Raw genomic sequence first — 55,419 nt, 5'->3', positions numbered from 1 at the left:
GTCCTCCACCGATGCGGGCGGCGCGGGGTTGGAGAGCGAGCATAGCTATACCCCCGGTGCCGATGCGCCATGGGGCGATGTCGACGGGACCCGCGTGGTCGCGCTGGTCCCTGCGGTTGGCGCGCCGGTGCGGATCGCGCCGTGCGGCGATATGCCCGCCGCGCAGGCGGTGGCGGCGGCGCGTCTTGCACCGGCGGGTCTGTCGGGCACAGGGCCGGCACATATGGCCGCCGCGGCAGAGGGCGATCATGTGCTGTCCTGCCGCGCGGCGCAGCACGACATGGATGTGTGGCTGGCCGAACTGGCGGCGGCGGGGCTGGATGCGGATGCGATGGTCCCTGCCGCTCTGGTCCTGCCCGCGGTGGACGAAGGGGTGGTGCAGGGCGAGATCGGCGGGCAAATGCTTGCGCGCAGCCGCGATGCCGCCTTTGCCGGAGAGCCCGAGCTGATCGATGCGCTGGCCGCCGGTGGCGTGCGCCGCGAACTGGCGCCCGATGCGCTGGCGGCGCGTCTGGCCGAAGTGTGGCGCGAACCGCCGCTGAATTTGCGGCAGGGTGCCTATGCCCGTCCTCGCGTCTCGTTTTTCCGCCTGCCCGACTGGGCGGGGCTGGCCCGCATGGCGGCGGTGCTGGCACTGCTCGGTTTCCTGATCCTTGCGGTCGAAATCGTCCGGCTGGAACTCGACAGCAAGGCGCTGGAGGATAAGGCGCTGGCCGCCGCGCAGCAGCGGTTCCCCGCAGTAACCGATCTGGCGAGCGCCGAGGCGCAGGTGAATGCCGAACTGTTGCGGCGCGGGGCAGGGGGAGCCAGTTTCGGCGCGGTTACGCCTGCCGTTTTCGCCGCGATGCAGCCGCTGCCCGATGTGCAGCTTCGCTCGCTCAGCTGGCAGGGCAATGGCACGCTGGCGATCCGCGCCGCTGCGCCGCGCGTAGAGGATATCAATACGATGCTGATCGCCCTGCAGGCCGATGGCTGGGAAGTGACCGTGCCGCCCGAGACCGCGCCCGACGCGACCGGCGCGACCGTGGTCGACATCACGGTCCGCAATCCATGAGCGGGCTGATGCAGGGATTGCGCGACTGGTTCGCCGCACTGTCGGGCCGCGAACGCTGGCTGGTCGGGATCGCGGGCGTGCTCGCGGTGCTGGTGATCGGTATTTACGGCGTGGTGCTGCCGCTGGGCGCGGCGCATGATGCCGCGCACGACCGCCACCGCGAGGCTGTGTTCGCCTCGTCCCGCGTGCTGGCGCGGCTGGAGGCGCTGGAACAGGCGCCCGATGCGGCGCAGGCGGGCAGCGGGCCGGTGGCGCAGGCCATTGCCGCCGCCGCCGACGCGCAGGGTCTGGTGCTGCAAGCCAATAGCGCACGCGGCAATGACGGCGCACAGATCAGCGTGGCGACCGCCGCACCGGGGGCGGCGCTGGCGCTGCTCGACACGCTGGCGGCAGAGGGGATCGCGGCCGAGCAGGTGACGATCACGCCCGCCGCCGACGGTTCGGTTTCGCTCAGCGCATCGCTGAAAAGGGTCGCGCCATGATGGGGCGCTGGATCTTCATCCGCGACAAAAGGCTGACGCGGACAGCGAAAATCGTGCTGGCAGTCATTGCCATTGCCGCCCTGCTGGCCATGCTGCCGCTGCGGCTGGTGCTGGGCTGGGCCGATCCGTCGGGCCGCACCCTGCGCGCGCAAGCGGTGGAAGGCGTGGCATGGGACGGTCTGGTCGGCGAATTGCAACTGGGGCCTTTGCCGCTGGGGCTGATGGAAGTCGATCTGATGCCGCTGCCCCTGTTGATCGGGCGCGCCCAGTTCGCGCTGGAGCGGCCCGATTATCCCGGCGCCCGCCCATTCAGCGCGCGCGTGCGCGGCAGTGGAGGCAATCTGGCGATCAGCCATGCGAGCGGAGAAGTGCCGCTGGGCGGCATGATGGCTCCGCTGCCGGTGCGTACTCTGACGATGAACGGATTTTCCGCGCAGATCGATGGCGGGGCTTGCGTGGCGGCATCGGGCACATTGGGGCTGGTGGTGCCCGCGATGGGGGCGATGGTCGATGCCGAAACCGTTCTGGCGGGAGAGGCGCGATGCGAGGACGGGTCGCTGGTGGTGCCGATGACTGGACCTTCGGGGGCGGAACGCGTCGATTTCCGCATCGCGCCCGATGGACGCTGGACGGCGACCATGTCGCTGATCGGGGTGCCGCCTGAAATGGCTACGCCGCTGATCGAAATGGGCTTCGAACAGCGGCGCAACGGCGTGGGGATGACGGCGAGCGGAACGCTCTGACGCCAGTCCGCTTATGTGTTTCAGCCAAGCGTGGCCGACAGGAACCAGGTGCGTTCCTCTGCCTGATCGGTCCAGTCGTCGATCAACCCGTCGGTCGCATTGTCGCCAGCCTCTTCGGCCAGTTCCTTCAGCTCTTTCAGCGTCTTGACCAGCTGGGCATTATCGTCGCGCAGCTGACCGACCATGTCCATCGCTTCCAGATCGGATGCGTGCTGATCCTCGACCTTGGTTTTTTCCATGATCGAACCGATCGACGTCAGCGTAGCGCCATCCAGCTTGCGGACACGTTCGGCAATGATGTCGACATTGCCAAAGATTTCGCCTGCCTGTTCGTCGAACATCAGGTGAAGCTCGCGGAATTGCGGACCTTTGACGTGCCAGTGGAAGTTCTTGGTCTTCATATAAAGCGCAAGATGATCGGCCAGCAGCCCGTTGAGCCCGTCGATCAGTGCTTTCTTGGCATTGTCACCCATAATTCTTTCCTCCTGGCGGTAATTCCAAAACTCGATATGGTGTCTTAACGCGAATGCACAAATCGGGTTTCCCGCTTTATGCCAGTTTCTGTGATCGAATTTATCGATACTTAGGTATGGCCCGCGCCGCTTGGCGATTGACCGCGCTTGCCATGTGCCGCTAACGGCGCTGTCAGATCCATGATTCAGCGCAAGTTTCCCCTATGAACGGCGTTTCTTCTGCCGAGGAACCGGCCCAGATCGTCGCCCTTGGCGATGCGATCGTCGACGTGCTGGCGCAGCGGGACGAGGATTTTCTGGTCGATTGCGGCGTGCTGAAAGGCACGATGCGCCTGCTGGCGGATGACGAGGCGGAGCATCTGGCCGCCGCCATGGCAGGCAGCGGTGTGGTAGAGGAAGTGCCCGGCGGATCGGCAGCGAACAGCCTTGCGGGCGCGGCGGCGCTGGGCGCGCGGTGCCGCTTTATCGGGCTGACGGGCGATGACCGGCTGGGTGCGCTGTTCAAACGGCATATGGCCGACCTCGACATCGCGTTCGATACGCCCCCGCATGCCAGCGCGCCGACGGGCCGGTGCTTTATCCTTGTCACCCCCGATGGCGAACGCACGATGCAGACATCGCCCGCGGCCAGCCATTGCCTGACGGCCGAAGCGCTGGACGAACAGGCGATCCGCGCCTGCGACACGCTGTTTCTGGAAGGCTATCTGTGGGGCCCCGATACGCCGCGCAGCGCCATGCGCCGCGCGATCGAGATTGCACGCAGGGAAACGCGGCGCATCGCCTTTACCCTGTCGGACAGCATTGCCCTGCCGGGTCGGCGCGATTCGATTATCGGCCTTGTCCGCGATGGCGGGGTCGATGTGCTGTTCGCCAACGAGTATGAGGCGAAGCTGATGGCGGGTGTCGACGATTTCGATGCCGCGATGCGCTTTCTGGCCGATATCTGCCCGCTGCCCGTCGTCACGCGCGGGGCCGCCGGCGCGGTGGCCATGTGGCAGGGCGACAGGATCGAACGCCCCGCGGCCAAGCCTGCCGCGATCGTCGATACCACCGGGGCGGGCGACCAGTTCGCCGCCGGTTTCCTTGCCGCGCTGATCGCGGGGCGCGACGTGGCGCAAAGCCTGGACACCGGTGCGCGCAATGCGGCCGAAGTGCTGGGCCATGTCGGCGCGCGCCCGCTGAAACGAATGGAGCTTTAAACGATGAGCCTCAACTCGCTGGCCGTCTATTGCGGCTCTGCCATGGGCAGGAACCCGATCCATGCCGATGCCACGCGCGAGCTGGGGCAGGCGATGGTCCGGCGCGGGATCGATCTGGTCTATGGCGGCGGAAAGCTGGGGTTGATGGGCCTGATCGCGGATACGGTGCTGGACGCGGGCGGCAAGGCCTATGGCGTCATCCCCGAGGCTTTGCGTAGCCATGAGGTCGCCCATATGGGGCTGACCGAATTGCATCACGTGGCCGACATGCACCAGCGCAAGGCTAAGATGACGCAGCTGGCCGACGCCTTCGTCTGCCTGCCGGGCGGGATCGGCACGCTGGACGAGCTGATGGAGGCGTGGACGTGGAACGCGCTGGGCTATCACGCAAAGCCGTTCTGCCTGTTGGATATCGGGGGGTACTGGCAGGGTTTCGCGCAATTCTGCGACACGGTGATGGCAGAAGGTTTCATGAGCGAGGGCCGCCGCGCCCAGTTGCTGGTCGCGCCCGATGTCGAGACTGCGCTAGACATGCTGGTCGAGGCGGCGGAAAAGGCCAGCGCCGGTCCAGTCTGGTAAAGGTCCGGTCCGGTAAGCCGCGCGCCCGATGAACGCGTCTAGGCGGCGGGCGGCTCCGACGTTTCCGCCAGCCGCCGGATGATCCAGCGCACGGCGGGGTCCTCTACATTCACCGAAATCCATGTGCCGTCGGGCGCGATGCTTTCCTCGTCGCAAGAAGTCTGGCCGTTGCTGCTGGTGCAGAACAGGCCGCGTTCGGGCGTTTCCCATGTGCCGGTCTCGACAATCTCGCCGTCCTGCATGTTGCGATAGGTGCCGTCCGCCAGCACCTCTTGCACGATTACCGCGCCGCTATCGGCAGAGCTGATTTCGAAGCGCCCCGTCGCGGTGCCGCCGTCGGCAGCGGGATAGACAGGCGCGGTTTCGACGGGGGCAGGGGCTTCCTCGCGCGGTTCGTCGGCACACGCGGTCAGGGTAAGCGGCGCCATCGCAAGGAGCAGCGCTAGGAAGCGGGTGCCCGGCATCGCGGCGACCGGATTATTCCGCCGCCTGCGTCGGCAAGGCTTCGCTGCCCATCACGCGTTCGATGGTCCAGACATCCTCCGGATCCTCGATATTGGTCGCGGTCCAGCTGCCGTCCACCATGCTTTCGGCATAGCAATCGGTGCCGTCTTCGCCTTCCATGGTGACACAGAAATTGCCGTCGGCGTCATATTCCCATGTGCCGGGCACATTGCCGACATCCTTGACGACATTGATCATGGTCCCGTCCTGTTTGACGTTTTCCATCATTGTTTCGCCGCTGGCAGAAGTCAGCTTGAACACGCCATAGGGCGGCAGGCCATCGGGCGCCATCGGCTCGGTAGTGGCGACCTCTGGCGCGGAGGTGTCGTCACTGGCGGGTGCGTCGCCTGCCTGACAGGCCGCGAGCACCAGTACGGCGGCGCTTGCGGCGATGATGCGGATCGTCTTCATGGCATTCTCCCCGTTTCGAACGGAGCGCAGCCTATAACGCGCACGGCAGGCAGCAAGCGAAAGCGGCTGCTTTCTGCCTAAACATCGGAAAGCAAAGCGAAAAAATGCGCCGGCGCGGTGTCCGCGGATCAGGCGACCGCCAGCGACTCGAAGATGGAGGCGAACAGGGCGCGACCGTCGGCGCCGCCCTGCTCGGGCTCTATCGCGCGTTCGGGGTGCGGCATCATGCCCAGCACATTGCCCTTTTCGTTCAAAACGCCCGCGATCTGGCAGGCCGAACCGTTCACCGCCTCGCCATAGCGGAACGCGATGCGGCCTTCACCGTCAAGGCGCCTCAGCACCTCTTCCTCGGCGAAATAATTGCCGTCGTGATGGGCGACGGGGATCTGGATCGTATCGCCCTTTTGATATCCGCGCGTGAACAGGCTGCTGTCGTTTTCGACCACCAGCGGCACGGTGCGGCAGACAAAGCGGATGCCAGCATTGCGCATCAGTGCGCCGGGCAGCAGCCGCGCCTCGGTCAGAACCTGAAAACCGTTGCACACGCCCAGCACGGGCACGCCGCGATCCGCCGCCGCAATGACAGAGCGCATGATCGGGCTGTTCGCCGCCATCGCGCCCGAGCGCAGATAATCGCCATAGGAAAACCCGCCCGGCACCGCGACGAAATCGATATTGTCGGGCAGATCGGCATCGCCGTGCCAGATGCGCAAGGGAGCCTTGCCCGAAACCTGCTCTATGGCCACGGCCATGTCGCGGTCGCAGTTCGAACCGGGAAAGGTGATGACGCCAGCGGTGAAAGCCATCTGTCGGGTTCCTTCAGATCAGCCTGGAATTCAGCCGAGTTTCTCGACGCGGTAATTCTCGATCACCGTGTTCGCCAGCAGCTTGCGGCACATTTCGTCCAAAGCCTCGTCGCTGGTGTCGTCGGCGACTTCCAGTGCGATTTCGCGGCCGACGCGCACATCGGCCACGCCGTCAAAGCCCAGCCCTTCGAGCGCGTGATGGATCGCACGCCCCTGCGGATCGAGCACGCCGGGTTTCAGCGAAACATGGACCTGCACCTTCATTATGACTGACCTTCTTGATCTGGTGGGTTCAACCTGTCGCTGCCCCTATGGCCAGATGCGCCGTGGTGCAAGCGTGCTGTGGCAAATCCGGTCAGGGAACGGGGGATGGCGCATCCTGCGGCACCACCAGAAACTCCAGCGCGCGCGCGGGATCGAGCCACTGGCGCGCCTCTTCCTGCAATTCGGCCGATGTCACTGCCTTTGCACGTTGCTGCGCATGGGCGATTCGCTCCAGCCGGTCGCCTTCGCTTTGCGCGCGGTCGGCAATGGCCAGCCAGCCCGAATTGGATTTGAGCAGATTGTCATAGGCCGACACCAGCGGCGCGCGGGCGCGTTCGACCAGATCGTCGGGGATCGGTTCGGACCGCAGCGCCTCGACCGTCGCGGCAAGCGCGGCGCGCGCGGCAGGCAGTTGCGCCAGCTCGACCTGCGCCCGGATCGAGAATGTGCCCCAGCCCGGCCAGACCTTGCTTTGCGAATTCGACACGGCGGGCGAATAGGCCTGTCCCAGACGCTCGCGCAATTCATCGGTGATGGCGATGCGGGCGACGCGTTCCAGCAGTTCCATACGGATTTCCTGCACCGCGTCGGCATCGTCGGTCGTGGGCCACACCATCTCGACCAGGGATTGCGTCGGTTCGCCCTCGTGCCGCAGCACCACCGCGCCGCGCCTGTCGGTAAAACGGCGGTCCAGCGCGGCGGGGTCGGGGGTAAAGCCGGTGTCGCGCGCGGGCAGGGCGCCCAGCGTCTTGCCGACCAGCTCGATGGCGGCACCCTCGTCCATATCGCCCACGATGGCAATTTCAATGGGCCCATGCGCAAGGCTGGGGCCGATCGCAGCGCGCAGCTGATCGAAGTCCAGCGCGCGATAGGCATCGATCTGCTGCTGGGTAAAGCGCGGATCATTGTCGCTGATTACCCCGCCGCGCCCGCTGTTCAATGCCGAGGCGGGTGTGGCGCGCAGCCGTGCGAAATAATCGGGCAGCGCATTGCGGAACCGGGTGACAGGCTCGGTCCGCCAGCCCGCATCGGTCAGCAGCGCGGCCATCAGCTGCAATTGCAGTTCCAGATCTTCTGCCCGCGTGCTGCCGGTGGAGATGAACGCATCGCTGCCCGCGCCAAAATCGAACCCCACGCGCTTGCCCGCAAGGATCGTTTCCAGCGTATCGGCATCGTGCTTGCCCAATCCGCTGGCGGGCAGGCGCGATGTCAGCTCGACCGCATTGGGCTGCTCGCGGCTTTCCAGCTGCTTGCCGCCCGGAATGGTCATGCGGACCAGCACCTGATTGCGCGCCAGATCGGTATGCTTGACGTTCAGCCGCACATTATTGGCAAAACGAACGGTGCGCACGTCGAACACCGGCTCGCGCGTGTCGGCCACGACCCTGCCTGCCGGACCGAATTCCGTATAGGCAAAGGGCACCGCCTCGATCGCGGCTTCCTGTGCCAGCGGTGCCTTCATCGCGGCGGTCCATGCGCGGCGCAGCGCGGCCTCGCCCCCTTCGGGCGCGGTGCGGCCGCGAAAGCGGATATGGGCGTTTTCGTCCAGCGGCACCGCCTCTTCGCGCAAGGCGGCGAGCACGGCATCGGGGGTGATTTCGGCGCGCATCGCCAGATATCGTTCGGTCGCCTCGGGCCCGGTCGTCGGAATGCGGCCTTCGCCGACCCAGCGCAGAACGCGGTCGACCATGAAATCATTGGTCCGCGTGGGTTCGGACACGGCCGCCGCCTCATACCGCTCGTCCAGATCGGCCAGCTGTTCGGCAATTTCGGCATCGGAAAAGCCGCGTTCCAGCGCATTGCGATATTCGGCGGCGGCTGCGTTCAGTCCCGCCTGCCAGTGGCCGTCCACGCTATCGACAATCAGCCGCGTGACACGCGCCTTGCGAAACACGTCGCCGGTGCCGAAACCCGCCGATTTGAACGGCGCATCGCTGCGCCGCGCCAGCCGCGTCAACCGCCGGTTCACCGCGTCATAACCAATCTGGCGCAGGACGGTGGCGCGGCGCTCCTCTGCCGTGTCGGGCGCGTTCAGCGCGGGGCCGACGGCGAAGGCGGTGAACCTTTGCGACAGGGCGGGGTGCAAGTGGATCTCGACGCTGGCAGGGCGGTCGAAATCGACCGTGCCATAATCGCGCGGGGCGGGGGCGGGGGCATCGGCCTGCCAGTCGGCGAAACGCGCCTTGATGGCGGCCTCCACTGCGTCGGGATCGACATCGCCCACCACGATCAGCGCCGCATTGTCGGGCCGGTAATGCGATGCCCAGAACGCGCGCAGCCCTGCCGCGTCGGCCTTGTTCAAAGTCTCGACCGTGCCGCCCGCCCAGCGGTCGACATAAAGCGCGTCGGGCGTTTCGAAACGATATCGCTCCAGCGCGTCTTCCAGCTGGTAATTGTCGCGGTCGCGCCTTTCCGCCAGCAGCACGCCGCGCTCGCGCTCGACTGCGTCGGGGTCGAAGTTCAGCTCGCCCGCAATCTCGCGCATCAGCATCAGCGATGTATCGATCAGCGCCGGATCGGTGCGCGGCAGTCCCAGCTTGTAGATGGTATGTTCGAACCCGGTCGAGGCATTGGTATCCGCACCGAACGCCAGCCCCTCGCGCTCCAGCAGGCGGATCATCTCTCCCTCGGCCACGTTGGTGGACCCGTTGAAGGCCATATGCTCGACATAATGGGCAAAGCCGCGCTCGCCGTCAGCCTCGTCCAGAGAGCCCGCATCGAAGGCGAGGCGGATTTCGGCGGTGCCTTGCGGGGTGCCATTGGGCCGGATCGCCCAGAACAACCCGTTGGGCAGGCGGCCCCAGCGGATCGCGGTATCGGGTTCCAGATCGCTGCCGGCCAGTGCCGCTTCGGGCTGGGCGTATCCGCTGCGATTGACGGCGGCAGCGGGTTCGGATGGCGCGGCAACCGGCGCGTCCGACACCAGCGGCGCGGCGCAGCCCGACAGCAGGGCAATGGCCAGCGTGCCTGCCAGTCCTTTGGCCAGCCCATTGGCCAGTCCCTTGGCCAATCCACTGGCCGGCCCATTGGCCAGCACGCGGTTCAGCCATGGCCGATAGCAGGCGCGATCAATCAAGCGCGCCCGCCCGGCACATCACCTGCTTACCGCCGGTTCCGGCGTTGTTTTGCTGTTGTCCTCTTCCCATTCAATTATCGCGGTGCGGCCCTTATTTCTTTCCCCGCAACTTGCGATGATGGTTGAGGTCGAAGACTTCGCTTGGCCCGTCATCCTGCAGCACGCCCAGCCTGCGGGCGACTTCCTGATAGGCGTCTTCCTCGCCGCCGAGGTCACGGCGGAAACGGTCCTTGTCCAGCTTTTCGCCGGTGGCCATGTCCCACAGGCGGCAGCCGTCGGGGCTGATTTCGTCGGCCAGGATCACGCGGCTGTAATCGCCGTCCCACAGGCGGCCGAATTCCAGCTTGAAATCGACCAGCCGGATGCCGACCGCGGCAAACATGCCGCACATGAAATCGTTGATGCGGATCGCCATGGCCGAGATGTCCTGCATCTCCTCGTTCGAGGCCCAGCCGAAACAGGCGATATGCTCTTCCGCGATCAGCGGATCGCCCAGCGCATCGTCCTTATAGTAATATTCGAGCAGCGTGTGGGGCAGGGGCTCGCCCTCTTCCAGTCCCAGACGCTTGGAAATCGAACCGGCCGCGACATTGCGCACCACCACTTCGATCGGGATGATGTCGACCTGCCGGACCAGCTGTTCGCGCATGTTCAGGCGGCGGATGAAATGGGTTGGAATGCCGATATGCGACAGGCGGGTGAACACGAACTCGCTGATGCGGTTGTTGATCACGCCCTTGCCGTTGATCGTGCCCTTTTTCTGGGCGTTGAACGCGGTGGCATCATCCTTGAAATATTGGATGAGCGTGCCCGGTTCGGGGCCTTCGTAAAGGATCTTGGCCTTGCCTTCGTAAATCTGGCGGCGACGCGACATCTTGCCTTCGCTTTCCAAGCTAATGCGCCCGAATTCCGCCGGTGCAGGGCGGGGGCGGAAAACACCAAGCCCCGGTCTGACCGGTCCCGTCAGGACGGGGCGCGGACACGGCCGGGGCGTTACAATGCGGCCTATAATGGAAGCCCGCCGTAAAAGCAAAGCGCGCGTTCGCGGCGGGCTGGCGGCGGGATCAGAACCGCTTGCGGAAATCGATTTCAAAGAAGCGGCCTGCCGGGTCTGTAAAGTCGGGCAGATAGCTTGTCGGTATGGTCCCGTCCTCGTCCGTCACGCGTTGCTGCGCATCGAAAATATTGTCGATAGAGAACGAGATACGGCTGCCCTTGAAGAAGGGCACTGCCTCGACCAGACCGGTCTGGCGTTCTAGATCGGCGAACAGGCGCAGGTCGAGTGTAGCGATCGGATCGAATGTCAGGCCCGAACCGGTGCCTGCCGTATCCTCGATGCTCGCACCGCCCAGGTAATTCCCCGACAGCCGCGCGCCGAACCCGTTATAGAAAATGCGCCCCGTCATCTCCACCTCGTGCCGCGCGACGGGGGTGGAGGTCAGCGACTCGCCGTCCAGCAGGTCGAGCACGGGGGTGCCCGATGCGATCTGGACCGATTCCTCGAACCGGATGGTGTGATAGAGCGCAAGGCCCCATTGCCCGCCGCTGCGGCCGCCCGGCGGTCCGAAGCCCGGCCCGCCACCGCCGCCGCGCCCGCTGCGTCCACCGCTTTGGCCGCCTTCGCTGTCCTCACTGCCCGAAATACGGTCCGAAATGTCGAACCCGTAACGCAGGCGCCGCCCGTCCTGATGCGCATAGGTTACGGGACGCTGGTCGATGCTGACCAGATTGCCGTCACTGTCGCGCACCACGCGGTCGGGGAATGCCGCCTCGATCGTCGGGGTCAGCGCGGGAAAGCTGCTCGACACATCGGTCGAGCTTTCGTCGTAATATTCGACGATCAGGTTCGACCGCTGAAAGAAAGGCAATTCGTAATTCGCCCCGATCTTCCAGTCGCGCTGCTTCTCGGCGACCAGATTCGGATTGCCGCCGGTGATCAGGTCGACCAGCACGGTCTGGCCCGTGGCGATATCGTAAATCGTCGCGCCGGTGGTGATCAGCTCGGGCGCACCCAGCTGGCTCAGGCTGGGCGCTTCCTCGGCATAGATATGGCTGACTTGCAGGTTCAGCCGCTCGAACGGGGACCAGTTCAGCCCCGCGCTCCAGTTATACAGCGTGCCGAAGTCCGACAGGTGGTTGACCCCGCCCGACAGGTCGAGCGTGATATCGCCGATTGCCCCCAGCACATTGTCCTTGCGGCTGGTCAGCGGAATGCCCAGCGTAAAGCCGCCATTGGCATCGCCGCGCGTCAGATCGGTGGCGATACCCGGATTGTCGGTGCTGCGGCTGTCGATATTCGACCAGTCGAACCCCGCCTGTACCGTCACCGCCAGCGGCCCTGCGGGCAGCCACAGCGGCTGGCCCGTCATGGTGGCAAGCGATGTCGCATCCTCGGTGTTCGAGAAGCTGGCGTTCGAACTTTGACCGGGCACATAGGCCAGCAGATCGTCGACCGGCGCATCGATGCCGATCTGTCCTGCCAGGACGGCGGCCTGCAAAGCCGACATGTCGGTGGTCGATGTGCTGCGCGATACCGTATCGTCATGCGTCCAGCGGCCCGTAACGGTCAGGTCCCAGTCGCCCACCGGCTTGTTCAGCGTCGTCCCCACCTCGAACCCGGCAGAACGGCTGTCGCGCACCCGCGCGCCGCGCCCCAAAGCTTCTGAGATCAGCGTGCGCTGTGCCATTGCGCCGCTGCCGTCGGTCAATGTCACCGTATCGGGGCCGGTCAGCGACAGCGAATCGCTGCGCGTGATCGTGCCGTTCAGCGTCAGCGATCCGTCGGCCCCGTTCTCGCCGAAACCGCGCGTCCATGCGGTATTCAGCGTCAGATCGCGGGTATCGGCGACCAGCGACTGGTAATCGGCAGGGTTGGCATCGCCATATTGCGGGGCGAAATCATAGGAGGATACGCCGCGTTCCCCCTCGGTCAGCATCGAGCTGTCCTCGGCCTCGACCGCGATATTCAGCCGGTTGGGGCCGTTGATCGACAGCATCGAAACCTCGACCTCGCTGGTGTGATATCCGCCGTCCTGCGGCAGGCCATATTCCAGCTCGATCCCCTTGGATGCGTAATGCTCCTTCAGGATGAAATTGATCACGCGCTGGTCGGGGCGGAAGCCAAAGCGGATCGCCGCTTCCTCGGGCAGGATCTCCACGCGGGCCAGCGCCTCGGGCGGATAGTTGCGCATTTCGCGGAAACCCGAAATGCGCTGCCCGTTCACCAGAATGGCGGGCGGGCCGTCCGATCCGCGCCCGCGTCCCGAACCGGTTTGCGGTGCCAGCTCCTCCAGCAATTCGACCAGAGAACTGGCCCCGATGCTCAGGATCTCTTCCTCGTCCAGAACGGCCACGGGCGTTTGCGGAATGTCCACGCTGCCGCGATTGACTTGCGGAGCGGTCACGATGATCTCGTCGCTGAGGTCGATATCGTCGTCGCCGCCGACCGGCTCGACGGTCTGTTGGCTGGCGGTCATGCCCGCTTCGTCGGTTTCGGCAGCAAGGGCGGGTGTGCCCAGCGAAAGGGCCAGCGCCAGCAGGCTGGTCGCGGTAAAGGCGGTTCGGGCGCGCAGACGGGGGCGCAGCATGGGGGAAGTCTCTCTCATAATCGGGGATGTCATGGATTTGCGGTCTCGGGCCAAGTCGCCCGATGTATCAAAATGTCGCAATGCAGCATGGCCCTTTTCGATCCCGCGCACGAACGGGAAAAAGCTTGGCGCAACATTTTATTTCCGGAAACGCGGCGGGGTTGCTGCGGGGGGCGCTGCGGGGGGGTGGGCAATTGAATTGCAACTGCGGGCTTTCCATATGCGCTTTGCGCCGCTATGGGGCCGCGCAGGATTTTTCTGACATTTTAGTGAAAGGATGGGCGCCTGGCGCCCGGGCATGGCGAAAGAAGAACTTCTCGAAATGCGTGGCACGGTTGTGGAACTGCTTCCCAACGCGATGTTCCGCGTGCGCCTGGAAAACGATCACGAGATCCTGGGCCATACCGCTGGCAAGATGCGCAAGAACCGTATTCGCGTGCTGGTGGGCGACGAAGTTCTGGTCGAGCTGACGCCCTATGATCTGACCAAGGGGCGGATCACCTATCGCTTTATGCCCGGCCGCGGCGGCCCCGGGCCCAGCTAGTTTCTGGTGCCGTGATGACGGCCCGAACGCTGATACTCGCATCGGCCAGCCCCCGCCGGCGCGAGCTTTTGGCGCGTCTGGGCGTCACCCCTGCGCGGATCGCGCCCGCCGATATCGACGAAACGCCGCACAAGGGGGAATTGCCGCGCCCCTATGTGCAGCGCATGGCGCGCGAAAAGGCGCTTGCCGTTGCCGCGGATGACGGTTTCGTGCTGGCGGGCGACACGGTGGTCGCTGCCGGACGGCGCATATTGCCCAAGGCCGAGGACGAGGCGACCGCGCGCAACTGCCTGACCCTGCTGTCGGGCCGTCGCCACCGCGTGTTTTCCGCCATCGCCATGGCCGCGCCCGACGGTTCGGTCCGTGAACGGATGAGCGAGACCATCGTGCGTTTCAAGGTGCTGAGTGCCGGGGAGATCGACGCCTATATCGCGGGCGGCGAATGGCACGGCAAGGCAGGCGGCTATGCCATCCAGGGCCATGCCGAGGCGCTGGTCGCGTGGATTCAGGGCAGCCATTCGGGCGTCGTCGGACTGCCGCTGTTCGAAACGCGCGCCCTGCTAAAGGCGGCGGGCTTCGCCATTGGCTGACTGGCTGATCGAGCAGGGCATCGGCGAAACCCGCGCCGTGCTGGTCGAGGATGGCGCCATCGTCGCTGCAAAAATCGAATGGGAAGGCGAACTCGCTGCGGGCGCCGTGGTCGAAGGCGTGCTGGCATCGCGGGCAAGCGGATCGGCGCGCGGAACAGTGCGGCTGGACAGCGGCGAGGACGTGCTGGTCGACCGCCTGCCCAAAAGCGCCAGCGAAGGCGCGCCGCTGCGCATCGAAATCCACCGCGCCCGTATCGAGGAAGGAACGCGCACCAAGCGCGCGCAGGGGCGGCCCACCGACCGCGCATTGCGCCCCGCGCCCGGTCTGGAACAGCGGCTGAAGGCGGAAGGGCACGATGTCCGCGTCGTGCGGCGTTTTCCCGTATCGGGCTGGAGCGAGCTGATCGGCGAGGCGTTCGAACGGCAAGTGTCTTTCCATGGCGGCGCGCTGCATATCTCGCCCACGCCTGCCATGGTGCTGATCGATATCGACGGTACGCTGCCGCCCCGCGCGCTGGCATTGTCGGCGGTGCCCGCGATTGCCGCCAGCCTGCGTCGGCTGGATATCGGCGGATCGATCGGCATCGATTTTCCCACCTTGCAGGACAAGGCCGACCGCCGCGCGGTGGACGAGGCCTTGTCGAAAGCGCTGGACGGTTTTGCGCATGAACGCACCGCGATGAACGGTTTCGGTTTCGTCCAGATCGTCGCGCGGCTGGAAGGGCCGTCGATCCTGCATCGCGTTGCCCGCCACCGTCTTGCGGCTGCCGCCCGCCTGTTGCTGCGCCGCGCGGAACATCTTGCCGATCCGGGAGCGATTCTTCTGACCATGCATCCCGCGCTCATGGCGAGGATATCGCCTGCATGGCGGGACGAGCTGGCCCGCCGCACGGGGCGCGAAATCCGCATCGAAACCGATCCCGCCCTTGCGCCAGAGGCGGGACTGGCCCAATCGGTGCCGCTATGACCCAGACACCGAAACGCGCCGTCAAAAGCTGTCCGATCTGCGGAAAGCCCCGCTCGGCCGATCATGCGCCGTTCTGTTCGGCGCGCTGCAAGGACCGCGATCTCGTTCAATGGCTGCAGGACGGCTATGCAATTCCCGGCGAGCCTGCGCAGATTTCGACCGACCCCGAGGACGGCGATTTCTGACCGCTTTGCAAAGCGATCGAAAAATCCCGCATTTTCCGGTTTGGCCCCCATTTTCCGGTTTGACACCACGCGCGGCTTTGGCCATAGGCGGCGCTCCCGACGCCAAGCGCGATTCAGATCGCAGGCGCCGGACCCGCCTTTCCGGCGATGCCTGGGTAGCTCAGTGGTAGAGCAGACGACTGAAAATCGTCGTGTCGGTGGTTCGACTCCGCCCCCGGGCACCATTTCCTGCTTTTGTGGAGATGGTGTGACACTTCCCACTCCGTTTCGTATCGCTGCGCTGGCCTTGGCGGCGTTTTTGTGCACGCCTGCCAGCGCGCAGAACGCGCAGGACGCGCCGGTGCAGCCTTCCTGCATGGAAGAGCTGTCGGGTCCCTATGCGGTGCGTCGCATGGAAATGGGCGGCGGTATCCTGCTGCGCCCCGACGGCAGTTTCGGGTACGAGCTGTCCTATGGCGCGCTTGATGAATTCGCGCAGGGGCAGTGGAGTTGCGAAGGCGATACGGTCACGCTGACGGGCGATCCGGTCAATCCGCCGCGCTTTGTGACGCTGTCCGACAAGCCCGTTACCGTCGACCGGCTGACCATCGAACTCGATCTGGGGGGAGGGTCGGGGCACCCATATTTCAGCGTGCTGGCGCACTATCCCGACGGATCGCGCGAATGGCTGGATTTTCAGGATCGGGTGCTGACCGTCGATCTTTCCGCATCGCCCCGGCCCGTAACGGTCCAGATGATGCTGGAACTCTATCAGATCGCCGGCGACGCGATCCCCGTTCCCGCGACGGGCGGGGCCGATGTGACCGTGCGGTTCGATCGCAACGATATGGGCAGGGTGGAATTCGCAGGCACCACCGCGCGGGTCGATAACAATGTGCTGATGCTGGACCGCTTTGGCGAAACCCTGCGGTTCGAGAGGGTGGGCGAGCGGCCATAAGCTGCGCCGGCACGCTTTTCATCCCGACTGCCAACCCCTATCTGAACCGCAATGAGCCGTACCCCCGCCGGAACCCCGCCCCATCCCAAGGGGGCCGACCGCTTTCACGAGGATAAGGCCGCCTATACGGTGCGCGGCAGCCAGCCGGATATAGAGGCGGGGCTGGCCGCCATCCGCGAGGTGCAGCGCACGCTGCCCCCGCGTCCCGGCGTCTATCGCATGGTCGATGCGCGCGGCGACGTGCTCTATGTGGGCAAGGCCCGCGCGCTGAAGAACCGCGTGGCCAATTATCTGCAAGTCGACCGCCTGCCGCTGAGGTTGAAGCGCATGGTCGCGCAAACGCGCGAAATGACCATTGTGACGACCAATAGCGAGGCCGAGGCCCTGCTGCTGGAAGCACAGCTGATCAAGCGCTTCCGCCCGCCATATAATGTGCTGCTGCGTGACGATAAAAGCTTTCCCTTTATCCTGCTGCGCGCCGACAATGATTTTCCGCGCATCATGAAACATCGCGGGGCGCGGCGGGCGAAGGGCAATTATTACGGCCCCTTCGCCAGCGCCGGTTCGGTCAACACCACGATCAATGCGCTGCAAAAACTGTTCCTGCTGCGCAGTTGCACCGACAGTTTCTTCAGCCGCCGCGACCGGCCCTGCCTGCTCTATCAGATCAAGCGATGCAGCGCGCCATGCGTCGGGCGGATCGACAAGGACGGCTATGGCGAGCTGGTGCGGCAGGCCAAGGACTTCCTTGCCGGCAAGTCGAGCGCGGTGCAGCAGGAAATCGAAAGCCAGATGGCCGATGCGGCCGAACGGCTCGATTTCGAAACCGCTGCCATGCTGCGTGACCGTTTGCGCGCCGCGACCTTTATTCAGGGGTCGCAGGCGATCAATGCGCAGGGCGTGGGCGATGCCGATGTGTTCGCCATGGCAGATAAGGGCGGGCAGATCGGCGTGCAGGCGTTCTTTATCCGCGGCGGCCAGAACTGGGGTCATCGCGCCTTTTTCCCGCGCCATACCGAGGGGTTGAGCCACGAGGAGGTGTTCAGTGCCTTCCTCGCCCAGTTTTACGAGGAAGTGCCGCCCGCGCGGACGATCCTGCTCGACCGCGCGCTGCCCGATTGCGCGCTGCTGGAAGAAGCGTTCGGCGCCATTGCAGAGCGCAAGGTAGAGATCAGCGTGCCGCAGCGCGGCGACCGCCGCCGCCTGATCGAACAGGCCAGCCGCAACGCGGCCGAAGCACTGGACCGCCGCCTTGCCGAGAGCGGGACGCAAGCGAAGATATGGCGCGAGATGGCCGAATTCCTCGAGCTGCCCGATATTCCGCAGCGCGTGGAGATATACGACAACTCGCATATTCAGGGCGCGAATGCGGTGGGTGCGATGGTCGTCGCGGGGCCGGAAGGGTTCCTGAAGAACCAGTATCGCAAGTTCAATATCAAGCAGGCGCAGACCAACGACGATTTCGCCATGATGCGCGAAGTGCTGAACCGCCGCTTCGCCCGCGCGCTGAAAGACGATCCCGACCGTGAAACCGCTGGAAAGGGCGATGCGGTATGGCCCGATCTGGTGCTGCTGGACGGCGGCAAGGGCCAGATGTCGAGCGTGATGGACACGCTGGAAGAGCTGGGGATCGAGGATGTGCCCGTCGTCGGTGTGGCCAAGGGCCCGCATCATGGACGCGAAGGGCGCGAGGTTTTCCATTTCCCCGACGGGCGCGAAAAGACCCTGCCGACCAATTCGCCCGTGCTGTTCCACCTGCAACGCCTGCGCGACGAGGTGCACCGCTTTGCCATCGGCGCGCATCGGGCCAAGCGCAGCCGTTCGATACAGGCCAGCCCGCTGGACGAAATTCCCGGCATCGGCCCCGCGCGCAAGCGGGCGCTGTTGCTGCATTTCGGCACTGCCGGAAAGGTGCGCGCTGCCGCGCTGGACGATTTGCGACGCGTTCCGGGCGTCTCGGAACATGTCGCGCGGCAGATCTATGATTTCTATCATCCTGGCGGTTAGTCGGCCGCAGGGGGTGACGGATTGCCGCGGCGAACCTATCTCAGCCCGGATAAAGCAGGAAAGTGACGAATATGAGCAGCCTTGTCGGCCCCGACGAAGACAACCCACTCGGTAAGCCGCCGGTGCCCGAGGACGTGCAGGAAGCGATCCGCACGCTGATCCGCTGGTCGGGCGACGATCCGACGCGCGAAGGCCTGCTCGACACGCCCAAGCGCGTGGCGCGTGCGTGGAAGGAATATTGCCAGGGCTATGGCGAGGACCCCGCCATCCATCTGTCGCGCATTTTCGAGGAAGTGGGCGGCTATGACGAGGTCGTGCTGCTGAAGGACATTCCGTTCCAGTCGCATTGCGAACATCACATGGCGCCGATCATCGGCAAGGCGGCCATCGCCTATCTGCCGCGCGATCACGTGGTCGGCATTTCCAAGCTGGCCCGCGTGCTGCACGGGTTTGCGCGGCGGCTGCAGATTCAGGAAAGGCTGACGGCAGAAGTCGCGCAATGCATCTGGGACCATCTGAAGCCGCATGGCGTGGCCGTGGTGATCGAGGCAAGCCATGCCTGCATGACCGCGCGCGGCGTGCGCACGCCCGGCGTCGGCATGGTCACCAGCCGCATGATGGGCACGTTCCGCGACGATGAAAGGTCGCGCAAGGAAGTGCTGTCGCTGATGGGTTATTGAGCCTGACGGGGTGTTGAAGGGGGGCGATATCCATGCGCCGCCAGCACCTCGCGCACGCGGGCGAGGGCGCAGCCCAGCGGGTCGTCGACCCCCATCAGCGCAAAGCTTCCGGTCACAGCAAAGCTGCAATGGCCGTGGACCACCGCCACCAGCGACCGTGACAGGCGGAAAATATCGGCATCGCTAGCGGGCGGCAGGGCAGCGCGGATTTCCTGTTCAACAATCGCGGTCAGCGTTTCGCGCTTGGAATGATCCGCGTCGGGCAGGGCGAAACCGTCGGGCAAATGATGCTCGTAAATCGCCGACCACAGATGCGGGTTTTCCTGCGCGAATGCGAAATAACCCGCGACCAGTGTGCCGATCCGGTCCGGCCCCCCTGCTGCCAGCCTTTCGCGCAGTTCCGCCGCCCAGATTTCGAAACTGCGCGAATTGATCGCGACGATCAGATGGTCGAGCGATCCGAATACGTGATAGATCGTGCCCACCGAATAGCCCGCCTGCTTCGCCACTTCCCGCCCGGAAAAGCGGGCAAGGCCCGTTTCGGCCAGCAGATCGTGACCCAGCGAGATCAGCAATTCGCGCAGCTCGGCGCGCGTATGATCGGATCGTCGTCCCATTCGGGCGGGATAGGCCTGTAATTGAACATTGTCCAATTTTTATATTGAACGCCGTTCAATTATCACCTATTGCGCTTCGCCAGACAGTCGCGCCATGTTCGCCTGTGAAGGATGGCACGGCGGGTTCAGGGGATTTACGGTCATGGAATTCTTCCTTCTCGTCGGTGCGGCGGTCGCGCTGGTCCTGTTGTGGAAGCGGGTCGACCGGCTGGAAGAAGACTTGCGCGAATTGCGCGGCTCTGTCGCGACAGGGCGGTACGAGGGGGGCGGGGCGCAGGCACCGTCAGTTGCTCCCGAACCGGCACCGGAACCCGTTATCGAACCGCGCCCTGCCGCGACGATCATGCCCAAGGTGGCCCGCATCGCGCCCGTGCTGGCGCCAAAACCTGCCGGACCGGACAGCGCACCCGCGCCGCATGTGGCACCCCGTCCGGAACGCAGGGGTTTCTCTTTCGATTTCGAGGAATTGTTCGGCCGCCAGCTGCCCATCTGGGCGGGCGGCATCACGCTGGCGGTCGCGGGGTTCTTCCTTGTCCGCTATGCCATCGATGTCGGCCTGCTCAGCCCCGCGGTGCGCGTTGCGATGGGGCTGGTCTTCGGCTTTGCGCTGATCGCGGGGGCAGAGGCAGCGCATCGTTTCAGGGACCGCGTTGCCGATGTGCGCGTGCCGCAGGCCCTTTCGGGCGCGGGGCTTGCCGTCCTCTATGCCAGCGTGTTCCTTGCGGGCACGTTCTATGGGCTGATCGGCACGGGCACCGCCTTTGTCGGGCTGGCGCTGGTGACGGCGGCGGCCATCGGCCTGTCTTTCCGCTTTGGCCTGCCCAGCGCGGTGCTGGGCCTTGTCGGCGGATTCGCAGCGCCCGCGCTGGTGGGGGCAGAGGAATCGAACCTGCCGCTGCTGGCGTTCTATCTGGCGCTGGTCGCGGGCGGGCTGGGCCATGCGGGCCGCAAACAAGGCGCTCTTGCCGAAGGTGGCGGCTGGGCCGGTGGCGGCTGGCTGGGGCTGGCCGGTATCGTCGGCGGTCTGGGCTGGGGCCTGATCATGCTGATCGCGCAGCCCAGCGGGCCCGGCGATGTCGTCGCAGTCGGCTTTTACCTGCTGGTGCTGGGCGCATTGCTGCCCGCGCTGGTCCTGCCCGATCTGCGCGAAAGCCGCTGGCTGCGGCTGGCGGCGGGGGGCTTTGCCTCGCTGCAAATGGCGGCTTTGCTGGAAAGCAGCGGTTATGAACCCTTGTCGTGGGGGCTTTACCTGCTGCTGGGCGCGGCCTTTGCGGGGCTGGGGTGGAAGACCGGCGCGCTGCGCGACGCGGCGGCGATTGCGGGCGGCGTGGGCGCGTGGATGCTGGGTTTTTGGTATCAACCCGATCCTGCCATGTTCGCACTGGTCGGCGCGGCCATGGCGGCGGTGTTCGCGGGCGTTCCGCTGGCGCATCTGTGGCGCGGCGACGCACGCGGAGCGGATGTGGCGGCACTGGCGGTGATGCCGCTGGCAATCGTTCTGGCGGGACAATGGCATTTCGGCGGTTTCGGCGCATCGCGCGAGATGCTGCTGGGCCTTGCCGCGCTGGCGCTGGCCGTGGTCCCTGCGGTGGGCGGGTGGAGAGCGGGCGCGCAAAACGGCTGGCGCACGGCCTTGCTGGAGGCGTCTGCCGTGCTGACCGCCTATGCGGGGCTGACGCAGATCGTGCCAGCGGATTATCTGCCCTGGATCGCGGCCGTGGCGGCGGCGGCCTTGGCTTTCGGGCTGGCCGGACGGCGCTGGGCCGCGCGCACCGCGTTGGGCGTGGCGCTGGTCTGGGCGCTGTGGCCGCTGGGCTGGTGGGCGGGCGCGTCGGTGGACTCGCTTGCCGGCTCGCCCCTGCTGGTCAGCGATCTGCCCGCGCCGCGCGATGTCCTTCTCTACCTCGTGCCGGCAGCGCTTGCGGCACTGGCGGTCGCTGCGAGCGAATCCGGCCGGCTGTCTTCCGCGGCGGCGGCACTCGCGGCGCTGCCCGCAGTGGCGGCGGCGCATATCGGGTTCAAGCAGCTCTTCGCGATCCGCGAATGGCACGACCGGTTCCCTGAATGGCGCGACTTCGTCACCTATGGGCTGGCCGAGCGAACCGCGTGGGAAGCGGCATTGCTGTTGGCCGCGCTGGGTGCGTGGCGGATGCGCCATCGCTGGACACAGGCACGACTTGCGGCGGTTGCCCTGGCGGGCGCGGCGCTGGCGCATTTCGCCTATTACACCGGCCTTGCGCATAATCCGCTGTGGAGCGAGCAGGCCGTCGGGCCGACGCCGGTCGCGAACCTGCTGATACCCGCCTATGCCATCGGCGCGGCGGCGCTGGTTTTGCTGGGCCGCAGCCTGACCGTGCCCGAAACGCTACAGCGCCCGCTGCGCGTGGGCGTGGATGCGGTGCTGATGCTGTTGATCGGCATGTTCGCCCTGTCCGAATTGCGACAGGGCTTTGCGGGCACGATCCTGACCGATCCGCCGGTGGGTCAGGCCGAGGATCTGCTGCGCTCTCTGCTGGGGATCGTGCTGGCGGGCGGCTTCCTGTTGTGGGGCGCGCGCAGCGGCACGCGCAGCTGGCGCATCGGTTCGCTGGTGCTGATGCTGGTCGCCGTGTGCAAGGTGTTCATCTATGACACGGCCGGGCTGGAAGGGCTGGTCCGTATCGCCAGCTTCCTTGCGCTGGGCTTCAGCCTGATCGGCATCGGCTGGTTCTATTCGCGGATCCTGCGGGTTCCGGCAGGGGATGCTATGCCTGCGTCCCCGCCCGATCCCGCCGCAGCCGCGTCCGGTTCCAGCGAAGCGAGCTGATAAAGGCCAGACCGATCAGCACCGCGCCGATCAGGCCGGTCACCACCTCGGGAATGTGATATTCGACGTTCAGGAACATGATCGTGGCCAGCGCAAGGATCGCATAGAACGCGCCATGTTCCAGAAAACGATATTCGCTCATCGTGCCCTGATGGACGAGGTAGATCGTCATCGACCGCACGAACATCGCGCCAATGCCAAGGCCGATGGCGATGACGAACAGGTTGGTCGACAGCGCAAAGGCCCCGATCACCCCGTCGAACGAGAAGCTGGCGTCGAGCACTTCGAGATAGAGGAACGATGCCAGCCCCGACCGCGCCGCCGCCCCGGTCGTGCCTTCAGGCGCGCCAAGGATGTCGCCGATCATTTCCACCCCGATAAAGGTGACCAGCCCGAACAGGCCCGCGGTGATGAATGTCAGCCGCTCGTCCCCCTCCAGCATGGTGGAGGTGCCCCAGATGGCGAGGATCATCACCCCGATCTCGAACGCCTGAAGCCGCCCGAATTTCGCCAGCGGCTCCTCGATCAAGCGGATCCAGTGGATTTCCTTATCCGCGTCGAAGAAATATTTGAGGCCGACCATGCCCAGAAACGCGCCGCCGAAACCCATCAGACCGGTATGCGCATCGCCCATGATCGCGGCGTATCGCGCCGGTTCGTTGATCGCCAGCATCAGCGCGCCCCACGGGCCGAGCGAGGCCGCAATGGCGACGATCACGATGGGGAACACGATGCGCATGCCGAACACGGCAATGGCGATGCCCCATGTCAGGAAACGGTGCTGCCATTTCGGGTCCATGTCTTTCAGCACGGTGGCGTTCACTGCCGCATTGTCGAACGAGAGCGAGGTTTCCAGAACCGCCAGTACGCAGCAGATCCACAGGATCGACAGCATCCCTTCGACCGTGCCGGTATATTCCCAGCCGACAAAGGCGCCCAGCGCCAGCGCCACGACAGTGAAGATGATCGATCCGGTGAAATGCTTGAGCAAGGGGAAGCGGCCTTATGGGGGGAAAGGATCAGCGCGGGCCATGACGCCCGCGCGCGGAACCGGCATTGGATAACGGCCGACTAGATATAGACGGCACGCGCCAGATCAAGCGCGCCGGAGGCTGCACGGTTCCCCATTCACCGACAAAGCAGGCGATCAGGGGGCGGGATCGTCGCCTTCGGCCATCCATGCGCCGCCCAGTGCCTTATAGACCGCGACGGCGGCATTGGCGGCCTCCAGCCGGGCCGAGGCATGGGCCTGTTGCCGCGCCAGATTGTCCAGCCGCGCCGCTTCCAGTGTCAGCCGGTCATCCTCTCCGCCCGCGAAGCGCTGCGCGGCGAGGTCGAACGCCTGTCGCTGCGCGGCGGCGGCACGGGCGGCGGCATCCTCGCGCTTGCGTGCTTCCAGAAAGCGGTTGATCGCGCCCTCGCTGTCCGACAGCGCATTGGCGACGGACTGGCTATAGGCCGCGGCGGCGGCATCGGCCCCCGCGTCGGCAGCGCGGATGCGGGCGCGGATCTGGCCGCCGGCAAAGACCGGCCAGCTGAAACTGGGCCCGATGGCAAAGCGGGTGGAGGCCGGATCGAACAGATCGCCTGCGTTCTGCGCCTGCGTTCCCAATCCGCCCGTCAGCGAGAAGCGCGGGAACAGATCGGCGGTCGCCACGCCGATTTGCGCGGTGGCGGCGGCCAGTTCGCGTTCGGCCTGCCGCACATCGGGGCGGCGGCGCAGCAGATCGGATCGCAGCCCGACCAGAATGTCCTGCGGCGCGTCGGGAATGGGGGCAGGCGCGCGCAATTCGGGCACGATGTTTTCGGGCGGCAGGCCCATCAGCGCCGCAAGGCGATAGGCCGCGCCAGCCTCTGCCGTGCGGGCCTGTGCGGCGGCGTCAGCGGCGCTGGCGGCTTCGGCGCTGGCGGCTTCGGCGTTGATGCGGCTTGCCTCGCCCGCGCGGTAAAGCTGGCCGGTCAGCGCGGCGAGGCTGGCGCTCGCTTCCTCGCGCTGTGCGGCCAGCGCCGATGCGCGCTGGGCTGCGCGCAAATCCATATAGCTGCGCGCGATCTCTCCCGTCAGCTGGACCAGTGCGTCCTGATAGGCGGCCTCGGCGGCACCGGCGCGGGCATTGGCGGCCTCGCCCTCCCGCGTGCGCCGGCCCCACAGGTCGATTTCCCAGCTGGCATCGAAACCAAGGTCGAACAGCCCGTATTCGGGGTCGAAGCCGGGGAACTGGCCGATGGGCAGAAACCCGTTTTCGCTGATGCGGTTTTCGGTGGCCGACCCGCTGGCCGACACTTGGGGCAGGCGCTGGCCCAGCACGGCATCGCGATTGGCCCGCGCCTCGGCCAGCCGCGCGCGTGCCTCTGCCAGTGTGGGGGCATCGGCCATGGCGCGGGTGATCAGCGCGCTAAGTTGCGGATCGCCGAACCGGTCCCACCACGCAGGCTGGACCGCGGCGTCGTTCGCCCGTTCGCTATCGGCCTGTTCGATCCACGCGTCCGACACGCGCATTTCGGGCGCTTCGTAATCGGGTCCGACGGTGCATCCGGACAGCAGCGCGGCGCCGGCCAGAAACGGGAAAAGGGGGCGGAACATTCGCATTCACTCCATGCGCGCGCGGAACAGCCAGCCCGATACCGATATGGTCACCACGCCGATCAGCACCAGCGGCCACAATAATGGCAGCATGTCGGCGGCGGGCATGGCTTTCAGGAACTGGCCGAGCGAGATTTCAAGGAAATAGCGCGCGGGGTTGATATAGGTGATGGTCTGCAGCCAGCCGGGCATGTTTTCCAGCGGGCTGGCGAAACCGGACAGAAGGATGACCGGTATGGTCGCCACGAACGATCCCAGAAACGCCTGTTGCTGGGTGGTCGACAGGGCCGATACGAACATGCCCAGCCCGACCAGCGAGACGAGATAGACCGACAGGCCGACATAGAACCATGGGATCGATCCGGTGAACGGCACGCCGAACACCAGTGGCGCGACGATCAGATAGACGGTGCCGTTGAACAGCCCCACGCAGAACGGCGGCACCATCTTGCCGATCAGGATTTGCGGCACCGTCAGCGGGCTGACCATCAGCTGGTCGAACGTCCCCATCTCCCGCTCGCGCGCGACGGTCTGGGCAGTCACCGACAGGCCCGCGACCGATACGATCACGACCAGCAGGCTGGGCATGTTGAACCAGATATATTCCAGATTGGGATTGAACCAGTTGATCGCGACCGCCTGCTGCGGCGGAGCGGTAGAGACGGGGCGCAGTTCCAGACCGGCGTCCGTGGCGATCTGCGTCAGGTAACCGCCCACGATCTGCGCCGCGTTCGACCGCCTGCCGTCCAGCACCACGCCGACGGTCGCGGGCTCGCCGCTGGCGACGCGGCGGTCGAAATCCTCGTCGATGACGAGGGCTGCCAGCACGTCCTGCCGGTCGATGGCGCGGCGCAGATCCTCTGCCGAATGCAGGCGCTTGATCTCGTCGAATGTTTCCGCCCCCGCGATCCGCTGGACCAGTTCGGTGCTGGCGCTGCCGCTCGACCGGTCGAGCACGCCGATATCGACATTCTCGACCTGCAAGGTCACCGCGAAGCTGAAGATCAGCAACTGGATCAACGGCGGCAGGACCAGCGTGATGCGCCCCTTGGGATCGCGCAGCAGGGCCCAGAATTCCTTGATGATCATGGCTTTCAAGGCGCCGCTCATCAATCGAGGCTCCTTTTCGTGACCATGATGCACAGCGCGAAGAAGCCCGCCCCGAACAGCAGCATGATGCCGACATTGGGCCAGATCATCGGCCAGATATCGCCCGCCAGAAACACGCTTTGCAGCAGCGGCACGAAATAGCGTGCGGGCACGATATAGGTGATCGCCTGAATGATCGTGGGCATCGACGAAATCTCGAACATAAAGCCCGAGAGGAGGAAGGTCGGCAGGAATCCGGTCAACAATGCGACCTGGCTGGCGACGAACTGGTTTTTGGTCGCTGCCGAAATAAACAGCCCCTGTCCCAGCGCGGGCATCAGATAGGCCATGGCGATCACCATCAGCGCAAGGATGGACCCGCGCAGCGGCACGCCGAACACGGTCACGGCCAGCAATGTGCACAGCACCATCGATGCCATGGCCAGCACGAAATAGGGCACGATCTTGCTGATCAGGAATTCGGCCATATGCATGGGGGTGGCCATCATCGCCTCCATCGTGCCGCGTTCCCATTCGCGCGCGATGACAAGGCTGGTCAGCAGCGTGCCGATCATGGTCATCACGATGGCAATCGCGCCCGGCACCAGAAAATTGCGGCTGGTGAGCGAGGGGTTGTACCAATAGCGCAGCGACAGCTGGACCGGCGGGCTGGCATCGACGCCTTTCGCCGCGGCCTCGTTCGCCATCCATGTCGACAGCAGCCCTTCGGCATAGGCGCGGGTGAAATTGGCGGTATTGGGCATGGACCCGTCGGCGATGATCTGCACCGGCGGCGGATGGCCCCGTGCATAGCCGCGCCCGAAATCCTGCGGGATGACGACGATGCCGCGAATCTCGCCGCTGACCATCCTGTCCTTCAACGGCTGGACGCTGCGCGCGGTGATCACTTCGAAATTCGGATTGTTCTGATAGGCGCCCGCCAGCGACAGGGCAGGGGCGCTCGAATCCTCTATCGCAATGCCGATGCGGGTGTGGGTGGAATCGAGGTTGAGTGCATAGCCGAACAGGAACAGCAGCAGCAGCGGCAGGATAAAGGCGATCAGGAAGGTCGAGGGATCGCGCATGATCTGCGCGATTTCCTTGGCGATCATCGCGGCCAGCCTGCGCTTGTCGACGGGCTTGCTCATACGGATTCGCTTTCGGCGCGTTCGCGGCGCGCGTCGCTGGCCTCGATCATGGCGATAAACGTGTCTTCCATCGTCGGATCGTCGAGCGTTGCCATATCGGCAGCCTGCGCCTTCAATTCGTCAGGCGTGCCGCTGGCGATCTGTTCAGAACGATAGATCAGCGTGATCGCGTCGCAATATTCGGCTTCTTCCATGAAATGGGTGGTGACCAGCACCGCCACGCCCTTTTCGACGAGGCCGTTGATATGCATCCAGAATTCGCGCCGCGTAACGGGATCGACCCCGCTCGTCGGCTCGTCCAGAAACAGCACGGGCGGTTCGTGCAGCACGGCGGCGGCCAGCGCCAGACGCTGCTTGAACCCCAAGGGCAGCGTGCCCGCGGTCGCTTTCATCCGGTCGCCCAGTTCGAAAATATCGGTCACCCGTTCGACCGCACGCCGCGCCTCGCGCCCTTCAAGCCCATAGGCACCCGCAAAAAAGTTCAGGTTCTGCGCCACCGACAATTCGCCGTAGAGCGAGAATTTCTGCGCCATATAGCCCAGCGCCGACCGCGCCTTGCCGCCCGATGTGCGAAGATCGTGCCCCGCCACCGCGCCCGAACCCTCGCTGGGGGTCAGCAGGCCGCACAGCATCTTGAAGGTGGTCGACTTCCCCGCGCCATTCGGCCCCAACAGGCCGAAGATCGAGCCATAGGGCACGGTAAAGCTGACATCGCTGGCGGCGGTGAATTCGCCGAATCTCCGGGTCAGCCCCTTGGCCTCGATCGCGGGCGCCTCGTCGCCCTCGATCGTGCGATAGGCTTCGGCCAGCGCGCTGGTGCCCTTTGGCCCGCCGCCCAGCCGCTCGATAAATCCGTCCTCGAACCGTGGCTGCGCGGGGACAAGGTCAAAGCCGGTTTCGCGCGCCAACTCGTCCGGTGTTTTCAGCAGCAGGCGGACCGAGCGGCCCTGTATCGTGCCGTCCAGCACGCCGTCGCGGTCGAGCATCTGGGTCAGCACATGGCGGCGGCGACCTTGAAATCCCGTCAGCCGCACGACGCGCCCGTCGACCGATCGGGTCAGTCCGGCCGGATCGCCGCTGAACAGCAATTCGCCCTCGCTCAGCAGATAGACGTGATCGCATTTCTCCGCCTCGTCCAGATAGGCGGTGGACCACAGCACACCCAGACCCTGTTCATCGGGCCCATCCGAAATCAGTTCCTGCACCATGGCCCAAAGCTCGCGGCGCGAGATCGGGTCGACGCCTACGCCCGGTTCGTCCAGCAGCAACAGGCGCGGCGTTTTGACGAGGGCGCAGGCAAGGCCCAGCTTTTGCTTCATCCCGCCCGACAGCGCCCCTGCCAGCCGGTCGCGGAACCGCGCCAGATCGGTAAAGGCAAGCAGCCGGTCGAACGTCTCGGCGCGCTGTTCATCGGGCAGGGCGCGCATTTCGGCATAGAGGTCGAGGTTCTGCTGGACGGTCAGGTCTTCATACAGGCCGAAGCGCTGCGGCATGTAACCGATCTGTTCCATATCCTTGCCCGGCGCATCGCCCAGCACGCTGACCGAACCCGCGTCGGCGGCCATCAGCCCTGCCAGAATGCGGATCAGCGTCGTCTTGCCCGCGCCGTCGGGACCGACAAGGCCGGTGACCCGTCCCGTCAATATGTCCAGCGACACGCCGTTCAGCGCCGGTTTCTCCGCGCCCTTGAAATTCTTCACCAGCCCGTCGGCGCGCGCCACCGTGTCAGGCGCGACAGGTTCGGGGAAAGCTGGGGGCTTCGCGCCCGACATGATCAGTCCTCCGCCGCCGGACGGGCCGCGGGGATCGATACGGTGACGGGCTGGCCCTGCCGCAATCCCTGATCGGGATTTTCGACCACGATGCGCAGGCGATAGACCAGATCGGTGCGTAGATCCTCGGTCTCTACCGACTTGGGCGTAAATTCGGCGCGCGGCGAGATATAGCCAATGGTGCCCTGATAGGTCTTGGGATTGCCGTCCGCCGTCACCTCGACCTTCATGCCCGGATTGATCCGCGCCATATCGGTCTGCGCGACATAGGCGCGCACCCGCAACGGCCGGTCGATGGCGATGGTAAAGGCATTGAGGCCGGGGGAGACAAGGCTGCCGGGTTCGATCGACCGCATGACCACCGTGCCTGCCAGCGGCGCGGTCAGCCGCGTGTAATCGAGATCGGTGTCGATGGCCGCGCGCGATGCCTTCGCCGCTTCAAGCTGGGCGCGGGCGGCGGCGATATCCTCGGCACGCGGGCCTTCCTGTGCCAGCGATGCGCCCTGGCTCGCCTCGGCATATTGCGCCTCTGCCGTGCGCAGGGCGGTGACGGTCTTTTCCCATGCGGCGCGGCTGATCGCTCCCGATTCGACCAGCGGCTTGCGGCGTTCGTAATCGGCCTGCGCATCGTTAAGCGCGGCGCGCGCGGCGGTTTGCTGCGCATTGGCCTGCCGGATTTCCTGCGGACGGCTGCCTGCCTGCAATTTCGCCAGCTGCGCGCGCGCCTGCGCCAGTTGCGCATCGGCCTGCGCCAGCCGGTCCTGCGCCTGACTGGGGTCGAGCACGGCCAGAAGCGTGCCCTTTTCGACCCGCTCGCCTTCTTCCACCGGCACTTCGGCCACGCGGCCCGATGCCTGAAACGCCATATCGACCTCTCGGATATCGACATTGCCGTAAAGGGTGAGGGGGCCACCACCGCCCCTGAACAGGCCGAAGCCCGACGTGGCAAGGGCGATCAGCACCAGCGCGGCGATGGCAATACCGGCAATCAGGCGGCGGTTCATGTCAGTTATGCTCCGGTTGGGCGGAAAGGATGCAACGCGTATTGGCGACGAAGCGGTCGATCAGAATGTCGGCAGTGGCAGGATCAAGCTCGGTCACTGCCATGATCCGGCACACCGACGCGCGCGCCGTCCGCAAGGTCAGCGCCTGTCCCCACAGGCCGATGGCGCAGGCGCGCGCCTCTGGCAGGGTGAAATCGGCGCGGGCGCGGCGGATCAGCCCGACCGCCAGATCGAGGATGCGGCTCATCACCCCGTCCCACAACCGTTCGAAAGCTTCGGTCGGGGCGTGCTGTTCGCGCACGATGAAATAGGACCAGTCCTCGGATTTGGGATCGAGCATCATGCGCGCGAATGTGGCCAGAAATCCGCACAGGGCATCGACTGCCTGTTCAGGCCTGTCGGGCGGATCGGCAAGCAGCGCGGCGACCACAGGCTCGAAACGGTTGCTGACGCAGGAGGCGATATGGTCGGCGCAGGCCAGATACAGCCCTTCCTTGCCGCCGAAGTGATAGGTGATCGAGGACATGGCCGTATCCGCCTCTTTCGCGATGGCGCGGGTGGCGGCACCGGCAAAACCCAGCCGCCCGAAATGGGCGATGGCGATATCGAGCAGAACGTCCTTCATCGGCGCGACTCGTTAATTCGTTCGACCGAACAAGTAAAGGGCGACAAAGCCGCGCGGCCACGAATCGCTGCGCGGTAGGGCAGGCCCGTCCACAGCTTAGCGAACAAATATGTCAGTAATTTGGGGTGATGGTGTTTCCGCCTGTGCGCCCTGTTGGCGCGGCGGAAGAAGTTTGGTCGGGACGAGAGGATTCGAACCTCCGACCCCCACACCCCCAGTGTGATGCGCTACCAGGCTGCGCTACGTCCCGACCGGAGAGCGGCCCTATAGTCGGGCATTTCGGCAAGCGCAAGGCCAGTTACGACCAGGCCGCTGCTGTTTTTCCCAAAGTGCCTACACGCCGCGCTGCACCGCATGTTTGCCACCTGTGCGCAATGCTGCTAACCGCCCCTGCCATCATTGGCGTACGGGGGCACACGGCCCTGTGCGCGATTCCCTTTTGCGAAAGCATCGGTTCTTTTTTCATGACCAGCACTCTTCTGTTTCTTGCCGCCGCACCCGCCAACGCAGGCCCGCCCGTATGGACCAATTTCGTCCTGCTGGGCGGCATGGCACTGATCTTCTGGTTCCTGATCCTCGGTCCGCAGCGCAAGCGGATGAAGGAACATCAGGCCAAGGTCGCGGGCCTTAAAAAAGGTGACCGCGTCGTCACCGCGGGCGGCATTATCGGCAAGGTGGTGAAGCTGGACGACGATTACGTCGATCTGGAACTGGCACAGGGCGTGCGGGTCAAGGCCGTGCGCAACACCATCGGCGACGTGATTCCCGCAGGCAGCGCCACGCCCGCGAACGACTGAGGCCGCTTCGATGCTCGACTTTCCCGTGTGGAAGCGCGTCTGGCTGTGGGGCATCACCCTGCTGGGCGCGCTTTTGGCCGTTCCCTCGATCGTGATGCTGGCGGGCGGTGCATGGCCGTCCGGTCTGCCCGATCCCGAAATCAATCTCGGCCTCGACCTTGCCGGTGGCAGCCATATCCTGCTTGAGGCAGAGACCGACGAGGTTCTGGGCCTGCGCCTGACTTCCATGGAAGAGGAAGTGCGCAATGCCATGGGCAAGGCGGGCATCGGCATCGGCGATATCAGCCGCGAGAACGGCCGCCTGACCTTTATGCTGGAAGAGGCGAGCGACGTCGACGCGGCGCGCGAACAGCTTCTTCCCATGATCGAAGGCGTCGGGCTGACGGGGCAGCGCGATTGGGACCTGTCGGTGCTCGACGGTCAGCGCATGGTGCTGACCCCGACCGGCGCTGGGCTGACGCAGGCCGTCGAAAACGCGATGGATACCGCGACCGACGTGGTCCGCCGCCGCATCGACGAGCTGGGCACGCGCGAACCGACGATCATCCGGCAGGGCGACAACCGCATCGTGGTGCAGGTCCCCGGCCTGCAGGACCCCGAAGCGCTCAAGGAATTGCTGGGCCAGACGGCGAAGCTGGAATTCAAGCTGGTCGATACATCGGCCCTGCCCGACCAGATTGCGCAGGGCATTGCCCCTCCGGGCAGCCAGATCCTGCCCTTCGCGCCCGATGCGAACCAGCAGGGCGTGATCGCCGTGCGCCGCCTTGGCGGGATTCAGGGCGACCAGCTGACCAATGCGCAGCAGGGCTATGACCAGAACGGCGCGCCGGTGGTCAGCATCACTTTCAATCAGGAAGGCGGCCGCCGTTTCGCGCAATTGACGACGCAGAACGTCAACCGCCCCTTTGCGATCATCCTCGACGGCGAAGTGCTGTCGGCGCCCAATATCAACGAACCGATTCTGGGCGGTCAGGCGCAGATTTCGGGCGGTTTCAGTGTCGACAGCGCGAACAACCTCGCCATTTCGCTGCGTTCGGGCGCGCTACCTGTCGATCTGGCGGTGGTGGAAGAGCGCACCGTCGGCCCCGACCTTGGCGCCGATTCGATCGAACGCGGCGTGCTCGCGCTGATCATCGGCGGCGTCGCCGTGCTGGTGTTCATGGTCGTCACCTATGGCCGCTTTGGGCTCTATGCCAATGGCGCGCTGGTGCTGAACGTATTGCTGATCCTTGGCATCATGGCGCTGCTGGGGTCCACGCTCACGCTGCCGGGTATCGCCGGTTTTGTACTGACTATCGGTACCGCGGTCGACGCCAATGTGCTGATCAACGAACGCATCCGCGAGGAACGCCGACGCGGCCGCCGCGTGGTGCAAGCGGTCGAGGTCGGCTATCGCGAGGCGCAGCGCGCCATTTTCGACGCCAATATCACCAATGTCATCGCGGGCGTGCTGCTGTTCCTGTTCGGATCGGGCCCGATCCGCGGCTTTGCCATCGTTCTGATCATCGGCATCGTCACCTCGGTCTTTACCGCAGTTGTGCTGACGCGCATGTGGGTCGCGGGCTATCTGCGCCGCAAGCGCCCCGCCGATCTGAATATTTGAGGGAGGGGCAGATATGAAACTCCTAAAGCTCGTTCCCGACACGACGAACATCCACTTCCTGAAGTGGCGCGTGCCGTTCTATATCGTCTCCATGCTGCTGATCGTGGCCAGCTGGGGCCTTGTGGCGACGCAGGGCCTGAACCTTGGCGTCGATTTCGTCGGTGGCCAGATGATCCGCGCCACATTCACGCAGGATGCCGAGGCGCCGGTGGCTGAGTTGCGGCGCGAAATCGGCGCTCTCGGCTATGGCGAGCCGGTGATCCAGCGCTTCGGCCAGCCGAACGAAGTGTCGATCCGCATGCGCCTTCCTGAAGCGAATGGGCCTGAAGCCAAGGGGCCAGAAGGCGGTCAGGCATCGGAAGCGAAAGATCTGGCCGACCGGATGACGGTCGCCATCACCGGCGATATGCAGGCCAATCACCCGGGCGTGCGCATCGACGGCGTCGATTCGGTGTCGGGCAAGGTTTCGGGCGAATTGTTCGAAACCGGCATGTACGCCTTGCTGGCGGCGATGGTGATGATCTCGATCTATATCTGGATCCGATTCGAATGGCAGTTCGGCGTGGGCGCGATGTTTGCCCTGTTGCATGACGTGTCGCTGACGCTGGGCATGTTCGCGGTGACGGGAATGGAGTTCGACCTGAATATCGTGGCCGCCATTCTGGCGATCATCGGCTATTCGCTGAATGATACGATCGTCGTTTATGACCGCATCCGCGAAAACCTGAAGAAATATCGCAAGATGCCGATGACCGAATTGCTCGACCTGTCGGTGAACGAGACTTTGTCGCGCACGGTCGTTACCTCGCTCACCACGCTGGCCGTGCTGCTGGTGCTGATGTTCGTGGGTCCGGCCATGACCTTCGGTTTCGCGGCCGCGATCGCATTCGGCATTTTCGTCGGTACCTACAGCTCGATCTATATGGCGGCGCCGATCCTGATCTGGCTGCGGGTCAAATCCGACAGCTTCGTCCCGCGCGAGAGCGAGGCGGACAGGCAGGAAAGGCTGGCCCGCGGTGAGGTCTGAGGGGGCAAAAACCGGCCGAATCTTCGGTGAGCAACAAAGCGCACGGCATCCTTTTACGGTTTGCCGTGCGTTTTGCATTGCGCCGGTGCGGCAGGGCTGCGGCACCTATCCAAACGGATTATGGCGGAATCAGGGCAATTCGTCGCGTTGCAACTTGCCGTGGCGACCCGGTTAACCCTTGTAACACGCGGTATCGCGCGGTTTCGGTGACCCGATCGCTATCGGGAACGAACCGGCACTATGGGTGTATCAGCGATACAATCGACGAAATTCCGTCACGCCGCCGTTTGTAGCCACAACGAAAGTCTTTCGTTTTGCTGATCCCTGTCCGTGCCGATTTTGACCCGTGGATGCTGTTCCTGGGTCTGCTGACCTTTCTGATTGCGATCTGGTCCGCCTGGCGGCGCGACGCCGATGGCGCGCCGGAAACACTGGGCGGCTGGATCAATCTGAAGGGCAATCTGCGCATCGGCGGCTATCTTCCGCGCAATATCGCCGAATTGTCGGCGCTGACGGCGTTCGCCTATGTGGTCGCGGGGGCAGTGACCGGGCAGTTCTATACGCTGCTGGTCCCGCTGGGCGCGTTTCTTCTGGCGCTGTCGCTGCGCCAGACGATGGGCTGGCGGCTCAGCCTGCCGGGCATGGCATGGCTGAGTGTCGAGGCGCTGGCGCTAGCCGTCAGCTGGTGGTGGCTGTGCCTGCTGGTGAACGAAGCGCCGCTGCCCTTGGGGAACGAGGCAGCGCTGTATATCGCGATCACCGTGGCGCTGGCGCTGGGCTATCTGGGCTGGATCGAACGCATCGCGCGCGAGGCTTCGCTGACCCACAGCCACTGGCGTTTGCCCAATCGCGCACCGCGTGACGGGGAACGTCCGGTCGCGCACCGGGCGGCTGGCCGCGCCCTGTCCGCCAGCGATCCGTTCGAACCGCGCGTTTCGGTGCATCTGCCCTGCTATGCCGAACCGCCGCAGGTCGTGAAGGAGACGATGGACCGGCTCGCAGCGCAGGAATACACCAATTTCGAAGTCATCGTCATCGACAACAACACCAAGGACGAGGCGCTGTGGCGTCCGCTGGAAACCCATGCCGCGCTGCTGAACCAGCGCCTTGGGCGCGAAGTGTTCCGGTTCTTCCACGTCGATCCGCTGCCGGGCGCCAAGGCAGGTGCGCTGAACTGGGTGCTGGACGGGCGGATGGACCCGTCGGCCGAAATCGTGTCGGTCATCGATGCCGATTATTTGGCCGAACCCGATTTCCTGTCGCGCCTCGTGCCGTTTTTCCGCGACCGGTCGGTCGGCTATCTTCAGACGCCGCACGACTACCGCGATTACGAGAACAGCCCCTATCTGACCGGCTGCCACTGGGAATATATGCCCAACAACAAGGTCGATATGTGCGGCGTATCGGAATATGGCGGCGCGTTCACCATCGGCACCATGTGCCTGCTGCGCGCCGATGCGCTGCGCCGCGTGGGCGGCTGGGCCGAATGGTGTCTGACCGAGGATTCGGAAGTTTCCGTGCGGCTGCGCGCGGCAGGCTATCGCGGCATGTATCTGGGTGAGACCTTCGGCCGCGGCCTGATCCCCGACAGTTTCGAGGATTACAAGAAGCAGCGCTTCCGCTGGACGGCGGGGCCGGTGCAGCAATTGCGCCGCCACTGGAAACTGTTCCTGCCCGATCCCTATGCGCCGCCGATGCCGGGCTGGACCAAGCTGCTGGAAATCCTGCGCTGCTCGGCACCCTTGCAGACGTTGGCGGGTATCGTGCTGGGGCTGATCGGCATTACCGCCATCGCCATTGCCGTGCTGGCAGGCGCGATGGACGCGGTGGTGCTGGCCCCGATTACATGGCCGATGATCGCGCTGGGTCTGGGCACGGGTCTGGTACGCAACTGGCACCGCTATCGCCTGACCGGATGCCACCGCATTGCCGACATGATCAGGGGAGAGATCGCGCGCGCATCGCTGACCTATATCGTGCTGGTATCGGGCGTCGCGGGCCTGTCGAAAAAGCCGCACGCATGGCGCCGCACGCCCAAGTTCGGCGCGAATGGCGGCGTCGCATCGGCGCTGGCCTGCACCGTGCCGGAGATATTGCTGGCGGCGGTCACGCTGGGAATCGCCGCATTCATGCTGGCCAATATGGCCGTGCTGGGCACCGGTTTCGCCCTGCTGATCGGCATGATCTATGGCTTCCTTGGCCTGCGCTTTCTGGCAGCCCCCTATATGGCGCTGTTGGCCCTGAAAAAGCCCGCCACCGCCGCCGAGGCATCGGGCAGCGGGCAACTCGCCTAAAGCGCGCGTACCAGCAGGGCCGCCAGTGCGATCCACGGCGGACCCTGCACGACGATCTGGCGCTGACCCGCTCCGGGCGGAAGCAGTGCCAGATGATCGTCGGAGAAGTCGATAAGACGGCCAAAGGCAAAGCGCCCGCCCGGGCGCGGGACCAGCACGTCGCGGTTGATCGCGCGCGGCCGGTCTTCGGGGGCAAGATCGCGCAGCCACAGCCGGTCGCCCGCCCGGTATTCGCCGACCGCGCTGTCCACTTCCAGTACATGGACATTGCCTTCGCCCAGCATGGCCAGCGGCTCCACCGCCTCGCGCGGGGAGGGGAGCGGTTCGGCCCCGTCCGCCGTCAGCCGCGCGACCACCATGGCGGCATCGCGCCGCTCGCTGACCAGCAATAGTTCGGGCGCGACATCCAGCGCCGCCGCGATCCGGTTCAGCCAGTCTATCGATAAGGTGCGCATCCCCGTTTCCAGCCGCCCCACGGTTTGCGGCGTGGTGGGCGGGGTGCAGGCGGCGGCCAGATCGGCGAGCGTCAGCCCCTTGTCCTTGCGGATCGTGCGAATGCGGTTAATCACAGCGCGGTTCCTTTCGGGAAAATTCATGAACCGGATGGGTTTTATTTTCCTACAACACAAGCCTGCCGCAAGTCCCCTGCCAGTCTTATCAAGGGGAAACGACCATGACCGACGATCTGAATCAGGGCCCGGGCGAATATGTCACGCGCGAATTGACCAGCGAAGGACCGCGCCGGATATCGCAATCCTATCGCGGCGGCGCATCCAGACGTGCCCGTGCGGTTACCGTGAACCTCAAGGAATCGCCGCTCGGCTGGCTGTATGCCCATGGCCATCTGACCGAGGGGCAATATGAAGCGGGCGAGCGGCTGCGCGCCGACTGGGAACGCGCGCAGCTTGCCCCGTCGATCACCATGCGCTGGGACGTGGTGCGGGTCAGCGGCACCAATCCCGATCGCGGGCTGGACCCGTCGGAACGGCAGATCGCGGCCAAGGCGCGGTTCGACAAGGCTGTCGCTGCGGCGGGGCCGGGCCTGAATGACATTCTGTGGCGCGTGGTCTGCGCGGGCGAGGCAGTGGGCATCGCAGAAAAGGCAATGGGCTGGCCGGTCCGCAGCGGCAAGCTGGTGCTGGGCCTTGCGCTGGACCGCGTGGCGGGATTTTACCGGATCGGTTGACGCCCGATCCAACCGGCTTGATCTTACGGGCCTCGCATGCAAGCTTCGGTTTCAGTTGAAACCGCCCAAAAGCGAGTCCTCTCCATGAAACCTGTTGCCTTGCACCGCCGCCAGTTCCTTGCCGGAACGGGCACCATTGCCCTTGCCTTTACGCTTCCCGCTGCGGCGCGGGCGCAGGGCGGTGCGGGCGACCAGCTGACCGCCACGATGGATCGCATCTTTTGGGGCGATATGCGGATCAGCCCGACATCGATGACGTCGATGGGGATCGACACCGGCGATAACGCATGGGCGCGCCATCATCTGGGCAAATTCGGCCGCGCCGGAATCGAGGAAGAGGAAGCCCATGCCGAGGCGATGCTGGCCCGTATCAAGGCGATCCCCACCGATGGCCTGTCCGAACAGCACAAGGTGCAGCACGCCGTGGTCGCCGACATGATGGAAAAGCGGCTTTGGGGTAAGCCCTATGGCATGGGCAGCGTCTATAGCCCCTATGTGCTGAGCCACATGGGCGGTTCGTACAGCGCGGTGCCCAGCTTCATGGATACCAAGCATCCGGTGGAAACGGCGGACGATGCCAATGCCTATCTGCAGCGCATGGTGCAATTTGCCGAAGGGCTGGACGCCGAAAGCGATTTGCAGCGCGAACAGGCGGCCAAGGGCTATCTGGCGCCCGCATGGTCGCTGGAAACCGCCATCGCGCAGATCACGGCCATGGCCGAAACCCCCGCCGCCGATACGCGGCTGGTGAAATCGCTGGCCGAACGGACCGCTGCCAAGGGTATTGCGGGCGAATGGGAAGCACAGGCCATCGCCATCATGGAGGGGCAGATCAAGCCTGCCTTGCTGCGTCAGGCAGCAATGCTGGAAGAGCTGAAACCGACCTCTGCCGCGGGCGACGGCATCTGGCGCGTGCCTGAAGGGGCGGAACTTTACCGCCTTGAGCTTGCCAATTCGACCACGACCGATTTGTCGGCAGAGGACATCCACCAGATCGGCCTGACGCAGGTGGCCGAATTGAGCGCGCAGCTGGCCGGAATGCTGGCCGAAGTCGGGTTGACCGACGGCACGGTGGGCGAGCGGCTGGCGCAGTTCAACGCGCGGCCCGACCAGCTTTACGCCAATTCGGCCGAGGGGCACGCGGCCATGCTCGCCGACCTGAACGCCAGCCTCGACGCGATGCAGGCAAAGCTGCCGCAGGCCTTCGCCACCCTGCCGACCCAGCCGGTCGAGATCCGCGCGGTGCCTGCCGAAATTCAGGACGGCGCCCCGCTGGGCTATTACGAACGGCCCTCGCTGGATGGGTCGCGCCCCGGTATTTATTACATCAACCTCAAACATACCGAGGACTGGCCGAAATACACGCTGCCCTCGCTCACCTATCACGAGGCGGTGCCCGGCCATCATCTGCACGGCAGCCTTGTCCAGCAGGCCGGCGACACGCCGATGCTGCTCAAGAACTATTACATTTCCGCCTATGGCGAGGGATGGGCGCTTTACGCCGAACAGCTTGCGGATGAGTTGGGCGGTTATGAAGGCATGGAAAAGGCCGGCGCGCTGCAAAGCTGGCTGTTCCGCGCCGCGCGTCTGGTGGTCGATACCGGCCTGCACCACAAGAAATGGACGGTGGAGCAGGCAACGCAATATTTCGTCGACACCGTCGGCTTTACCCGCACACGGTCAGAGGCGGAAGTGCGCCGATACTGCATGTGGCCGGGGCAGGCATGCAGCTACAAGATCGGCCAGAACAAATGGGTCGAACTGCGCGCCAGGGCCGAAAGCGAGCTGGGCGAGGCCTTTGACCTGCGCCAGTTCCACGAGCTGGTGAAGGAAGGCGTGATGCCGCTAAGCGTGCTGGAAGCGCGCGTCGACCGCTGGATCGCCGCGCAAAAGGCGTGACCGGGCATTTATTGTCGCACCAATAGATGGCCCCCGCGCATTCCGGTGCGCGGGGGCCATTGCATGTGAAAGGCGCGTAGCGGTCAGGCCGGTTCCGTCTGCCGCGCCATGGCCTGCACGTCGGCAGCCGTCAGGCAGTGGCCGCCGATGGCCCAGTCGCCCTGTTCGACTTCCATAACGCGAACCCATGTCACGCCGCGCAGCGCTTCGCCTTCGATGGCGACCATGGTGTCGGTCACCTTTTTGATCATGTCCTGCTTCTGCTCGGCAGTGAAAACATCCTTGATGACATCGATAGTTACGAGAGGCATGTCCAATTCCCTTTGAATTGTGGCAGGTCCCTATTGCCTGCCGATAAGAAGCGTATAGGCTTCTCTTCGCCGCGAAGCTTGAAGACGGTCTGGAGATTTCTTGGAGATTTGGTGAATTCGGCTCATTGTGGAGGCAATGATCTACCGGTTCGACGATTTCACGCTCGACGAAGCGAAATTCGTGCTGCTGAAAGGCGGCATTGCACTCGATGCCGAACCGCAGGTCCTCTCGCTCTTGATCTTGCTTGCCGGCAATGCCGACCGGCTGCTGACACGCGACGAGATTATCGAAAAAGTCTGGAACGGCAGGATCGTTTCCGATGCCGCGATCTCAAGCCGCATCAAGTCTGCACGGCGCCTGCTGGGTGATGACGGTCGGCAACAACGCTATATCGCCACGGTGCACGGCATCGGTTTCCGCTTTGCCGGACATGTCCGGGTCGAACTTCCCGCCACGCCACGACTGCCGGTTCAGCCGGACAACGCAGATGCCGGTCACGCGGAACCGCCGCCGCGGCATGCCCGCCCGTCGATAGCGGTTTTGCCCTTTACCCTGCGGGGCGACGGGCAAGGCTATGCGTCAATGGCAGACGCCCTGCCGCATGAAATGATCGCCGAACTCTCGCGGTTGCGCTGGCTGTTCGTCATTGCCCGCGGGTCGACATTCCGCTTTCGCGGCCAGCCTGCCGATGCGGTGCGCGTGGGGCAGGTGCTGGGCGTGCGCTATGCGCTGTCGGGCGAGGTGGAGATCGCGCGCGGGCGGCTTGGCGTGACCGTCGAGCTTGCCGATACCGAGGGCGGCGCGGTGATCTGGGGCGAGCGCTATGAGGAATCGCTGGACGCGGTCCACGATATCCGTTCGCGCATCGTGAAAAGCGTGATCGCTGCGCTGGAAGTGCGGATTTCCGCGCATGAGGCCCAACGCGCACGATTGATGGCGACCGACCGGCTCGACGCATGGGCGGCCTATCACCTCGGGCTGGAACAGATCTATCGCTACAACCGCAGCGACAACCTTGCTGCGCGGGCATTCTTCGAACGCGCGATCGCGCTCGATCCGGAATTCGCGCGGGCGCACGCCGGCCTTGCCTTTACGCGATTTCAGGAAGGCTTCATGCGGTATCGCGCCGATGTCGATGCGTCGCGTCATGCCGCGCGCGCGGCAGCGGAACGGGCGGTGGCACTCGATCCGCTGGATCCGTTCGTCAATCTGGTCATGGGACGGGTTCAGTGGATAGAGGGCGATCTCGACGGAAGCCTCGCATGGCTTGCGCGGTCGACCAAGCTCAGCCCCAATTACGCGCAGGCCGTCTATGTCAGCGGGCTGACGCAGACGCTGACCGGTGCCGCCGATCCGGCCATCGACAATCTGGACCTTGCGCTGGGGCTCAGCCCGCTCGACCCGCTGCGCTATGGCATGCTGTCCAGCCGCGGCATGGCGAATATACTGTCGGGCAATCTGGAAGAGGCGATCAGATGGTCCGAAATGGCCGTCCACTCGCCCGGGGCGCACAAGCATATCCCGCTTGTCGCCGCGGTCGCGCGCGATGTGGCGGGCGACCGGGAAAAGGCCGCGGGCTGGGTGGCGCGGGCGCGCAGCATGGACCCCGATATACGCGCCAGCGATTTCCTGAGGAGCTTTCCGTTCTCGTCCGGCGAGGGACGCCGGATATTCTCCGAGGCGCTGGCCCGCCATTCGCTTTAGAGGCAGGCCGCGCGCGCCTTATCCCTCCAGCGCCTCGACCTCTTCGGCCAGCGCCAGCCAGCGTTCTTCGGCGGCATCCTTTTCGCCGCGCAGCCGTTCCAGCCTGGCCGTCAGCGACGCGAATCTGTCGGGATCGGCGGTATAGAGGTCGGGATCGGCCAGCGCTTCCTCATTGGCTGCGATTTCGCCTTCCAGCTCCTCGATCCGCCCCGGCAGCAGATCGTAATCGCGCTGGTCCTTGTAACTCAGCTTGGTCTTTTTCTGCGGCGGGGGAGGGGGCGTGGCGGCGGCCTTCTTCGGCGCGGCGCGTTGCTGGCTGCGATCCTTGCGCTTGCGCTCCCAATCGGCATAGCCGCCCGCGATAATGTCCACCGTGCCGCTGCCGTCGAGGCCCAAAGTCACCGTCACCGTGCGGTCGAGGAAATCGCGGTCGTGGCTGACGATCAGCACCGTGCCGTCGTAATCCGCGATCACTTCCTGCAACAGGTCAAGCGTTTCGAGGTCGAGATCGTTGGTCGGCTCATCCAGCACCAGCAGGTTCGACGTGCGCGCAAACTCGCGGGCCAGCAACAGCCGCGACCGTTCGCCGCCCGATAATGTGCCGATCTTCGCCTCGACCAGACCCGGATCGAACAGGAATTCCTTCAGATAGCCCTGAATATGCTTGCGCACCCCGCGCACGTCGATCCAGTCGCCGCCCTCGGCCAGCACTTCGCGCACCGTTTTCTCGTCCGACAGCAGGCTGCGTTGCTGGTCGATCATCACGCCCGACAGCGTCTTGGCCAGCGTGACCTCTCCGCTGTCGGGCTGCAATTCGCCCGTCAGCATTTTCAGCAAGGTGGTCTTGCCCGCGCTATTGCCGCCGACGATGCCGATCCGGTCGCGGCGCTGGATCCGCAGCGAGAAATCCTTGATGACCGTGCGGTCCCCATAGGTTTTGGAGATGTGCTCGGCCGTGATGACGCTCTTGGTCTTGCTGTCATCGCTGGCTAGCGCCATTTTGGCCGTGCCCTGCGGGTTGATCATGGCGGCCCGCGCCGCGCGCATTTCCCACAATTTCTCAAGCCGGCCCTGATTGCGCTTGCGCCGCGCGGTCACCCCGCGCTCCAGCCAGTGCGCTTCCAGCTTCAGCCTGGCATCCAGCTTTTCGGCCGCGCGCGCTACTTCGGCATAGACCTGCTCTTCCCATGCCTCGTAACCGCCGAAACCCACATCCTTGCGCCGCAGCGCCCCGCGATCCAGCCAGATCGTCGCGCGGGTCAGGCGGGTCAGGAAGGTCCGGTCGTGGCTGATGGTGACAAAGGCGCCGGTATAGCGGTTCAGCCAGTCTTCCAGCCAGTCGATGGCCGACAGGTCGAGGTGGTTGGTCGGCTCGTCCAGCAACAGCACATCGGGTTCGCTGGCAAGCGCGCGGGCGATGGCAGCGCGGCGTTTTTCGCCGCCGCTCGCCGCCTTGGGATCGCGCGTCATGTCGATGCCGATCTGGCTGGCGATCGCTTCCACCGCGAACTGCTGCGGCGCATCGTCGCCGTGCAGCGCATAATCCATCAGCGTCTTGCAGCCGGTGAAGTCGGGCTCCTGCTCCAGCGTGACGACCCGCGTGCCCGGCACGATCACGCGCTTGCCGCGGTCCATCTCGATCTCGCCCGCGATGAGCTTCATCAGCGTGGTCTTGCCCGCGCCGTTCCGGCCGATCAGCGCCAGCCGGTCGCGCGGGGCGATATGCAGGTCGAGGTCGCGGAACAGCCAGCCGTCGTTCACGGTCAGGCCCCCCTGCTGCAGGCCAAGATTTTCAAGCGAGAGAACGGGAGGTTGTGCCATCGCCGCCGCCTAGTCCCGTAACCGGCCCCCTGCAAGCGTTCCCCGACAATGTTCGTGGCCAATGTTTGGGGCCAATGTTCGGGGCCAATGTTCGTGGCCAATGTTCGGGGCAACGTTCAAGGAACAGCCAGCATGGCTACGTATTGATAGGGACATGTGAAGAGGAGATCATTGTTCATGTCCCGAACCGCTTTCAAATCGCTGCTTGCCGTTCCCGCCATCGCCGTCATGGCCATGGGCGCGGGTGTCGGCGTGTCGGCCTTTCCCGGCACCGCGATGGCTGCCGACGTTGCCGTCGCGTCGCAGGGTCCCGTCGTCGAATTGCAGGTGATGCAGCAGGTCGCCGGAGACCCCGACAAGGCGACGGTCGGCGCAGGCGTCACCACGCGCGCCGCCACCGCACAGGCCGCGATGCAGCAGAATGCCGCCGAAATGGACAAGGTGCTGAAACGGCTGGATTCGCTGGGGATCGACCGCGATTACGTGCAGACCACCGGCATCCGGCTGAACCCGCAATATGATTACCGCAACGGCGAACAGCCGCGCTTTACGGGGTATGAGGCATCGAACACTGTCTCGGTCGAATTGCGCGATATCGATAAGGTTGGCGATGTGCTCGACGCGCTGGTGGCAGCGGGGGCGACCAACCTTAGCGGGCCCGAATGGGGCATCGTCGACGACAGCGGCGCCCGGGCACAGGCGCGCAAGGCGGCGTGGGAACAATCGCTGGCACAGGCGCGCGATTATGCGCGCATGACCGGATACCGCGATGTAAAGCTGCTGACCGTGTCGGAAAGCATGGGCTTTTCCGCGCCGGTGCAGGAACGCGCGCTGATGGTGCAGGCATCGGCCCCCGCGGCAAAGACGCCGACGCGGCCCGGTCAGGTATCGACGCAGGTCACGCTTTCGACAAGATTTGAACTCGTGAACTAATCGAATATGTTGCGTTCCGGTAACGGGGGCCGCTTTCAAATGCCGGAACGCAACATTCACGCCTTGTTCAATGGTCGGGGCTTAGGCAGTCTCTTGTCATGAGGCTGCTGTCCCCCCTTCGTCCCTTGTCCGGCATTGCGCTGTTCCGCCATGGTCTGGCGGCGCTGGCGCTGTGCGGCATGGTCGCCCCCGTGGCGGCGGTGCCCGCCATGGCGCAGGCCAAGGACGGGCAGAGCGAGGCGCGGCGCGAATTGCGGGCGGGCAATGTGCTGTCCCTGCGCCAGATCGAACGCAGCGTGGTGCCCCGCATGGGCGGCGCGCGCTATCTGGGGCCGGAATTCGACAGTGCGGCGATGATCTATCGGCTGAAATTCATGGAAGACGGCGGGCGCGTGGTGTTCGTCGACGTCGATGCCCGCACCGGCCGCGTGGTCGGGCGCAGCCGGTAATACAGCGGTCCATTCGCGAAACCGCCCGCATCTTGACCGATTCCCGCGCGGCCCCCATCTTTTCAGCTGAAAACCGGGCGCCGGATACGGGGCCCTATATAATCACGGCATAAGATAACCGGAGACTGCATGCGGATCCTGATCGTCGAGGACGAACCCACGCTGGGCAGCCAGCTTAAAAACACGCTGGAAGCCAATGGCTATGCCGTGGACCTGTCCACCGATGGCGAGGACGGGCATTTCCTCGGCTCGACCGAGGATTACGACGCGGTCGTGCTCGATCTGGGGCTGCCGGAAATCGACGGGCTGACCGTGCTGGGCATGTGGCGCAAGGAGGGGCGCAATTTCCCCGTTCTGGTGCTGACCGCGCGCGACAGCTGGTCCGACAAGGTGGCGGGTCTGGACGCGGGCGCCGACGATTACCTTGCCAAGCCCTTCCAGACCGAGGAGCTGATCGCCCGCCTGCGCGCGCTGATCCGCCGTTCGACCGGCAATGCCAGCAGCGAGCTGACGGCGGGCCCCGTGCGGCTGGACACGCGTTCGGGCCGCGTTACCCTTGCGGGGGAACCGGTGAAGCTGACCGCGCAGGAATACAAGCTGCTGTCCTATCTGATGCACCACAAGGGCAAGGTGGTCAGCCGGACCGAGCTGATCGAACATATCTACGATCAGGATTTCGACCGCGATTCCAACACGATCGAAGTGTTCGTCACGCGCATCCGCAAAAAGCTGGGCGCCGATGTCATCACCACCATCCGCGGCCTTGGCTATAGCCTCGACGATCCCGCCGAAGCGCCCCGCAGCTGACGCAGGCGGTGGCGGAGCTTTTCGAAGCCGCACCCCGCACCGGCCCTGACGAGGACAAGGCCGGCAGCACCGCTGCGCCCGCCAAGGGAGATGCGATCGCTGGCGGACATGACAGCAAATCGCTGCGTCCGCCCGCCCTGGCGCGGCTGAAGCTGAAAGGCGTGAAGCTGGGCGCGGGCCATACCGGCTCGCTCTCGCGCCGCATGATGCTGATCGCCTTTGCGTGGACGGCCTTCCTGCTGCTGGCGGGCGGCATCGCGCTGGATCGCGCGCTGACCGGCCTGATCACCCGCAATTTCGACGAACAGCTCGACTACATGCTGACCGCCATGGTCGCCTCTGCCGAAATCGGCCCGGACGGAGAGGTGTTCTTCTCGCGCCCGCTGGGCGACCAGCGCTTCCTTGAACCCAATAGCGGACTGTACTGGCAGATCACGGGCGAGGGGCACGAGGATTTTCCCTCGCGCAGCCTGTGGGACCGCACGCTGACGGTGCAGGAAGCCCGCCATGTCGAACCGCTGGTCTATGACAGCGCCCAGTTCGCGGGAGAGCCGCTGCGCATGATGCAGCGCCCGATCTTCCTGCCGGGCAGCGAGACGCAGTGGTGGTTCGTCGTCGCCGCCAGCCGCGAAGAGCTGGATGTGCAGATCGGGCGCATCCGGCACATCCTCGTCTATTCCTTTGCCGCATTGGCGGTGGGGCTGATTGCCATGGCGGCGCTGCAGATATGGCTGGGCCTGTCGCCTTTGCGCGGCGTTCGGCTGGCGATCCAGCATATCCGCATGACCGGCGCGTCGCGCGTGACCCAGCCGTTGCCGCTGGAAGTGCAGCCGATGGTGGAGGAGCTGAACGCGCTGCTCGCCCATTCGGAAAAGCAGGCAGAAGAAGCGCGCGCGCATGCCGGCAATCTGGCCCATGCGCTGAAAACCCCGCTGACCGTGCTGAACAATGCCGCCGCCGCCCATGCCGAGAACCTGCCCGAACTGGTCGAACGCGAGGTGGCGGCAATGCGGCGGCAGGTCGATCACCATCTGGCGCGCGCCCGCGCATTGGGCCGCCGCGCGGTCGGCCTGTCGCGCGCCGATGTCCACGCCTCGGCCGAGGCGGTGGAGCGGGCGGTGTCGCGCCTGTATCCGCATGTCCGCTTCGATCTCGACGGGCCGAAACCGGGCGCGCCGCAGCCGATGGTCGCGATCGAGCGGCAGGATCTTGACGAGATACTGGGCAATCTGATCGAGAATGCCGCGAAATATGGCGGGGGCAGCGTGTTCGTCACGCTGGATGCCGTGCCCGATGCGCCTTTATGCGAAATCTGGATCGAGGATGACGGCGCGGGCATCGATGCCGCCGACCGCGACAAGCTGTTCGCCCGCGGCGCGCGGCTGGACACCAACAAGCCCGGCACCGGCCTTGGCCTTGCCATCGTGCGCGACGTGGTCGAAATCTATGGCGGATCGGTCGCGCTGGACGAAAGCGAGGATCTGGGCGGATTGCTGGTGAAACTCAGCCTCCCCCGCGCAGCCGCGCCGCAATAACCGCTCGGGCTGCGCCGCAGCCATAGTCGCCGCGGGCAAAGTCGCCGCGTCCACTCAGTCGTATGCCACGCCCGCCAGACCCTGACCGCCATCGGCGATGAACGCGTCAATCCGCGCTTCCAGCACGGGCAGCGGCACCGAACCCAGCGACAGCACCACATCGTGAAACTTGCGAATATCGAAACGCGGGCCCAGCGCGTCCTCTGCCCGGGCCCGCACGCGGCGCAGGGTCAGCTCGCCCAGCTTGTAGGACAGCGCCTGCGCGGGCCAGCTGATATAGCGGTCGACTTCGGTCCCCACCTCGTGCCGTGACAGCGCAGTGCGCGCGGCAAGGTAGTCGATCGCCTTTTCGCGGTCCCAGCCATAGGCATGGATGCCCGTATCGATCACCAGCCGCGCAGCCCGCCACATCTCGTAACTCAGCCGCCCGAACCGCTCGTATGGCGTGCGATAGATGCCCATCTCCTCGCCCAGATATTCGGTATAAAGACCCCAGCCTTCACCGAACCCGCTGAAATACACATCGCGGCGGAACGCGGGCAGGGCGGGCTGTTCCAGCGCCACGCCTGCCTGAAAACTGTGGCCGGGACTGCATTCGTGCAGCGTGAGCGCGGGAATATTATACAGCGGGCGCGATGGCAGGTCATGCGTGTTCATCTGGCACGCATCCAGCCCGCCGCGCCCCGCGGTATAGAACGGCGCGATGGCAGGGGCGACCGGCCGGATCGCGAAGCGGTGGCGCGGTAGGAAGCCGAAATAATCGCCGATCCGCCCGTCCACCCGCTTTGCCACATAGGCAGACACGCCCATCAGCTCGTCGCCCGTGCGCGCGATAAATCGCGGATCGCTGCGCAGCGCTTCGTTGAATTCGGCGATGCTGCCCGAAAAGCCGACTTCCGCCATGATCGCGCGCATCTCGCCCTCGATCCGCGCCACTTCTGACAGGCCGGTCCGGTGGATCTGCTCCGCCGTCAGGTCAAGCGTGGTATAGGCCCTGATCTGCTGCGCATAGTATGCCTTGCCGTCAGGCAGGTCATAGGCGGCAAGGCCGGTGCGCGTATGCGGCAGGTAATCGTCGCGCAGGAACGCGAGCAGGCCGGTATAGGCAGGGACGATGCTGTCCGCGACGGCGGCCTCGGCCTCTGTCCGCAGCCTTGCCTGCTCGGCAGCGGGGATGCTGGCGGGCATCGTGTCGAACGCGGTCAGGAACGGATTGCCGCGAAGCTGCGTGTAAGGTTCGATTGAAACGTCGCGCCCTTCCAGCGACACGCGCGGCACGCTGAACCCGCGCGCAAGGCCGCGGCGCGCATTGGCGATATGTTCGGCAAAATAACGCGGCACATCGCGCATGCGGGCGATGTAATCCTCATATTCCCCGGCGCTGGCAAAGGGCGCGCCGGCGTTCAGATAGCTCCAGAAATTGCTGTCCGAATTGAACGGCATCTCATGGCTGCGGAATTTTGCATCGCCGATCCGCTCGTCAAGCAGGGCGCGGAACACGGCGGCATTGATCGTCCCGGCGGGCGACAGGCGCTGTGCATCGATGGCGTCCAGCGCCGCCAGCATCGCCCGCGCATGTTCCGCGCGCCGCGCCTCTGCCTCCGGCGTTACCGAGCGCAGCGCAGGCCCTGCCTCGCTGCGCCCGTCGGGCCGTGCAATCCGCCGGTCATCCTCCAGCCGCCATGCGTAATCGCCCTCGTACAGCGCGCGCAATTGCGCATCGGCACTGGCCTGTGCGGCAGGGGTCTGGCCCATGGCGGCGGCAGGGAGGGCTGTCGTGGCAACGGCGGCAGGGGCAGCGGCGCAAAGCGCTGCGGCGATAAGTCGGAAGGCGGGATTCATCTGTCGGCGTTAGCGCATCACCGGCACGCGGGGAAAGCCGCGATGCGCCATGCCGGACGGATCAGAACGAGAGCGGCCAGCGCAGCGACAGCCGCCCGTCCTGCTTGTCGGTCAGAAAGCGCGTGATCCGGATCAGCGCGGGACCGGCCAGCACGATATCGGGATTGATCCGCTCGCCATCGCCTTCGACCTGCAAATAGCCCGCCTGCCGCAATTCCTCGAGCGGGATGCCCAGTTCAAAGGCTTCGCAATCCAGCGCGGATGCAAGGTCGCGAACCGTGACCGCCGCCTCGCTCAGCCGTGCGAGATAGAGCATCAGCAGGATGCGAAGCGGCATATCGGCCACAAAGCGCTTGCCAAGGCAGCGGTCCCGCCAGGTGCACACGTCCAGCATAAAGCCCGCGCGGGCGGTCAGGTCGGACTTGCCGACGGTCCACGATTTTCGCGCATCGTCCAGCCCGATATGCTGGCCGGTCTCCTCGTCCGCCGTCTCTCCGGCTTCCAGCCTGTCGGCCCTTGCCAACATCTCGCCCGCCATCCGGCGAAGCTGGCTGGCGCGCAATGCCGGCGGAACATCGTCCTTGATACTGCCCAGATGTTGCAGATCGCTGTGTTCGAACACGCGTGCCTGCAGCGAATCGGGCTTCGGGGGCTTTCCACCAATCATAGGGCGACCTTCTTGCGAATTTACGGGGGAATGGTTGGTAAATACCGGGTTACGGGCCCGGCATTGCCAATACCTATAAAAAATCTCGATAAATTAAGGGGATAGATAGGTCAAATGGCGTCGTCCGCTTTATCGCCCTGCGATCATGATTAACTGTCCTACACAGGATCGATCGTGCAAGGGGAAGGTGTACGCCACGCGTCGGGCCGCTCTTTCAACCTGTGAATCTTCCGCGCACCGCCAAATGTCGTCCGGACGGCGAAAAGCGGTGAAAACCCGCGCAATCTTGCGGCTTTGCGCAGGGTGACAGTGTTTGTACCAGGTGTCACCTTTGTCACTCTGAACAGCCGCGAGCGCGACCCGTTTCGGGGCAGCGGGGCGCCAGGGTAAGGGTCAGCCTTCCGCCGCGATCCTTGCGGCGGTTTCGCGGATCAGCGCGATCATGTTCGGCACGCCTTGCGTCCGGTTCGAAGACAGCTGGTTTTTCAGGTCAAAGGGGGCCAGCACGGCGGCGATATCGGTATCGGCCACTTCGGCGGCGGGCCGGTCCTGCACCGCCGCGATCACCAGCGCGACAATGCCCTTGGTGATGGCGGCATTGCTGTCGGCCAGAAAATGCAGCCTGTCACCGTCCCTTGTGGGATAGACCCAGACAGCGGCGGAGCATCCCTTTACCTGCGTCGCTTCGGTCTTCAGCGCGGCGGGCATCGGTTCCAGCTCTCGCCCCAGCTCGATCAGCAGGCGGTAACGCTCGTCGCCTTCGAGGAATTCATATTCTTCGGCAATATCGTCGATGGATCGCATATGCGGCGGGCTAGCCTTGACCGGCCGCCGCCGCAAGGGGGGCTACAGGTCAACCCCGTTGGCAATCGCCTCCAGCCTGCGGACGCGCTCGCGCAAATCGGCCAGTTCGATCCGCGCGGCGGCAGGCGCATCGCCCTCGTCCGCGACGCGCAGGGCGGCAAAACCGCCCTGCGCCGCGTCCAGCTGGCGCATTTTCAGCGTCAGCCAGCCCTGCCAGCCATAAAGCAGCGCCGCCGTCACGATGGACAGGCCGATCAGCGCGAACAATGTGGTCGATGTGATCTCGATGCTCATGGGTCAGCTTCCTCTCAGCGGTCGCGCAGCAGTTCGATCTCTTCGGCAAGACCCAGCTTCTGGCGTTCGTCGGTGGCGATGCGTTCCAGCACCTTTACCCGCTCTTTCAGCTCGGCGATCTCGGCGCGCAGGCGGGCTTCCTCGGCCTCGTCACGCTGGCGCGCGACCGGATTGCCATCCTCGTCGGTGCCGAACCCGGCCTGCGCATTGTGCCGCGACCGGATCACCTGCGTGATCGAAACGATCAGCACGATCAGAACGATGGCGGTCACCCAGCTCATTGATATTGCCCTTCCTTCTCGCCCGTTTTCATATCGGCGGAGCGCAGTGCCTCGATCTCGTGCGTCAGATGGTAACCGCTGTCGGTCACGATGCGCTCTACATTGGCAAGGCGGTCCTTCACCGACCCCAGCTCGGCGCGAAGCTGCGCGTTTTCCTGTGAAGCCAGCTTCAGCCGCTCGATCGTTTCGTTATCCTTGCTCGGATAGACCGATTTGCCCCAGCTGTTTTCCAGCGGATAGCCGCCGCGAACGCGGATCGCGGTGTTGATCACCCATGCAATGCCGAACGTGACGATGCCGACGCACATGACGGCAGGGTTAAGCAGATCTTCCATGAATTAAACCTCGTGACGCGGTTTGACGGGTGCGCTCAGACGCTGGTCGCTTTCTTCCTCGCGCAGCGCCTCGATCTGGCGGGCAAGGTCGGTGCCCTTGTCGGTGACGATGCGTTCCAGCACGCGGACCCGCTCTTCCAGCTGCGCGGTGTGCTGCGCATATTGGGCGGCCTTTTCGGCGGTGGCCTTCACTTGCATCTCGGCCATCTTGGTCTGGTGCTTGGTCCACATCCACAGCCCGCCCAGAAGGAACGGGGCCAGAGGGATCAGCAGGGCAAGTTCTTTTTCCATTGTTCAAAGTCCCCTGTTTGTCGCGTCTCAGCGCAGCTTCTCGATCTCGTTCGAAAGCTGGCGATTGCCGCTGACGTAATACTCCTCGACATGCGCAAGGCGGCGGTCGATATCGCGGAACTTGGCCTTTACCTCGCGGGCGGTGCGGGCGGGCGACTGGCGGACACCCTGCCAGAACTGCTGCTCCTGCCGGTCGGTATAAAGATGGGACGGCTTCTTTGGCGCCATGATGCCCAGCGCGATATAGATGAAGAACGGCCAGCCCATGGTGATGGTGGCGATCAGAAAGCCGAGGCGGATCCAGATCGCGTCGATGCCGGTGTAATCGGCAAGGCCCGCAGACACGCCCAGGAACTTGCCGTTCACCTTGTCACGGTAAAAACGGGTGCGTTCGGTGCTGCTCATTGTGCGTTCCTTTCCTTCATCATGCGTTCCAGCTCGGCCAGCTTTACATTGTCGGATTCCTGGTCCGCGATCAGCCGGGGCTTGGCAAATTCGTCATTGTCTGCGGCGACCAGCCGCTCGACCGTGTCCATCCTCTCGTCGAGGCGGCGGGCAAGACGATAGAGTTCGTCGAGCATCTCCTCGTCACCCTGGGTCAGGGTGGGGGCAGTCTTCCACTTGGTCACATAGTGAAAGATCATGCCCGGCAGGACGACGAAGATGCAGATAATTGCAAGAAAGCCTTCCACGGGATCAATCCTCCTTCTTCGCGGTCGGGTTGCCCATGGCGCGCTTCAGCGCTTCCAGTTCCTCGTCGACCTTGTCGACGGCGGACAGCCCCTCGATCTGTTCGGCAAGCGTCGGCTCGCCCTTCATGGCAATTCCCAGCGCATCGGCCTGCCCCTCGGCATAATCGACGCGGCGCTCCAGCATTTCAAAGCGGGCCAGCGCCTCGTCCACGCGCTCGGTAGTCATCAGCTTGCGCAGGCGGACGCGGTTTTCCGCGCTTTCCAGGCGGGCCGCGATCATCGACTGGCGGCTGCGCGCCTCGCGCAGGCGCTGCTGCAGCTTGGCGATGTCTTCCTCGTTGGCGCGCAGGCTCTGTTCCAGCACGTCCATTTCGTCGGCCAGCTGCTTGGCCAGATCGGTCGCCTTGCGCTTTTCCAGCAGAGCGGCGCGGGCCAGATCCTCGCGGTCCTTGGACAAGGCCAGCTGCGCCTTGTCGGCCCAGTCGGCCTGCAACCGCTCCAGCTTCACCGCGTGACGCTGCATTTCCTTCTGGTCGGCGATGGTGCGGGCGGCGCCTGCACGAACCTCGACCAGCGTTTCCTCCATCTCGACGATGATCATGCGGATCATCTTTTCGGGATCGTCGGCCTTCTCGATCATGTCCGAGAAGTTGGCGGCAATGATGTCACGGGTGCGTGAAAATATTCCCATCAATTGGGCTCCGTTCTGCCTCAGGCTGTTGCCGCCGCGAAAGCGGATCGGCTCTTCATCGTCATAGTCGCGCTGGCGGCGCGGTTCACCCCGGTCGCGATCCGATTTCAGGCGGGCGACCTCGCGCTCGAAGCGCGACGCGGCCTTCCGGTCGATCGATGACCGGTCTCCGGTTTCCCCGTCGTCGGTCCACGGCGTATCGGCCAGCTTGCGGGCATCGTCATCGGCCTGCATCTTGCCCGTTTCGGGTGAAAGCTTGTTCTTGTCGTCCATAGCGTCCTCTTCAGGGATATCTGCTTCAGGCCAGCACGTAACCGAAGGCCGCAGGGGCCTTGGCCGGCGTTACCAGCTTGATGTCGCAGACCGGCGGAAGCGAGCAGGTCATGTCACGCACCGCATAGGCGCTGAGCGAAAGCATCGCGATCGCAGCGAGAATGCTGGTGGCAAGTGGACCGATCGGGCCGGATTGGCGAAAACTAAACATGATGTCCCCACATCTTCGAACTATGCCAGATACTATGCAGGGAGCGTGCCAACTCGATAAAATTAAGACATTGCAATCACTTATAAGATTGCTGTGGCGACAGCTGTCGAAAATATTGCCAAGAGTTGGGAAAATGCGCTAACTTCTGGTCAATGGATCGGGGAAAGCAGTTTGTCGGCCAGTCACAGGCCATTCTCGACGCGGTCGAACGGGCCAGTCGCGCAGCCGCTTTGTCGCGCCCCGTCCTTGTAATCGGTGAACGCGGCACCGGCAAAGAGCTGATCGCCGAACGACTTCACCATCTGTCCGACCGCTGGGGCGAACCGCTGGTCGTCATGAACTGCGCCGCATTGCCCGAGACGTTGATCGAGGCTGAATTGTTCGGGCACGAGGCGGGGGCCTTTACCGGCGCGTCCAAGGCGCGGGCAGGGCGGTTCGAGGAAGCCGATGGCGGCACATTGTTTCTGGACGAGCTGGGGACGTTATCGATGGCGGCGCAGGAACGCCTGTTGCGCGCGGTCGAATATGGAGAGGTTACGCGCATCGGCGCATCGCGCCCCACGACGGTCGATGTGCGCATCGTGGCCGCCACGAACGAGGATCTGCCGACATTGGCCGAGCGCGGCGAATTCCGCGCCGACTTGCTCGACCGGCTGAGTTTCGAGGTGATCACCCTGCCGCCCCTGCGTGCGCGAGAAGGCGATGTCGTGGTGATCGCCGATTTCTTCGGGCGGCGCATGGCGGCCGAATTGCTGTGGGACGACTGGCCGGGCTTTTCCGACAGCGTGGTGGAGCAGCTGGAAGCCTATCCATGGCCCGGCAATGTGCGCGAATTGCGCAATGTGATCGAACGTGCGGTCTATCGCTGGGACGACTGGAATACGCCCGTCGGATCGGTGGTGTTCGATCCCTTCGCCTCGCCATGGGCGCCAAGGGCGTCGCAGCGCGCAGCGACCGGCAGAAGCGATCCTTTGCCGCCGGTCGAATTGAAACCGGCGTTCGACTTTGCCGCCGTGACCGATTTGCGCGCGGCGGTCGACGGGCACGAGCGGGCCATCGTCGAATCCGCGCTCGACCGGCATCGCTGGAACCAGCGCCGCGCGGCCGAAGCCCTGGGGCTCAGCTATGACCAGTTGCGTCACTGCATCCGCAAGCACGGGCTGAACGAGGCGGATGCCGACGGCGGGAAGGCGGCCTGAACGCACAATCTGCCGGTCGATCCGGCTTGCTTTTTGCGCATCGCGCGCCTATCTGACGACTCATCCCGACATTGTCGCGCGCAAAGCCGGGCCGGCACCGCAAGGTTCCGGCGCGCTTTTCCGTATTCGCGGCATAGAGGTTCAACAAGGAATGGCATGACCGATATCGCGCGTCTCACCGATCTGATCGAACAGGAAGTCAGTGCTTCCGGCTTCGAACTCGTGCGCGTGAAACTGTTCGGTTCGGATGACGAGCGGACCTTGCAGATCATGGCCGAGAACCCCGAAACGGGTCAGCTGGTCATCGACCAGTGCATGGCGATCTCGCGCAGGGTGTCCGATGCCATCGACGCGCGCGAGGAAGCGGGCGACGAGCTGATCGAGGGCGCATACCGGCTGGAGGTTTCCTCTCCCGGTATCGACCGCCCGCTGACCCGCGCAAAGGATTTCGCGAACTGGATCGGGCACGAGGCGCGGATTACCCTGTCCAAGGATGCCGAGGCTCCGGCAGGGAACAAGCGCACTTTTCAGGGCGATCTGGCCGCGTTCGACGACGGGATGGTCACGGTCGAGGATAAGAAGCTGGGCACGGTGACGATGCCGCTGGCCGATATTCATTCGGCCAAGCTGATGCTGACCGACCGGCTGATCAAGTCGACCGTCCCGCTGGACACCACCGGCGCGGACGAGGTGGAAGAAGTCGAGGATATGTCGGAAGAGGACGCGGACTAGTTCTGGC

Annotated in this window: 56 protein-coding genes and 2 tRNA genes (1 of these 58 running past the window's edge); 27 read left to right on the top strand and 31 right to left on the bottom strand. The window is 64.8% G+C overall.

Annotated features, from left to right (window positions below):
• The 3 genes in view from gspL to gspN are tightly spaced (each overlapping or abutting the next) and all read left to right on the top strand, a layout consistent with a single transcriptional unit that may run on beyond the window.
• A protein-coding gene (gene gspL / locus LOZ74_RS13700; protein WP_230291623.1) for a type II secretion system protein GspL crosses the window boundary here: on the top strand, window positions 1–1,054 show its 3' portion. The gene continues 104 nt to the left of window position 1, outside the view; the window shows 1,054 of its 1,158 coding nt (coding positions 105–1,158); its start codon lies off the left edge, out of view; its stop codon occupies window positions 1,052–1,054.
• Window positions 1,051–1,536 (top strand): type II secretion system protein GspM, encoded by a 486-nt coding sequence (gspM, locus tag LOZ74_RS13695; protein ID WP_230280353.1) that lies wholly within the window; start codon window positions 1,051–1,053, stop codon window positions 1,534–1,536. The genes gspL and gspM overlap by 4 nt, the downstream gene beginning before the upstream one ends.
• A complete protein-coding gene (gene gspN / locus LOZ74_RS13690) occupies window positions 1,533–2,279 on the top strand; it encodes a type II secretion system protein N (protein ID WP_230291622.1) in 747 nt (248 codons plus the stop codon). The genes gspM and gspN overlap by 4 nt, the downstream gene beginning before the upstream one ends.
• Window positions 2,280–2,299: 20 nt before the next feature.
• Here gspN and LOZ74_RS13685 read toward each other — a convergent pair whose 3' ends face one another.
• Window positions 2,300–2,752, bottom strand: coding sequence for a Dps family protein (locus tag LOZ74_RS13685; RefSeq protein ID WP_230280355.1), 453 nt, complete (start codon window positions 2,750–2,752; stop codon window positions 2,300–2,302).
• A gap of 203 nt (window positions 2,753–2,955) precedes the next feature.
• Here LOZ74_RS13685 and LOZ74_RS13680 point away from each other — a divergent pair, with 203 nt between their 5' ends.
• Window positions 2,956–3,951 (top strand): adenosine kinase, encoded by a 996-nt coding sequence (locus LOZ74_RS13680; protein WP_230291621.1) that lies wholly within the window; start codon window positions 2,956–2,958, stop codon window positions 3,949–3,951.
• A gap of 3 nt (window positions 3,952–3,954) precedes the next feature.
• Window positions 3,955–4,530 carry a TIGR00730 family Rossman fold protein gene (locus LOZ74_RS13675; RefSeq protein ID WP_230291620.1) on the top strand — a complete coding sequence of 192 codons (576 nt, stop codon included), beginning with the start codon at window positions 3,955–3,957 and terminating at the stop codon, window positions 4,528–4,530.
• Window positions 4,531–4,568: 38 nt separating this feature from the next.
• Here the strand turns inward: LOZ74_RS13675 and LOZ74_RS13670 are convergent, their stop codons facing one another.
• The 7 genes from LOZ74_RS13670 to LOZ74_RS13640 all read right to left on the bottom strand — a co-directional run bounded on the left by LOZ74_RS13670 (window position 4,569) and on the right by LOZ74_RS13640 (window position 13,178).
• Entirely contained in the window at window positions 4,569–4,958 is a 390-nt protein-coding gene (locus LOZ74_RS13670; RefSeq protein WP_230291619.1) for a hypothetical protein, read from the bottom strand.
• Between the two features lie 49 nt (window positions 4,959–5,007).
• Window positions 5,008–5,445, bottom strand: a complete 438-nt coding sequence (locus LOZ74_RS13665) for a hypothetical protein (RefSeq protein WP_230291618.1) — start codon at window positions 5,443–5,445, stop codon at window positions 5,008–5,010.
• A 128-nt stretch (window positions 5,446–5,573) separates the two neighbouring features.
• Window positions 5,574–6,251, bottom strand: coding sequence for a phosphoribosylformylglycinamidine synthase subunit PurQ (purQ, locus tag LOZ74_RS13660; protein ID WP_230291617.1), 678 nt, complete (start codon window positions 6,249–6,251; stop codon window positions 5,574–5,576).
• A 30-nt stretch (window positions 6,252–6,281) separates the two neighbouring features.
• Entirely contained in the window at window positions 6,282–6,515 is a 234-nt protein-coding gene (gene purS, locus LOZ74_RS13655; RefSeq protein WP_230280361.1) for a phosphoribosylformylglycinamidine synthase subunit PurS, read from the bottom strand.
• Between the two features lie 91 nt (window positions 6,516–6,606).
• Window positions 6,607–9,591, bottom strand: a complete 2,985-nt coding sequence (locus LOZ74_RS13650; RefSeq protein ID WP_230291616.1) for a pitrilysin family protein — start codon at window positions 9,589–9,591, stop codon at window positions 6,607–6,609.
• A 91-nt stretch (window positions 9,592–9,682) separates the two neighbouring features.
• On the bottom strand, window positions 9,683–10,465 hold the full coding sequence (gene purC, locus LOZ74_RS13645; protein ID WP_230280363.1) for a phosphoribosylaminoimidazolesuccinocarboxamide synthase: 783 nt from the start codon (window positions 10,463–10,465) through the stop codon (window positions 9,683–9,685).
• A 190-nt stretch (window positions 10,466–10,655) separates the two neighbouring features.
• Window positions 10,656–13,178, bottom strand: a complete 2,523-nt coding sequence (locus tag LOZ74_RS13640) for a TonB-dependent receptor (protein WP_230291615.1) — start codon at window positions 13,176–13,178, stop codon at window positions 10,656–10,658.
• Between the two features lie 298 nt (window positions 13,179–13,476).
• On the opposite strand from LOZ74_RS13640, the gene infA reads away from it, so the two are divergent.
• The 8 genes from infA to folE all read left to right on the top strand — a co-directional run bounded on the left by infA (window position 13,477) and on the right by folE (window position 19,088).
• On the top strand, window positions 13,477–13,722 hold the full coding sequence (infA, locus tag LOZ74_RS13635) for a translation initiation factor IF-1 (protein WP_066771685.1): 246 nt from the start codon (window positions 13,477–13,479) through the stop codon (window positions 13,720–13,722).
• 14 nt (window positions 13,723–13,736) lie between these two features.
• Window positions 13,737–14,312 carry a nucleoside triphosphate pyrophosphatase gene (locus LOZ74_RS13630; RefSeq protein ID WP_230291614.1) on the top strand — a complete coding sequence of 192 codons (576 nt, stop codon included), beginning with the start codon at window positions 13,737–13,739 and terminating at the stop codon, window positions 14,310–14,312.
• Window positions 14,305–15,279: a ribonuclease E/G gene (locus tag LOZ74_RS13625; RefSeq protein WP_230291613.1), complete on the top strand. Its 975-nt coding sequence runs from the start codon at window positions 14,305–14,307 to the stop codon at window positions 15,277–15,279. The genes LOZ74_RS13630 and LOZ74_RS13625 overlap by 8 nt, the downstream gene beginning before the upstream one ends.
• Entirely contained in the window at window positions 15,276–15,464 is a 189-nt protein-coding gene (gene yacG / locus LOZ74_RS13620; RefSeq protein ID WP_230280368.1) for a DNA gyrase inhibitor YacG, read from the top strand. The genes LOZ74_RS13625 and yacG overlap by 4 nt, the downstream gene beginning before the upstream one ends.
• Window positions 15,465–15,613: 149 nt before the next feature.
• A tRNA-Phe gene (locus LOZ74_RS13615) sits at window positions 15,614–15,688 on the top strand.
• Window positions 15,689–15,711: 23 nt separating this feature from the next.
• Window positions 15,712–16,401, top strand: a complete 690-nt coding sequence (locus LOZ74_RS13610) for a hypothetical protein (RefSeq protein WP_230291612.1) — start codon at window positions 15,712–15,714, stop codon at window positions 16,399–16,401.
• A gap of 51 nt (window positions 16,402–16,452) precedes the next feature.
• Window positions 16,453–18,408: an excinuclease ABC subunit UvrC gene (gene uvrC / locus LOZ74_RS13605; protein ID WP_230291611.1), complete on the top strand. Its 1,956-nt coding sequence runs from the start codon at window positions 16,453–16,455 to the stop codon at window positions 18,406–18,408.
• Between the two features lie 71 nt (window positions 18,409–18,479).
• A complete protein-coding gene (gene folE, locus LOZ74_RS13600; protein ID WP_230291610.1) occupies window positions 18,480–19,088 on the top strand; it encodes a GTP cyclohydrolase I FolE in 609 nt (202 codons plus the stop codon).
• Here folE and LOZ74_RS13595 read toward each other — a convergent pair.
• Window positions 19,082–19,705 (bottom strand): TetR/AcrR family transcriptional regulator, encoded by a 624-nt coding sequence (locus tag LOZ74_RS13595; RefSeq protein WP_230291609.1) that lies wholly within the window; start codon window positions 19,703–19,705, stop codon window positions 19,082–19,084. The two genes, folE and LOZ74_RS13595, sit on opposite strands and share 7 nt — an antisense overlap.
• A gap of 142 nt (window positions 19,706–19,847) precedes the next feature.
• On the opposite strand from LOZ74_RS13595, the gene LOZ74_RS13590 reads away from it, so the two are divergent.
• A complete protein-coding gene (locus LOZ74_RS13590) occupies window positions 19,848–22,511 on the top strand; it encodes a DUF2339 domain-containing protein (RefSeq protein ID WP_230291608.1) in 2,664 nt (887 codons plus the stop codon).
• On the opposite strand, the gene LOZ74_RS13585 is transcribed toward LOZ74_RS13590, so the two are convergent.
• From LOZ74_RS13585 to LOZ74_RS13550, 8 genes are all read right to left on the bottom strand, one after another.
• A complete protein-coding gene (locus LOZ74_RS13585; RefSeq protein ID WP_230291607.1) occupies window positions 22,450–23,502 on the bottom strand; it encodes a DUF475 domain-containing protein in 1,053 nt (350 codons plus the stop codon). The two genes, LOZ74_RS13590 and LOZ74_RS13585, sit on opposite strands and share 62 nt — an antisense overlap.
• Window positions 23,503–23,658: 156 nt before the next feature.
• The gene (locus LOZ74_RS13580) at window positions 23,659–25,095 is read right to left on the bottom strand and encodes an efflux transporter outer membrane subunit (RefSeq protein WP_230291606.1); all 1,437 of its coding nucleotides are present in this window, start codon (window positions 25,093–25,095) and stop codon (window positions 23,659–23,661) included.
• Window positions 25,096–25,101: 6 nt separating this feature from the next.
• A complete protein-coding gene (locus LOZ74_RS13575; RefSeq protein WP_230291605.1) occupies window positions 25,102–26,205 on the bottom strand; it encodes an ABC transporter permease in 1,104 nt (367 codons plus the stop codon).
• Window positions 26,205–27,332: an ABC transporter permease gene (locus tag LOZ74_RS13570; RefSeq protein ID WP_230291604.1), complete on the bottom strand. Its 1,128-nt coding sequence runs from the start codon at window positions 27,330–27,332 to the stop codon at window positions 26,205–26,207. The genes LOZ74_RS13575 and LOZ74_RS13570 overlap by 1 nt, the downstream gene beginning before the upstream one ends.
• Window positions 27,329–29,104 carry an ATP-binding cassette domain-containing protein gene (locus tag LOZ74_RS13565; RefSeq protein ID WP_230291603.1) on the bottom strand — a complete coding sequence of 592 codons (1,776 nt, stop codon included), beginning with the start codon at window positions 29,102–29,104 and terminating at the stop codon, window positions 27,329–27,331. Before LOZ74_RS13565 ends, LOZ74_RS13570 begins: the two co-directional genes overlap by 4 nt.
• A gap of 2 nt (window positions 29,105–29,106) precedes the next feature.
• A complete protein-coding gene (locus tag LOZ74_RS13560; RefSeq protein WP_230291602.1) occupies window positions 29,107–30,108 on the bottom strand; it encodes an HlyD family efflux transporter periplasmic adaptor subunit in 1,002 nt (333 codons plus the stop codon).
• A 1-nt stretch (window position 30,109) separates the two neighbouring features.
• Complete coding sequence (locus LOZ74_RS13555) at window positions 30,110–30,733, bottom strand: CerR family C-terminal domain-containing protein (RefSeq protein ID WP_230291601.1); 624 nt, start codon at window positions 30,731–30,733, stop codon at window positions 30,110–30,112.
• 173 nt (window positions 30,734–30,906) lie between these two features.
• Window positions 30,907–30,983, bottom strand: a tRNA-Pro gene (locus LOZ74_RS13550).
• A 214-nt stretch (window positions 30,984–31,197) separates the two neighbouring features.
• Between LOZ74_RS13550 and yajC the strand changes: the two genes are divergently transcribed.
• From yajC to LOZ74_RS13530, 4 genes are all read left to right on the top strand, one after another.
• Window positions 31,198–31,530 carry a preprotein translocase subunit YajC gene (yajC, locus tag LOZ74_RS13545; RefSeq protein WP_230280381.1) on the top strand — a complete coding sequence of 111 codons (333 nt, stop codon included), beginning with the start codon at window positions 31,198–31,200 and terminating at the stop codon, window positions 31,528–31,530.
• Window positions 31,531–31,540: 10 nt separating this feature from the next.
• Window positions 31,541–33,133 carry a protein translocase subunit SecD gene (gene secD, locus LOZ74_RS13540; protein ID WP_230291600.1) on the top strand — a complete coding sequence of 531 codons (1,593 nt, stop codon included), beginning with the start codon at window positions 31,541–31,543 and terminating at the stop codon, window positions 33,131–33,133.
• Window positions 33,134–33,146: 13 nt separating this feature from the next.
• Complete coding sequence (secF, locus tag LOZ74_RS13535) at window positions 33,147–34,160, top strand: protein translocase subunit SecF (protein ID WP_230291599.1); 1,014 nt, start codon at window positions 33,147–33,149, stop codon at window positions 34,158–34,160.
• Between the two features lie 350 nt (window positions 34,161–34,510).
• Entirely contained in the window at window positions 34,511–36,454 is a 1,944-nt protein-coding gene (locus LOZ74_RS13530) for a glycosyltransferase (protein WP_230291598.1), read from the top strand.
• On the opposite strand, the gene LOZ74_RS13525 is transcribed toward LOZ74_RS13530, so the two are convergent.
• Window positions 36,451–37,023, bottom strand: a complete 573-nt coding sequence (locus LOZ74_RS13525) for a helix-turn-helix domain-containing protein (protein WP_230291597.1) — start codon at window positions 37,021–37,023, stop codon at window positions 36,451–36,453. The two genes, LOZ74_RS13530 and LOZ74_RS13525, sit on opposite strands and share 4 nt — an antisense overlap.
• Window positions 37,024–37,127: 104 nt before the next feature.
• Here LOZ74_RS13525 and LOZ74_RS13520 point away from each other — a divergent pair, with 104 nt between their 5' ends.
• Together LOZ74_RS13520 and LOZ74_RS13515 are read left to right on the top strand one after the other, a co-directional pair.
• Window positions 37,128–37,640: a DUF6456 domain-containing protein gene (locus LOZ74_RS13520; RefSeq protein ID WP_230291596.1), complete on the top strand. Its 513-nt coding sequence runs from the start codon at window positions 37,128–37,130 to the stop codon at window positions 37,638–37,640.
• An 84-nt stretch (window positions 37,641–37,724) separates the two neighbouring features.
• Window positions 37,725–39,539, top strand: coding sequence for a DUF885 family protein (locus LOZ74_RS13515; RefSeq protein ID WP_230291595.1), 1,815 nt, complete (start codon window positions 37,725–37,727; stop codon window positions 39,537–39,539).
• A gap of 83 nt (window positions 39,540–39,622) precedes the next feature.
• Here LOZ74_RS13515 and LOZ74_RS13510 read toward each other — a convergent pair whose 3' ends face one another.
• Window positions 39,623–39,850 (bottom strand): tautomerase family protein, encoded by a 228-nt coding sequence (locus LOZ74_RS13510; protein WP_230291594.1) that lies wholly within the window; start codon window positions 39,848–39,850, stop codon window positions 39,623–39,625.
• 136 nt (window positions 39,851–39,986) lie between these two features.
• Here LOZ74_RS13510 and LOZ74_RS13505 point away from each other — a divergent pair, with 136 nt between their 5' ends.
• The gene (locus LOZ74_RS13505) at window positions 39,987–41,555 is read left to right on the top strand and encodes a winged helix-turn-helix domain-containing protein (RefSeq protein ID WP_230293896.1); all 1,569 of its coding nucleotides are present in this window, start codon (window positions 39,987–39,989) and stop codon (window positions 41,553–41,555) included.
• 18 nt (window positions 41,556–41,573) lie between these two features.
• Here the strand turns inward: LOZ74_RS13505 and LOZ74_RS13500 are convergent, their stop codons facing one another.
• On the bottom strand, window positions 41,574–43,376 hold the full coding sequence (locus LOZ74_RS13500; RefSeq protein WP_230291593.1) for an ABC-F family ATP-binding cassette domain-containing protein: 1,803 nt from the start codon (window positions 43,374–43,376) through the stop codon (window positions 41,574–41,576).
• A 177-nt stretch (window positions 43,377–43,553) separates the two neighbouring features.
• Between LOZ74_RS13500 and LOZ74_RS13495 the strand changes: the two genes are divergently transcribed.
• The 4 genes from LOZ74_RS13495 (at window position 43,554) to LOZ74_RS13480 (ending at window position 47,100) form a co-directional block, all read left to right on the top strand.
• Entirely contained in the window at window positions 43,554–44,309 is a 756-nt protein-coding gene (locus LOZ74_RS13495; protein ID WP_230291592.1) for an SIMPL domain-containing protein, read from the top strand.
• Between the two features lie 98 nt (window positions 44,310–44,407).
• A complete protein-coding gene (locus LOZ74_RS13490) occupies window positions 44,408–44,758 on the top strand; it encodes a PepSY domain-containing protein (RefSeq protein ID WP_370638835.1) in 351 nt (116 codons plus the stop codon).
• Between the two features lie 129 nt (window positions 44,759–44,887).
• Window positions 44,888–45,565: a response regulator transcription factor gene (locus LOZ74_RS13485; protein ID WP_230280390.1), complete on the top strand. Its 678-nt coding sequence runs from the start codon at window positions 44,888–44,890 to the stop codon at window positions 45,563–45,565.
• A 203-nt stretch (window positions 45,566–45,768) separates the two neighbouring features.
• Entirely contained in the window at window positions 45,769–47,100 is a 1,332-nt protein-coding gene (locus LOZ74_RS13480; protein ID WP_230293894.1) for an ATP-binding protein, read from the top strand.
• Window positions 47,101–47,154: 54 nt separating this feature from the next.
• Here LOZ74_RS13480 and LOZ74_RS13475 read toward each other — a convergent pair whose 3' ends face one another.
• The 11 genes from LOZ74_RS13475 to LOZ74_RS13425 all read right to left on the bottom strand — a co-directional run bounded on the left by LOZ74_RS13475 (window position 47,155) and on the right by LOZ74_RS13425 (window position 53,481).
• Complete coding sequence (locus tag LOZ74_RS13475) at window positions 47,155–48,942, bottom strand: DUF885 family protein (protein WP_230291591.1); 1,788 nt, start codon at window positions 48,940–48,942, stop codon at window positions 47,155–47,157.
• Window positions 48,943–49,003: 61 nt separating this feature from the next.
• A complete protein-coding gene (locus LOZ74_RS13470) occupies window positions 49,004–49,609 on the bottom strand; it encodes a hypothetical protein (RefSeq protein WP_230291590.1) in 606 nt (201 codons plus the stop codon).
• 393 nt (window positions 49,610–50,002) lie between these two features.
• Entirely contained in the window at window positions 50,003–50,413 is a 411-nt protein-coding gene (locus LOZ74_RS13465; RefSeq protein ID WP_230280392.1) for a SufE family protein, read from the bottom strand.
• Between the two features lie 42 nt (window positions 50,414–50,455).
• Entirely contained in the window at window positions 50,456–50,707 is a 252-nt protein-coding gene (locus tag LOZ74_RS13460) for a hypothetical protein (protein ID WP_230291589.1), read from the bottom strand.
• Window positions 50,708–50,721: 14 nt separating this feature from the next.
• A complete protein-coding gene (locus LOZ74_RS13455) occupies window positions 50,722–50,988 on the bottom strand; it encodes a hypothetical protein (RefSeq protein ID WP_230291588.1) in 267 nt (88 codons plus the stop codon).
• Window positions 50,985–51,296: a hypothetical protein gene (locus LOZ74_RS13450; protein WP_230293893.1), complete on the bottom strand. Its 312-nt coding sequence runs from the start codon at window positions 51,294–51,296 to the stop codon at window positions 50,985–50,987. The genes LOZ74_RS13455 and LOZ74_RS13450 overlap by 4 nt, the downstream gene beginning before the upstream one ends.
• Before the next feature lie 30 nt (window positions 51,297–51,326).
• Complete coding sequence (locus LOZ74_RS13445; RefSeq protein WP_230291587.1) at window positions 51,327–51,614, bottom strand: hypothetical protein; 288 nt, start codon at window positions 51,612–51,614, stop codon at window positions 51,327–51,329.
• A 27-nt stretch (window positions 51,615–51,641) separates the two neighbouring features.
• Window positions 51,642–52,019 carry an envelope stress response membrane protein PspC gene (pspC, locus tag LOZ74_RS13440; RefSeq protein WP_230291586.1) on the bottom strand — a complete coding sequence of 126 codons (378 nt, stop codon included), beginning with the start codon at window positions 52,017–52,019 and terminating at the stop codon, window positions 51,642–51,644.
• Complete coding sequence (pspB, locus tag LOZ74_RS13435; RefSeq protein ID WP_230291585.1) at window positions 52,016–52,306, bottom strand: envelope stress response membrane protein PspB; 291 nt, start codon at window positions 52,304–52,306, stop codon at window positions 52,016–52,018. The genes pspC and pspB overlap by 4 nt, the downstream gene beginning before the upstream one ends.
• A gap of 4 nt (window positions 52,307–52,310) precedes the next feature.
• Window positions 52,311–53,270: a phage shock protein PspA gene (gene pspA / locus LOZ74_RS13430; protein WP_230291584.1), complete on the bottom strand. Its 960-nt coding sequence runs from the start codon at window positions 53,268–53,270 to the stop codon at window positions 52,311–52,313.
• 25 nt (window positions 53,271–53,295) lie between these two features.
• Window positions 53,296–53,481: a hypothetical protein gene (locus LOZ74_RS13425; RefSeq protein ID WP_230291583.1), complete on the bottom strand. Its 186-nt coding sequence runs from the start codon at window positions 53,479–53,481 to the stop codon at window positions 53,296–53,298.
• 152 nt (window positions 53,482–53,633) lie between these two features.
• Here LOZ74_RS13425 and pspF point away from each other — a divergent pair, with 152 nt between their 5' ends.
• Both pspF and rimP read left to right on the top strand, forming a co-directional pair.
• Window positions 53,634–54,680: a phage shock protein operon transcriptional activator gene (pspF, locus tag LOZ74_RS13420; protein ID WP_230291582.1), complete on the top strand. Its 1,047-nt coding sequence runs from the start codon at window positions 53,634–53,636 to the stop codon at window positions 54,678–54,680.
• A 156-nt stretch (window positions 54,681–54,836) separates the two neighbouring features.
• Window positions 54,837–55,412 (top strand): ribosome maturation protein RimP, encoded by a 576-nt coding sequence (rimP, locus tag LOZ74_RS13415; protein WP_230291581.1) that lies wholly within the window; start codon window positions 54,837–54,839, stop codon window positions 55,410–55,412.
• The last annotated feature ends 7 nt before the right edge of the window (window positions 55,413–55,419 follow it).

The organism is Croceicoccus sp. Ery5 (assembly GCF_020985325.1).
Lineage (GTDB): Bacteria > Pseudomonadota > Alphaproteobacteria > Sphingomonadales > Sphingomonadaceae > Croceicoccus.
The sequence above is the reverse complement of the archived record's forward strand: the minus strand, read 5'-3'. Positions and strand labels throughout refer to the sequence as shown.

Excerpts from the sequence above, each read along its gene's own strand:
- infA (WP_066771685.1), top strand. The coding sequence starts at position 13,477 with ATGGCGAAAGAAGAACTTCTCGAAATGCGTGGCACGGTTGTGGAACTG.
- LOZ74_RS13685 (WP_230280355.1), bottom strand. The coding sequence starts at position 2,752 with ATGGGTGACAATGCCAAGAAAGCACTGATCGACGGGCTCAACGGGCTG.
- LOZ74_RS13530 (WP_230291598.1), top strand. The coding sequence starts at position 34,511 with ATGCTGTTCCTGGGTCTGCTGACCTTTCTGATTGCGATCTGGTCCGCC.
- LOZ74_RS13560 (WP_230291602.1), bottom strand. The coding sequence starts at position 30,108 with ATGAACCGCCGCCTGATTGCCGGTATTGCCATCGCCGCGCTGGTGCTG.
- LOZ74_RS13675 (WP_230291620.1), top strand. The coding sequence starts at position 3,955 with ATGAGCCTCAACTCGCTGGCCGTCTATTGCGGCTCTGCCATGGGCAGG.
- LOZ74_RS13555 (WP_230291601.1), bottom strand. The coding sequence starts at position 30,733 with ATGAAGGACGTTCTGCTCGATATCGCCATCGCCCATTTCGGGCGGCTG.
- LOZ74_RS13510 (WP_230291594.1), bottom strand. The coding sequence starts at position 39,850 with ATGCCTCTCGTAACTATCGATGTCATCAAGGATGTTTTCACTGCCGAG.
- LOZ74_RS13480 (WP_230293894.1), top strand. The coding sequence starts at position 45,769 with ATGATGCTGATCGCCTTTGCGTGGACGGCCTTCCTGCTGCTGGCGGGC.
- rimP (WP_230291581.1), top strand. The coding sequence starts at position 54,837 with ATGACCGATATCGCGCGTCTCACCGATCTGATCGAACAGGAAGTCAGT.
- folE (WP_230291610.1), top strand. The coding sequence starts at position 18,480 with ATGAGCAGCCTTGTCGGCCCCGACGAAGACAACCCACTCGGTAAGCCG.
- LOZ74_RS13465 (WP_230280392.1), bottom strand. The coding sequence starts at position 50,413 with ATGCGATCCATCGACGATATTGCCGAAGAATATGAATTCCTCGAAGGC.
- LOZ74_RS13515 (WP_230291595.1), top strand. The coding sequence starts at position 37,725 with ATGAAACCTGTTGCCTTGCACCGCCGCCAGTTCCTTGCCGGAACGGGC.
- LOZ74_RS13570 (WP_230291604.1), bottom strand. The coding sequence starts at position 27,332 with ATGAGCAAGCCCGTCGACAAGCGCAGGCTGGCCGCGATGATCGCCAAG.
- LOZ74_RS13580 (WP_230291606.1), bottom strand. The coding sequence starts at position 25,095 with ATGTTCCGCCCCCTTTTCCCGTTTCTGGCCGGCGCCGCGCTGCTGTCC.
- LOZ74_RS13565 (WP_230291603.1), bottom strand. The coding sequence starts at position 29,104 with ATGTCGGGCGCGAAGCCCCCAGCTTTCCCCGAACCTGTCGCGCCTGAC.
- LOZ74_RS13490 (WP_370638835.1), top strand. The coding sequence starts at position 44,408 with ATGAGGCTGCTGTCCCCCCTTCGTCCCTTGTCCGGCATTGCGCTGTTC.
- purC (WP_230280363.1), bottom strand. The coding sequence starts at position 10,465 with ATGTCGCGTCGCCGCCAGATTTACGAAGGCAAGGCCAAGATCCTTTAC.
- yacG (WP_230280368.1), top strand. The coding sequence starts at position 15,276 with ATGACCCAGACACCGAAACGCGCCGTCAAAAGCTGTCCGATCTGCGGA.
- gspM (WP_230280353.1), top strand. The coding sequence starts at position 1,051 with ATGAGCGGGCTGATGCAGGGATTGCGCGACTGGTTCGCCGCACTGTCG.
- LOZ74_RS13500 (WP_230291593.1), bottom strand. The coding sequence starts at position 43,376 with ATGGCACAACCTCCCGTTCTCTCGCTTGAAAATCTTGGCCTGCAGCAG.
- secF (WP_230291599.1), top strand. The coding sequence starts at position 33,147 with ATGAAACTCCTAAAGCTCGTTCCCGACACGACGAACATCCACTTCCTG.
- pspC (WP_230291586.1), bottom strand. The coding sequence starts at position 52,019 with ATGAGCAGCACCGAACGCACCCGTTTTTACCGTGACAAGGTGAACGGC.
- uvrC (WP_230291611.1), top strand. The coding sequence starts at position 16,453 with ATGAGCCGTACCCCCGCCGGAACCCCGCCCCATCCCAAGGGGGCCGAC.
- LOZ74_RS13495 (WP_230291592.1), top strand. The coding sequence starts at position 43,554 with ATGTCCCGAACCGCTTTCAAATCGCTGCTTGCCGTTCCCGCCATCGCC.
- LOZ74_RS13590 (WP_230291608.1), top strand. The coding sequence starts at position 19,848 with ATGGAATTCTTCCTTCTCGTCGGTGCGGCGGTCGCGCTGGTCCTGTTG.
- LOZ74_RS13450 (WP_230293893.1), bottom strand. The coding sequence starts at position 51,296 with ATGTGCGTCGGCATCGTCACGTTCGGCATTGCATGGGTGATCAACACC.
- LOZ74_RS13630 (WP_230291614.1), top strand. The coding sequence starts at position 13,737 with ATGACGGCCCGAACGCTGATACTCGCATCGGCCAGCCCCCGCCGGCGC.
- gspN (WP_230291622.1), top strand. The coding sequence starts at position 1,533 with ATGATGGGGCGCTGGATCTTCATCCGCGACAAAAGGCTGACGCGGACA.
- purQ (WP_230291617.1), bottom strand. The coding sequence starts at position 6,251 with ATGGCTTTCACCGCTGGCGTCATCACCTTTCCCGGTTCGAACTGCGAC.
- purS (WP_230280361.1), bottom strand. The coding sequence starts at position 6,515 with ATGAAGGTGCAGGTCCATGTTTCGCTGAAACCCGGCGTGCTCGATCCG.
- LOZ74_RS13680 (WP_230291621.1), top strand. The coding sequence starts at position 2,956 with ATGAACGGCGTTTCTTCTGCCGAGGAACCGGCCCAGATCGTCGCCCTT.
- LOZ74_RS13665 (WP_230291618.1), bottom strand. The coding sequence starts at position 5,445 with ATGAAGACGATCCGCATCATCGCCGCAAGCGCCGCCGTACTGGTGCTC.
- yajC (WP_230280381.1), top strand. The coding sequence starts at position 31,198 with ATGACCAGCACTCTTCTGTTTCTTGCCGCCGCACCCGCCAACGCAGGC.
- pspF (WP_230291582.1), top strand. The coding sequence starts at position 53,634 with ATGGATCGGGGAAAGCAGTTTGTCGGCCAGTCACAGGCCATTCTCGAC.
- LOZ74_RS13640 (WP_230291615.1), bottom strand. The coding sequence starts at position 13,178 with ATGCTGCGCCCCCGTCTGCGCGCCCGAACCGCCTTTACCGCGACCAGC.
- LOZ74_RS13425 (WP_230291583.1), bottom strand. The coding sequence starts at position 53,481 with ATGTTTAGTTTTCGCCAATCCGGCCCGATCGGTCCACTTGCCACCAGC.
- LOZ74_RS13485 (WP_230280390.1), top strand. The coding sequence starts at position 44,888 with ATGCGGATCCTGATCGTCGAGGACGAACCCACGCTGGGCAGCCAGCTT.
- pspA (WP_230291584.1), bottom strand. The coding sequence starts at position 53,270 with ATGGACGACAAGAACAAGCTTTCACCCGAAACGGGCAAGATGCAGGCC.
- secD (WP_230291600.1), top strand. The coding sequence starts at position 31,541 with ATGCTCGACTTTCCCGTGTGGAAGCGCGTCTGGCTGTGGGGCATCACC.
- LOZ74_RS13460 (WP_230291589.1), bottom strand. The coding sequence starts at position 50,707 with ATGAGCATCGAGATCACATCGACCACATTGTTCGCGCTGATCGGCCTG.
- LOZ74_RS13455 (WP_230291588.1), bottom strand. The coding sequence starts at position 50,988 with ATGAGCTGGGTGACCGCCATCGTTCTGATCGTGCTGATCGTTTCGATC.
- LOZ74_RS13670 (WP_230291619.1), bottom strand. The coding sequence starts at position 4,958 with ATGGCGCCGCTTACCCTGACCGCGTGTGCCGACGAACCGCGCGAGGAA.
- LOZ74_RS13575 (WP_230291605.1), bottom strand. The coding sequence starts at position 26,205 with ATGAGCGGCGCCTTGAAAGCCATGATCATCAAGGAATTCTGGGCCCTG.
- LOZ74_RS13505 (WP_230293896.1), top strand. The coding sequence starts at position 39,987 with ATGATCTACCGGTTCGACGATTTCACGCTCGACGAAGCGAAATTCGTG.
- LOZ74_RS13520 (WP_230291596.1), top strand. The coding sequence starts at position 37,128 with ATGACCGACGATCTGAATCAGGGCCCGGGCGAATATGTCACGCGCGAA.
- LOZ74_RS13595 (WP_230291609.1), bottom strand. The coding sequence starts at position 19,705 with ATGGGACGACGATCCGATCATACGCGCGCCGAGCTGCGCGAATTGCTG.
- LOZ74_RS13470 (WP_230291590.1), bottom strand. The coding sequence starts at position 49,609 with ATGATTGGTGGAAAGCCCCCGAAGCCCGATTCGCTGCAGGCACGCGTG.
- LOZ74_RS13445 (WP_230291587.1), bottom strand. The coding sequence starts at position 51,614 with ATGGAAAAAGAACTTGCCCTGCTGATCCCTCTGGCCCCGTTCCTTCTG.
- LOZ74_RS13475 (WP_230291591.1), bottom strand. The coding sequence starts at position 48,942 with ATGAATCCCGCCTTCCGACTTATCGCCGCAGCGCTTTGCGCCGCTGCC.